51 protein-coding genes (2 of these 51 running past the window's edge) are annotated in these 57,176 nt (G+C 61.6%); 25 read left to right on the top strand and 26 right to left on the bottom strand.

The genetic code is table 11. The annotated features are described in order from the left end of the window. On the top strand, positions 1–695 hold the final stretch of the coding sequence (locus ACLH0J_RS22135) for a DHA2 family efflux MFS transporter permease subunit (RefSeq protein WP_411389037.1). 835 nt of this gene lie to the left of the window's left edge; the window shows 695 of its 1,530 coding nt (coding positions 836–1,530); its start codon lies off the left edge, out of view; the stop codon is at positions 693–695. 131 nt (positions 696–826) lie between these two features. On the opposite strand, the gene lpxH is transcribed toward ACLH0J_RS22135, so the two are convergent. Both lpxH and ACLH0J_RS22125 read right to left on the bottom strand, forming a co-directional pair. Beyond that, a complete protein-coding gene (lpxH, locus tag ACLH0J_RS22130; RefSeq protein ID WP_411389036.1) occupies positions 827–1,576 on the bottom strand; it encodes a UDP-2,3-diacylglucosamine diphosphatase in 750 nt (249 codons plus the stop codon). Next, the gene (locus ACLH0J_RS22125) at positions 1,573–2,076 is read right to left on the bottom strand and encodes a peptidylprolyl isomerase (protein WP_010564954.1); all 504 of its coding nucleotides are present in this window, start codon (positions 2,074–2,076) and stop codon (positions 1,573–1,575) included. Before ACLH0J_RS22125 ends, lpxH begins: the two co-directional genes overlap by 4 nt. A 248-nt stretch (positions 2,077–2,324) precedes the next feature. On the opposite strand from ACLH0J_RS22125, the gene ACLH0J_RS22120 reads away from it, so the two are divergent. Further along, positions 2,325–4,025, top strand: a complete 1,701-nt coding sequence (locus ACLH0J_RS22120) for a glutamine--tRNA ligase/YqeY domain fusion protein (RefSeq protein WP_411389035.1) — start codon at positions 2,325–2,327, stop codon at positions 4,023–4,025. A 14-nt stretch (positions 4,026–4,039) separates the two neighbouring features. Continuing rightward, positions 4,040–5,428, top strand: a complete 1,389-nt coding sequence (gene cysS, locus ACLH0J_RS22115; RefSeq protein WP_411389034.1) for a cysteine--tRNA ligase — start codon at positions 4,040–4,042, stop codon at positions 5,426–5,428. Between the two features lie 386 nt (positions 5,429–5,814). Here cysS and ACLH0J_RS22110 read toward each other — a convergent pair whose 3' ends face one another. The 7 genes from ACLH0J_RS22110 to ACLH0J_RS22080 form a co-directional block, all read right to left on the bottom strand. Beyond that, on the bottom strand, positions 5,815–6,153 hold the full coding sequence (locus tag ACLH0J_RS22110; protein ID WP_017848092.1) for a Na+/H+ antiporter subunit G: 339 nt from the start codon (positions 6,151–6,153) through the stop codon (positions 5,815–5,817). Continuing rightward, positions 6,150–6,428 carry a K+/H+ antiporter subunit F gene (locus ACLH0J_RS22105; RefSeq protein ID WP_411389033.1) on the bottom strand — a complete coding sequence of 93 codons (279 nt, stop codon included), beginning with the start codon at positions 6,426–6,428 and terminating at the stop codon, positions 6,150–6,152. The genes ACLH0J_RS22110 and ACLH0J_RS22105 overlap by 4 nt, the downstream gene beginning before the upstream one ends. After that, complete coding sequence (locus ACLH0J_RS22100; protein ID WP_411389032.1) at positions 6,425–6,913, bottom strand: Na+/H+ antiporter subunit E; 489 nt, start codon at positions 6,911–6,913, stop codon at positions 6,425–6,427. The genes ACLH0J_RS22105 and ACLH0J_RS22100 overlap by 4 nt, the downstream gene beginning before the upstream one ends. After that, a complete protein-coding gene (locus ACLH0J_RS22095; RefSeq protein ID WP_411389031.1) occupies positions 6,910–8,592 on the bottom strand; it encodes a monovalent cation/H+ antiporter subunit D in 1,683 nt (560 codons plus the stop codon). The genes ACLH0J_RS22100 and ACLH0J_RS22095 overlap by 4 nt, the downstream gene beginning before the upstream one ends. Next, positions 8,589–8,933 (bottom strand): Na+/H+ antiporter subunit C, encoded by a 345-nt coding sequence (locus ACLH0J_RS22090; RefSeq protein WP_149412689.1) that lies wholly within the window; start codon positions 8,931–8,933, stop codon positions 8,589–8,591. The genes ACLH0J_RS22095 and ACLH0J_RS22090 overlap by 4 nt, the downstream gene beginning before the upstream one ends. Next, positions 8,933–11,854 (bottom strand): monovalent cation/H+ antiporter subunit A, encoded by a 2,922-nt coding sequence (locus ACLH0J_RS22085; protein WP_411389030.1) that lies wholly within the window; start codon positions 11,852–11,854, stop codon positions 8,933–8,935. The genes ACLH0J_RS22090 and ACLH0J_RS22085 overlap by 1 nt, the downstream gene beginning before the upstream one ends. Before the next feature lie 124 nt (positions 11,855–11,978). After that, positions 11,979–12,908: a DMT family transporter gene (locus tag ACLH0J_RS22080; RefSeq protein ID WP_411389029.1), complete on the bottom strand. Its 930-nt coding sequence runs from the start codon at positions 12,906–12,908 to the stop codon at positions 11,979–11,981. A 92-nt stretch (positions 12,909–13,000) separates the two neighbouring features. Here ACLH0J_RS22080 and ACLH0J_RS22075 point away from each other — a divergent pair, with 92 nt between their 5' ends. The 11 genes from ACLH0J_RS22075 to ACLH0J_RS22025 all read left to right on the top strand — a co-directional run bounded on the left by ACLH0J_RS22075 (position 13,001) and on the right by ACLH0J_RS22025 (position 23,976). Then, entirely contained in the window at positions 13,001–13,564 is a 564-nt protein-coding gene (locus ACLH0J_RS22075; protein ID WP_411389028.1) for a helix-turn-helix domain-containing protein, read from the top strand. Positions 13,565–13,719: 155 nt separating this feature from the next. Then, on the top strand, positions 13,720–14,916 hold the full coding sequence (locus ACLH0J_RS22070) for an SfnB family sulfur acquisition oxidoreductase (RefSeq protein ID WP_411389027.1): 1,197 nt from the start codon (positions 13,720–13,722) through the stop codon (positions 14,914–14,916). Between the two features lie 12 nt (positions 14,917–14,928). Beyond that, complete coding sequence (locus tag ACLH0J_RS22065) at positions 14,929–15,288, top strand: acyl-CoA dehydrogenase (protein ID WP_411389026.1); 360 nt, start codon at positions 14,929–14,931, stop codon at positions 15,286–15,288. Continuing rightward, entirely contained in the window at positions 15,288–16,721 is a 1,434-nt protein-coding gene (locus tag ACLH0J_RS22060) for an LLM class flavin-dependent oxidoreductase (RefSeq protein WP_411389025.1), read from the top strand. The genes ACLH0J_RS22065 and ACLH0J_RS22060 overlap by 1 nt, the downstream gene beginning before the upstream one ends. Positions 16,722–16,835: 114 nt before the next feature. Continuing rightward, on the top strand, positions 16,836–17,738 hold the full coding sequence (locus tag ACLH0J_RS22055) for an AMP-binding protein (protein ID WP_411389024.1): 903 nt from the start codon (positions 16,836–16,838) through the stop codon (positions 17,736–17,738). Beyond that, positions 17,735–18,505 carry an ABC transporter ATP-binding protein gene (locus tag ACLH0J_RS22050; RefSeq protein ID WP_411389023.1) on the top strand — a complete coding sequence of 257 codons (771 nt, stop codon included), beginning with the start codon at positions 17,735–17,737 and terminating at the stop codon, positions 18,503–18,505. Before ACLH0J_RS22055 ends, ACLH0J_RS22050 begins: the two co-directional genes overlap by 4 nt. Next, positions 18,505–19,386: a branched-chain amino acid ABC transporter permease gene (locus tag ACLH0J_RS22045; RefSeq protein WP_411389022.1), complete on the top strand. Its 882-nt coding sequence runs from the start codon at positions 18,505–18,507 to the stop codon at positions 19,384–19,386. Before ACLH0J_RS22050 ends, ACLH0J_RS22045 begins: the two co-directional genes overlap by 1 nt. Before the next feature lie 4 nt (positions 19,387–19,390). After that, entirely contained in the window at positions 19,391–20,440 is a 1,050-nt protein-coding gene (locus ACLH0J_RS22040) for a branched-chain amino acid ABC transporter permease (RefSeq protein ID WP_010566900.1), read from the top strand. Positions 20,441–20,457: 17 nt separating this feature from the next. Then, positions 20,458–21,798, top strand: coding sequence for an ABC transporter substrate-binding protein (locus ACLH0J_RS22035; RefSeq protein WP_411389021.1), 1,341 nt, complete (start codon positions 20,458–20,460; stop codon positions 21,796–21,798). A 3-nt stretch (positions 21,799–21,801) separates the two neighbouring features. Continuing rightward, positions 21,802–22,569 (top strand): ABC transporter ATP-binding protein, encoded by a 768-nt coding sequence (locus ACLH0J_RS22030; protein WP_411389020.1) that lies wholly within the window; start codon positions 21,802–21,804, stop codon positions 22,567–22,569. A gap of 12 nt (positions 22,570–22,581) precedes the next feature. Next, complete coding sequence (locus tag ACLH0J_RS22025; RefSeq protein WP_411389019.1) at positions 22,582–23,976, top strand: FAD/NAD(P)-binding protein; 1,395 nt, start codon at positions 22,582–22,584, stop codon at positions 23,974–23,976. Positions 23,977–24,189: 213 nt separating this feature from the next. Here the strand turns inward: ACLH0J_RS22025 and ACLH0J_RS22020 are convergent, their stop codons facing one another. Genes ACLH0J_RS22020 through ACLH0J_RS22005 form a run of 4 tightly spaced genes read right to left on the bottom strand, consistent with a single transcriptional unit; the run spans position 24,190 to position 28,807 of the window. After that, a complete protein-coding gene (locus ACLH0J_RS22020) occupies positions 24,190–25,443 on the bottom strand; it encodes an efflux RND transporter periplasmic adaptor subunit (RefSeq protein WP_411389018.1) in 1,254 nt (417 codons plus the stop codon). Then, a complete protein-coding gene (locus ACLH0J_RS22015; protein WP_411389017.1) occupies positions 25,433–26,911 on the bottom strand; it encodes a TolC family protein in 1,479 nt (492 codons plus the stop codon). The genes ACLH0J_RS22020 and ACLH0J_RS22015 overlap by 11 nt, the downstream gene beginning before the upstream one ends. Further along, entirely contained in the window at positions 26,904–28,103 is a 1,200-nt protein-coding gene (locus ACLH0J_RS22010) for an ABC transporter permease (RefSeq protein ID WP_411389016.1), read from the bottom strand. Before ACLH0J_RS22010 ends, ACLH0J_RS22015 begins: the two co-directional genes overlap by 8 nt. After that, positions 28,100–28,807 (bottom strand): ABC transporter ATP-binding protein, encoded by a 708-nt coding sequence (locus ACLH0J_RS22005; protein WP_411389015.1) that lies wholly within the window; start codon positions 28,805–28,807, stop codon positions 28,100–28,102. Before ACLH0J_RS22005 ends, ACLH0J_RS22010 begins: the two co-directional genes overlap by 4 nt. A gap of 30 nt (positions 28,808–28,837) precedes the next feature. Between ACLH0J_RS22005 and ACLH0J_RS22000 the strand changes: the two genes are divergently transcribed. From ACLH0J_RS22000 to ACLH0J_RS21990, 3 genes are all read left to right on the top strand, one after another. Next, positions 28,838–29,068 carry a hypothetical protein gene (locus ACLH0J_RS22000; RefSeq protein ID WP_411389014.1) on the top strand — a complete coding sequence of 77 codons (231 nt, stop codon included), beginning with the start codon at positions 28,838–28,840 and terminating at the stop codon, positions 29,066–29,068. A 96-nt stretch (positions 29,069–29,164) separates the two neighbouring features. After that, the gene (locus ACLH0J_RS21995) at positions 29,165–29,917 is read left to right on the top strand and encodes a TetR/AcrR family transcriptional regulator (RefSeq protein ID WP_411389013.1); all 753 of its coding nucleotides are present in this window, start codon (positions 29,165–29,167) and stop codon (positions 29,915–29,917) included. A 377-nt stretch (positions 29,918–30,294) separates the two neighbouring features. Then, complete coding sequence (locus tag ACLH0J_RS21990; protein ID WP_411389012.1) at positions 30,295–34,188, top strand: hypothetical protein; 3,894 nt, start codon at positions 30,295–30,297, stop codon at positions 34,186–34,188. A gap of 105 nt (positions 34,189–34,293) precedes the next feature. Here the strand turns inward: ACLH0J_RS21990 and ACLH0J_RS21985 are convergent, their stop codons facing one another. Then, the gene (locus ACLH0J_RS21985) at positions 34,294–35,355 is read right to left on the bottom strand and encodes an FUSC family protein (protein ID WP_411392874.1); all 1,062 of its coding nucleotides are present in this window, start codon (positions 35,353–35,355) and stop codon (positions 34,294–34,296) included. A 23-nt stretch (positions 35,356–35,378) separates the two neighbouring features. Continuing rightward, positions 35,379–36,995, bottom strand: a complete 1,617-nt coding sequence (locus ACLH0J_RS21980; RefSeq protein ID WP_411389011.1) for an NADP-dependent glyceraldehyde-3-phosphate dehydrogenase — start codon at positions 36,993–36,995, stop codon at positions 35,379–35,381. Between the two features lie 138 nt (positions 36,996–37,133). On the opposite strand from ACLH0J_RS21980, the gene ACLH0J_RS21975 reads away from it, so the two are divergent. From ACLH0J_RS21975 to ACLH0J_RS21950, 6 genes are all read left to right on the top strand, one after another. Continuing rightward, a complete protein-coding gene (locus ACLH0J_RS21975; protein WP_411389010.1) occupies positions 37,134–38,006 on the top strand; it encodes a Dyp-type peroxidase in 873 nt (290 codons plus the stop codon). Positions 38,007–38,217: 211 nt separating this feature from the next. Then, entirely contained in the window at positions 38,218–40,833 is a 2,616-nt protein-coding gene (locus tag ACLH0J_RS21970) for a glycoside hydrolase family 19 protein (RefSeq protein WP_411389009.1), read from the top strand. Then, positions 40,830–41,345, top strand: a complete 516-nt coding sequence (locus ACLH0J_RS21965) for a hypothetical protein (protein ID WP_411389008.1) — start codon at positions 40,830–40,832, stop codon at positions 41,343–41,345. The genes ACLH0J_RS21970 and ACLH0J_RS21965 overlap by 4 nt, the downstream gene beginning before the upstream one ends. 195 nt (positions 41,346–41,540) lie before the next feature. Beyond that, the gene (locus tag ACLH0J_RS21960) at positions 41,541–42,905 is read left to right on the top strand and encodes an MFS transporter (RefSeq protein WP_411389007.1); all 1,365 of its coding nucleotides are present in this window, start codon (positions 41,541–41,543) and stop codon (positions 42,903–42,905) included. 70 nt (positions 42,906–42,975) lie between these two features. Then, positions 42,976–44,106: an MFS transporter gene (locus tag ACLH0J_RS21955; protein WP_411389006.1), complete on the top strand. Its 1,131-nt coding sequence runs from the start codon at positions 42,976–42,978 to the stop codon at positions 44,104–44,106. 4 nt (positions 44,107–44,110) lie between these two features. Further along, positions 44,111–44,590, top strand: coding sequence for an MEKHLA domain-containing protein (locus tag ACLH0J_RS21950; protein WP_411389005.1), 480 nt, complete (start codon positions 44,111–44,113; stop codon positions 44,588–44,590). Here the strand turns inward: ACLH0J_RS21950 and ACLH0J_RS21945 are convergent. Continuing rightward, complete coding sequence (locus ACLH0J_RS21945; RefSeq protein WP_411389004.1) at positions 44,587–45,108, bottom strand: DUF3087 domain-containing protein; 522 nt, start codon at positions 45,106–45,108, stop codon at positions 44,587–44,589. The two genes, ACLH0J_RS21950 and ACLH0J_RS21945, sit on opposite strands and share 4 nt — an antisense overlap. A gap of 122 nt (positions 45,109–45,230) precedes the next feature. Between ACLH0J_RS21945 and ACLH0J_RS21940 the strand changes: the two genes are divergently transcribed. Together ACLH0J_RS21940 and ACLH0J_RS21935 are read left to right on the top strand one after the other, a co-directional pair. Then, complete coding sequence (locus ACLH0J_RS21940) at positions 45,231–45,410, top strand: hypothetical protein (protein WP_411389003.1); 180 nt, start codon at positions 45,231–45,233, stop codon at positions 45,408–45,410. A 12-nt stretch (positions 45,411–45,422) separates the two neighbouring features. Beyond that, on the top strand, positions 45,423–45,620 hold the full coding sequence (locus tag ACLH0J_RS21935) for a DUF6021 family protein (RefSeq protein WP_411389002.1): 198 nt from the start codon (positions 45,423–45,425) through the stop codon (positions 45,618–45,620). A gap of 31 nt (positions 45,621–45,651) precedes the next feature. Here the strand turns inward: ACLH0J_RS21935 and ACLH0J_RS21930 are convergent, their stop codons facing one another. From ACLH0J_RS21930 to nuoF, 10 genes are all read right to left on the bottom strand, one after another. Next, positions 45,652–45,888, bottom strand: coding sequence for a DUF6555 family protein (locus ACLH0J_RS21930; RefSeq protein ID WP_010566882.1), 237 nt, complete (start codon positions 45,886–45,888; stop codon positions 45,652–45,654). A gap of 240 nt (positions 45,889–46,128) precedes the next feature. Next, a complete protein-coding gene (gene nuoN / locus ACLH0J_RS21925) occupies positions 46,129–47,592 on the bottom strand; it encodes an NADH-quinone oxidoreductase subunit NuoN (protein ID WP_411389001.1) in 1,464 nt (487 codons plus the stop codon). Between the two features lie 7 nt (positions 47,593–47,599). Further along, complete coding sequence (nuoM, locus tag ACLH0J_RS21920) at positions 47,600–49,132, bottom strand: NADH-quinone oxidoreductase subunit M (RefSeq protein ID WP_411389000.1); 1,533 nt, start codon at positions 49,130–49,132, stop codon at positions 47,600–47,602. A 55-nt stretch (positions 49,133–49,187) separates the two neighbouring features. Continuing rightward, on the bottom strand, positions 49,188–51,041 hold the full coding sequence (nuoL, locus tag ACLH0J_RS21915; protein ID WP_411388999.1) for an NADH-quinone oxidoreductase subunit L: 1,854 nt from the start codon (positions 51,039–51,041) through the stop codon (positions 49,188–49,190). Then, positions 51,038–51,346, bottom strand: a complete 309-nt coding sequence (gene nuoK, locus ACLH0J_RS21910; protein ID WP_093421177.1) for an NADH-quinone oxidoreductase subunit NuoK — start codon at positions 51,344–51,346, stop codon at positions 51,038–51,040. Before nuoK ends, nuoL begins: the two co-directional genes overlap by 4 nt. Before the next feature lie 2 nt (positions 51,347–51,348). Then, positions 51,349–51,852 carry an NADH-quinone oxidoreductase subunit J gene (nuoJ, locus tag ACLH0J_RS21905; protein ID WP_411388998.1) on the bottom strand — a complete coding sequence of 168 codons (504 nt, stop codon included), beginning with the start codon at positions 51,850–51,852 and terminating at the stop codon, positions 51,349–51,351. A gap of 9 nt (positions 51,853–51,861) precedes the next feature. Continuing rightward, positions 51,862–52,410: an NADH-quinone oxidoreductase subunit NuoI gene (nuoI, locus tag ACLH0J_RS21900; protein ID WP_003174725.1), complete on the bottom strand. Its 549-nt coding sequence runs from the start codon at positions 52,408–52,410 to the stop codon at positions 51,862–51,864. An 11-nt stretch (positions 52,411–52,421) separates the two neighbouring features. After that, positions 52,422–53,429, bottom strand: a complete 1,008-nt coding sequence (nuoH, locus tag ACLH0J_RS21895) for an NADH-quinone oxidoreductase subunit NuoH (protein ID WP_411388997.1) — start codon at positions 53,427–53,429, stop codon at positions 52,422–52,424. Beyond that, complete coding sequence (gene nuoG / locus ACLH0J_RS21890) at positions 53,426–56,140, bottom strand: NADH-quinone oxidoreductase subunit NuoG (RefSeq protein WP_411388996.1); 2,715 nt, start codon at positions 56,138–56,140, stop codon at positions 53,426–53,428. Before nuoG ends, nuoH begins: the two co-directional genes overlap by 4 nt. 135 nt (positions 56,141–56,275) lie before the next feature. Further along, a protein-coding gene (nuoF, locus tag ACLH0J_RS21885) for an NADH-quinone oxidoreductase subunit NuoF (protein ID WP_010566875.1) crosses the window boundary here: on the bottom strand, positions 56,276–57,176 show its 3' portion. 455 nt of this gene lie beyond the right edge of the window; only the last 901 of its 1,356 coding nucleotides appear in the window; its start codon lies beyond the right edge, outside the window; the stop codon is at positions 56,276–56,278.

Genomic DNA, 57,176 nt, shown 5'->3' with positions numbered 1-57,176 from the left:
TGGGCTACGCGGGGTTCTTCGGCATCAACCTGATCCTTCCGCAGTGGCTGCAAACCCAAATGGGCTATACCGCCACCTGGGCCGGCCTGGCGGTGGCGCCGATCGGGATCCTGCCGGTGGTGATGTCGCCGTTCGTGGGCAAGTACGCGCCCCGGTTCGATCTGCGTCTACTGGCAGGCCTGGCATTCCTGGCGATTGGCTTGAGCTGCTTCATGCGTGCCGGCTTTACCAATGAGGTGGACTTCCAGCACATCGCTCTGGTGCAGCTATTCATGGGCATCGGCGTGGCGCTGTTCTTTATGCCGACCTTGAGCATACTGATGTCCGACCTGCCGCCGCATCAGATCGCCGACGGCGCCGGGCTTGCGACCTTCCTGCGCACCCTGGGCGGCAGTTTTGCCGCGTCGCTGACCACCTGGATCTGGATTCGCCGCGCGGACCAGCACCATGCGTACATGAGCGAGAACATGACCACCTACGACGCGGCGACCCGCGATGCGTTGCAGGCGCTCGGCGGGGCAGGTCACAAGGCTTATGCGCAACTGGACCAGATCCTCACCAGCCAGGCGTACATGATGTCCACCGTGGATTACTTCACGCTGCTGGGGTGGATGTTCATGGGGTTGATGTTGCTGGTGTGGCTGGCCAAGCCGCCGTTCACCGCGAAGGCGGGGCCGGCTGCATCAGGGCACTGATCGGCCAAGGCTGGAGTGCAATCAACTGTGGGAGGGGGGCCGATAGCGGTGGGCCAGCTTCAAATAGGCTGACTGATACACCGCCATCGGGAGCAAGTCCCCTCCCACAGTTGATCGATGGCGTGTTTGAGTCAGGCGCCGGGCAGTGCCAATTGCGGGTTGACGAAATCGAACGCTGCCAACTGAAACCCTTGGCCATCGACCTGCAGCGCCCAGCCTTGCTTGTCCCAATCCCCCAGCACAATGCGCTTGGCCGCCTGGTCGCCAATCTGCAACTTATGGATGGCCGGGCGGTGCGTATGGCCGTGGACCAGGGTGCGTACGCCGAACTGCTGCATCACCCGTGGGACTTCCTCGGGGGTGACGTCGACAATATCGTTGGTCTTCATGCGTGTCTGCGTGCGGCTCTCGCTGCGCAGTTTGCGCGCCAGCCTGTGGCGGGTGCGCAGCGGCAAGTGGCGCAGGATAAACAGCACGATCGGGTTACGCAGGATGCGCCGCAGCTTCATGTAGCCAAGGTCGCGGGTGCAGAGGCTGTCGCCGTGCATCAGCAGCACGGGCTCGCCATACAACTGCACGACACTCGGGTCCTTGAGCAAGGTGGCGCCAGTCGCTTTGCAGAACGCCTTGCCGATCAGGAAGTCGCGGTTGCCATGCATGATGAAAATCGGGGTGCCACTGTCGCTCAGTTCACGCAGAGCGGCGCAGATCGAACGTTGGAAATCGGTCATCCCATCGTCGCCAATCCAGGCTTCGAAGAAGTCCCCCAGAATGTACAACGCCTGGGCGCCACGGGCGCGGCCGTGGAGCAGATCCAGAAACGCCCGGGTAATGTCCGGGCGCTCCTCTTCCAGATGCAAATCTGAAATCAGCAATATCACTCAATGATCTCGGCTTTCTCGATGATCACGTCTTCGACCGGTACGTCCTGGTGACCGGCTTTACCGGTGGTCTGCACGCCTTTGATCTTGTCGACGATGTCAGTGCCTTCGGTCACTTTACCGAACACTGCGTAGCCCCAACCCTGCACATTCTTGCCGCTGTGGTTCAGGAAAGCGTTGTCGGCGACGTTGATGAAGAACTGCGCGGAGGCCGAATGCGGCTCCATGGTACGGGCCATGGCGACGGTGTACTTATCGTTGGAAAGGCCGTTGTCCGCTTCGTTCTGGATGCTTGGGCGCTTGTCTTTCTTTTCTTTCATGCCCGGCTCGAAACCACCGCCCTGGATCATGAAGTTGCCGATGACGCGGTGGAAAACCGTGTTTTCGTAGTGGCCGGCTTTAACGTACTCGATGAAGTTGGCGACGGTGAGCGGCGCTTTCTCGGCGTTCAGTTCGATGACGATGTCACCGTGGTTGGTGCTCAGTTTGACTTGAGTCATATCTACTACTCGTTCAGGGAATTCGTGGGGCGCACGTGTCAGGCGCCAGACCTGTATGGCTAAACAGCGGCCAAGGCGCGCAGTTTAGCGTGCCCGCCAGGAATTTCGAGGTGGTTTTTTACCGCCCGGGCAATTAAAGCCGCAGTTTTCGGCCGCGCTCTGTCAGCGGGTTGACAGGTTCGGCTATGATAAGCGCTTTGTTTTATCGGCCTAACCTGGCCCAGTACTTCCGTCTGTTCAAGGATCCTATGAGCAAGCCCACTGTCGACACTACCTCGAATTCCAAGGCCGGACCTGCCGTCCCGGTCAACTTCCTGCGCCCGATCATCCAGGCGGACCTGGATTCGGGCAAGCACACGCAGATCGTCACCCGTTTCCCGCCAGAGCCCAACGGCTACCTGCACATCGGTCACGCCAAGTCGATCTGTGTGAACTTCGGCCTGGCCCAAGAGTTCGGCGGCGTCACGCACCTGCGTTTCGACGATACCAACCCGGCCAAGGAAGACCAGGAATACATCGACGCCATCGAAAGCGACGTGAAGTGGCTGGGCTTCGAGTGGTCCGGTGAAGTGCGCTATGCCTCGCAATATTTTGACCAGTTGCACGACTGGGCCGTGGCGCTGATCAAGGCCGGCAAGGCCTACGTCGACGACCTGACCCCGGAGCAGGCCAAGGAATACCGTGGCAGCCTCACCGAGCCAGGCAAGAACAGCCCGTTCCGCGACCGGTCGGTGGAAGAGAACCTGGACTGGTTCGCCCGCATGCGCGCCGGTGAGTTCCCGGACGGCGCCCGCGTACTGCGCGCCAAGATCGACATGGCCTCGCCGAACATGAACCTACGCGACCCGATCATGTACCGCATCCGCCATGCCCACCACCACCAGACCGGTGACAAGTGGTGCATCTACCCCAACTACGACTTCACCCACGGTCAGTCGGACGCCATTGAAGGCATCACCCACTCCATCTGCACCCTGGAGTTCGAGAGCCACCGCCCGCTGTATGAATGGTTCCTCGACAACCTGCCGGTACCGGCGCACCCGCGTCAGTACGAATTCAGCCGTCTGAACCTGAACTACACCATCACCAGCAAGCGCAAGCTCAAGCAACTGGTCGATGAAAAGCACGTCAACGGCTGGGACGACCCGCGCATGTCGACGCTGTCGGGCTTCCGCCGTCGCGGCTACACCCCGGCGTCGATCCGCAACTTCTGCGACATGGTCGGCACCAACCGTTCCGACGGCGTGGTCGACTTCGGCATGCTCGAGTTCAGCATCCGCCAGGACCTGGACCAGAACGCCCCGCGCGCCATGTGCGTGCTGCGTCCCTTGAAGGTGGTGATCACCAACTACCCGGAAGACAAGGTCGAGCACCTCGAACTGCCGCGTCATCCGCAGCAAGAAGACATGGGCGTGCGCGCGCTGCCGTTTGCCCGTGAAATCTACATCGACCGTGATGACTTCATGGAAGAGCCGCCAAAAGGCTACAAGCGCCTGGAGCCGAGCGGCGAAGTGCGCCTGCGTGGCAGCTACGTGATCCGCGCCGATGAAGCGATCAAGGATGCCGATGGCAACATCGTCGAACTGCGCTGCTCGTATGATCCAGAAACCCTGGGCAAGAACCCTGAAGGCCGCAAGGTCAAGGGCGTGATCCACTGGGTGCCGGCCGCGGCCAGCGTCGAGTGCGAAGTGCGTCTGTACGACCGCCTGTTCCGTTCGCCGAACCCTGAGAAGGCTGAAGACAGCGCGAGTTTCCTCGACAACATCAACCCTGACTCCCTGCAAGTACTCACTGGTTGTCGTGCCGAGCCATCCCTTGGCAGTGCACAGCCGGAAGACCGTTTCCAGTTCGAGCGCGAAGGTTACTTCTGCGCGGATATCAAGGACTCGAAACCAGGCGCTCCGGTATTCAACCGTACCGTGACCTTGCGTGATTCGTGGGGCCAGTGATTTAAGGAACCGTCGTGCTAACGATCTACAACACGCTCAGCAAGAGCAAAGAAGTCTTCAAGCCGCTCGATGGCAACAAGGTGCGCATGTACGTGTGCGGCATGACCGTGTACGACTACTGCCACATCGGCCACGGTCGCAGCATGGTCGCCTTCGACCTGGTGACCCGCTGGTTGCGTTTCAGCGGCTATGACTTGACCTATGTGCGCAACATCACCGACATCGACGACAAGATCATCAATCGCGCCAACGAAAACGGCGAGTCGTTCGACGCGCTGACCGCGCGGATGATCGCCGCCATGCACGAGGACGAGGCACGCCTCAACATCCTCAAACCGGACATGGAACCGCGCGCCACGGACCATATCCCGGGCATGCACGCGATGATCCAGACCCTGATCGACAAGGGCTACGCCTACGCCCCGGGCAACGGTGACGTGTACTACCGCGTCGCCAAGTTCATGGGCTACGGCAAGCTGTCGCGCAAGAAAATCGAAGACCTGCGCATCGGTGCGCGCATCGAAGTCGACGAAGCCAAGCAAGACCCCCTCGACTTCGTGCTGTGGAAAGGCACCAAGCCCGGCGAGCCAAGCTGGGAATCGCCTTGGGGCGCCGGGCGTCCGGGCTGGCACATCGAATGCTCGGTGATGTCCACCTGCTGCCTGGGCGAGACCTTCGACATTCATGGCGGCGGCAGCGACCTCGAGTTCCCGCACCATGAAAACGAAATCGCCCAGAGCGAAGCCGCCACCGGCAAGACCTACGCCAACGCCTGGATGCACTGCGGCATGATCCGCATCAATGGCGAGAAGATGTCCAAGTCCTTGAACAACTTCTTCACCATCCGCGATGTGCTGGAAAAGTACCACCCGGAAGTGGTGCGTTACCTGTTGGTGTCCAGTCACTACCGCAGCGCGATCAACTACTCGGAAGACAACCTCAAGGACGCCAAGGGCGCCCTGGAGCGTTTCTACCACGCGTTGAAAGGTCTGCCCTCCGTGGCACCGGCGGGTGGCGAAGCGTTCGTCGCACGGTTCACCGAAGTCATGAACGACGACTTCGGCACCCCGGAAGCCTGCGCGGTGCTGTTCGAGATGGTGCGCGAGATCAACCGTTTGCGTGAGACTGACCTCGACGCGGCGGCGGGCCTGGCGGCGCGCTTGAAAGAGCTGGCGAGCGTGCTGGGCGTGTTGCAGATGGAAGCCGATGACTTCCTGCAAGCCGGCGCCGAAGGGCGCGTGGATGCGGCTGAAGTGGACGCGCTGATCCAGGCGCGCTTGGCCGCTCGGGCCAACAAGGATTGGGCGGAGTCCGACCGTATCCGTGACCAACTGACCGCGATGGGTGTGGTGTTGGAAGACGGCAAGGGTGGGACGACGTGGCGCTTGGCTGATCAGGCTTGATCTGTAAGCGCTGAATGAAAAACGCCCCGACTGGTTCGGGGCGTTTTTTTGAAGCTTCTAATATTGAAAGCCAATGCGTGCAAAGTCGCTCAGAGCTGATGTCGTATGATGAATATGTTGCAATCACCAAATATTAATCACTTTAGATATGTGTTTGTTTGATAAGCACTGTGACTGCACAGCGCATAGATTAGTGCGTAGAAGATTAGATTTTAAGTAGTTGGCGGAGTTGGCGGCGCACATCCGATCCTTCGCCTAGCCTCGATCCAAATGTGGGAGGGGGCTTGCCCCCGATAGCGGTGTGTCAGCGACAGCTGCATTCACTGACACCCTGCTATCGGGGGCAAGCCCCCTCCCACATTTTTTTGACCGTGTCGCATCAGAACTCAGCGACGGCTGCTGACCTCGGCGGGCACATCGTCACCGGCCATGCGCTTGCGGAACAGCGCGGTGCGCGCCAGCAGCAGCGTCGTCACCGGCACGGTGATCGACAGCAAAATCGGGATCAACCACCCGTGCAACACCGGCCCGGACTTGAGCACCGAAAAGTAGATAATCGACGCCAACGCCACGCTCCACGCACCCAACGTCGAGGCCAGTGCCGGCGGGTGCATGCGCTGGAAGAAATCCTTCATGCGCAGCAACCCGATTGCGCCAATCAGGGCAAACACGCTGCTCAGCACCAGCAACACGGCCACGCACACTTCAACCCATAACGGCATCATTCGATCACCTCGCCACGCAGCAGGAATTTGGCCAGGGCAAATGACCCGACAAAGCCAAACAGCGCAATCAACAGCGCCGCTTCGAAGTAGGTATCACTGGCATACCGAATGCCCAGCACCAGCATCATCAACATCGCCAGGATGTACAGGTAGTCCAGCGCCAGGACCCGGTCCTGGGCGGATGGGCCTTTGAACAGGCGCACCAGGGCCAGCACCATGGCCAGGGAGAACAGGAACAGGCTGAACAGGATCGCATTGGCGAGCAGGGGGCTCATTCGAAGATCTCCATCAGGGGCCGCTCATAGGTGGTCTTGAAGTGCTCGATAAACCGCGCTTCATCGTCCAGATCGAACACGTGCAGCAACAGGATGCTGCGGTCCAGGGCCAGTTCCGACCAGATGGTGCCGGGGACAACGGTAGTGATCATCGACAAGGCGGCCAGGCCGTTGGCGTCGCGCAGGTCCAGGGGGATCTTGATAAAGCGCGAGCGCGGCGGACGCGAGCCGCACACCAGTACACCCCAGGCCACGTGCAGGTTGGACACGATCACGTCGCGGCCCACCAGGAAGAACAGGCGGATGATCGTACCGGGACGTCGGATGCGGATCGGCAGCGGACGCAACGGCGCCATCAGCAGCGGCGCGAGAAAGCCCATCAACGCACCCAGCAGCAGGTTGCCGGGGCTGGCCGACAGGTTCAGCACCAGCCACAACACCCACAGCGCCAGGGACAGCCACGGGGCAGGGAACAGCCGTTTCATGGTTGCACCTCCAGCGCGGCGGTCTTGGCTTCAGGGCTGGGCACCGGACGCGTCGCCATCACGGCCATCACGTAGCGTTCGGGGTTGTTCAGGCTTTCGGCGGTGGCCCGGGTGTAGCGCATCAGCGGTTCGGCCTTGAAGGTCAGGAGAATGCTCAGGCCGAGCAGGAAGAAGATCGGTACGCACTCATAGCGGCGCAGCAGCGGCGAGGGGCGTTCTTCCGGGGTCCAGAAACGCTGGATGCCCAGGCGCGCAAAGGCGATCAGCGACGCCAGCCCGGACAGGATCAGCAGCGCCACCAGGCCCCACGCGGCAGGGCGGATCGGTGTGTCGCCGCTTGCCCCCAGGCCGAGTGGATTGACCAGTGCGCTCAACAGGCCGAGCTTGCCGATAAAACCAGACAGTGGCGGCATACCGATGATCAGCAGTGCGCAGGCAATAAAGCTCAGGCCGAGGAACGCCATGGTCCAGGGAATGACCTGGCCGACCACGGCCTTCTGTTCGTCATCGAGGTTCACGCCGGGCCGCGGATGCAGGGATTCCATAGCCTTGGGCAGCGCATCAATTTCTTCGTCCAGCGGCAGGTCGTTGGCCGAGCGCGACCGCTCGATCAACTCGGCCAGCAGGAACAATGCACTCAACGCCAGCGTAGAACTGACCAGGTAAAACAACGCCCCGGCCGTCAGGCTCGGCTGGGCAAAGCCCACCGCCGACAGCAGGATCCCGGCGGACACCAGGATGCTCAGGCTCGCCATGCGTTCCAGGCGTTGCGCCGCCACCATTGCCAGTGCCGCGCAGACGATGGTGGCCATGCCGCCATACACCAGCCAGTCGCCGCCAAACAGTGCCGAGGCGCCAGCCTGGCCGGAGAACAGCAGGGTCCACAGACGCAGCACGGTGTACACGCCGACCTTGGTCATGATCGCGAACATCGCCGCCACTGGCGCGCTGGCCGAGGAGTAGGCCGGCGCCAGCCAGAAATTCAGTGGCCACATGCCGGCTTTGGCCAGGAAGGCGGTAGCGAGGATCGCCGCACCGGCGTGCAGCAGGCCGCGATCGGCTTCCGGCACCAGCGGGATTTTCAGCGCCAGGTCGGCGAAGTTCAGCGTGCCGGTGACGCCATAGATCATCGCCGCCCCGATCAGGAACAGCGACGATGCCAGCAGGTTGATCGCTATGTAATGCAACCCCGCCGACACCCGCGCACGGCCGGAACCGTGCAGCATCAGGCCATAGGACGCCGCGAGCAACACCTCGAAGAACACGAACAGATTGAACAGGTCGGCGGTCAGGAAGGCGCCGTACAGGCCCATCATCTGGATCTGGAACAGCGCATGGAAACTGGTGCCCGCCCGGTCCCAGCGGGCCATGGCGAACAGCAGCGCACTCACGCCGATGATCCCGGTGAGCACCATCATCAGCGCCGACAGTTGGTCCACCACCAGCACAATGCCGAACGGCACCTGCCAGTTGCCCGGCAGGTAGACGCCAATCGAGGCGGGGCCGCCTTTTTGCGTCCAGTACAGCAGCAGGATCGCGATACCCAGGCCGAGCATGCTGGAGAACAGGTTGATCCTGGCTTTGAGCGGGCGGCGTTTCTCGCCGAGCATCAGCATCAGCGCGGCGGTGAGCAGCGGCAGCAGGATCGGCGCGACGATCAGTTGATTCACCCAGTTCATTCTTTGGGCTCCCGGCCGTCCACATGGTCGGTGCCGGTCAGCCCTCGGGATGCCAGCAGCACCACCAGGAACAACGCGGTCATGGCGAAGCTGATCACGATCGCCGTGAGCACCAGCGCCTGGGGCAGCGGATCGGTGTAGTTGAGCAGGTCTTGTGGCACGCCGTTCTTGATGATTGGCTCCTTGCCGATAAACAGGCTGCCCATGCTGAAAATGAACAGATTGACCCCATACGACAGCAGGCACAGGCCCATCACCACCTGGAACGTCCGTGGCCGCAGGATCAACCAGACGCCGGAGGCCGCCAGGACCCCAATGGCAATTGCGATGACTTCTTCCATCAGGCGGCTCCTTCCGTTACGGCAACCACTTTGGTCTGGTTGCTCGGTTTATGGGCCCGCACGGATTGGTGACCGAGGGCGGTGAGCATCAGCAGGGTCGAGCCGACAACCATGGCATACACGCCGACGTCGAAGAACAGCGCGCTGGCGACATGAATATCGCCAAGCACCGGCAAGCTGAAATGCCAGGTATGGGTGGTAAGGAACGGGTAGCCGGCAAACAATGCGCCAAGCCCGGTGAGGGTGGCCGAGAACAGGCCGAAGCCCATCCAGCGCATTGGCCGCAGGCTCATCTGCGCCTCGACCCACTGGGTACCGGCCACCATGTATTGCAGGATAAACGCCACCGACATCACCAGCCCGGCGACAAACCCGCCGCCCGGTTGGTTGTGGCCGCGCATGAACAGGTAGAACGACACCACCAGCGCAATCGGCAGCAGCAGGCGCACCAACACCGCCGGTACCATCATGAAGCCCAGGGCAGTGTCGCTGGCCTGGCGCGGGTTGATCAGGTCGGTGGCCACGTCCGGCGCCAACTGACGCTGTTGCACGGGCAGTTGCATGCTTTCTTTGGAGGGGCGGAAGCGGCGCAGCAGGGCGTACACGGTCAGCGCCACCGCGCCGAGCACGGTGATTTCGCCGAGGGTGTCGAACCCACGGAAGTCGACGAGCATCACGTTCACCACATTGCTGCCGCCACCTTCGGGCAGGGCGCGGCTCAAGTAGAACGAGGAGATGTCGTTGGGGGTCTGGCGGGTCAGCATCGCGTAGGACAGCAGCGCCATGCCGCCGCCCACCACGGTGGACAGCAGGAAGTCACGCATCCGGCGAATCCGCGCCTTGCGCAAGGTGTTCGGCAGTGGCGACACCTCTTCGATCCGCCGTGGCAGCCAGCGCAGGCCCAGCAGGATCAGCACCGTGGTGACGACTTCCACCACCAGTTGCGTCAGCGCCAGGTCCGGCGCCGAGAACCATACAAAGGTGATGCAGGTCATCAGGCCGCACACGCTGACCATGGTCAGGGCCGCCAGCCGGTGGTACTTGGCTTGCCAGGCGGCGCCCAGGGCGCAGGCAATCGCCAGCAGCCACAGGGTCACGAATACGATGGAACCCGGGATTTTCGGGCGGTCGCCCCAGCTCAGGCCACTGTTGAGCATCGGGATCATGCCGCCGATCACCGCCACCAGCACCAGCAGGAACAACTGGGTCTGCAGGCGCTTGGTGCTGATGCGTTTTTCAATCCGGCGCACGCCGCGCATCATCACCACCAGGCTGCGCTCGAAGCCACGCTTGCCATTGAAGTAGCTGATGATCGGCGGGTACTTGAAGCGGCCGCGCTTGAGTTGCTTGCGCAGCAGCAGGTACAGCACCACGCCGCCGGACATGGCCACCAGGCTCATGATCATCGGCGCGTTCCAGCCGTGCCAGATCGCCAGGCTGTATTGCGGCAGCACGCCGCCCACCACCGGCAGCGCGGCGGCGGCGAGGATCGAGCCGACCACCTGGGCCGGGAAGATCCCCACCAGCAGGCAGGTGAACACCAGCAGCTCCACCGGGGCGCGCATCCAGCGCGGCGGTTCGTGGGGCGTGTGGGGCAGGTCTGTGGCGGGCGGGCCGAAGAACACATCGACCGTAAACCGCAGGGCATAGGCCACGCTGAAGGTACCGGCAATGGTCGCGATCACCGGCAGGGCGATTTCCACCCATTTTGTCGCCGAGATAAACACCGTTTCGGCGAAGAACATCTCTTTGGACAGGAAGCCATTGAGCAGCGGCACCCCGGCCATGGACGCACTGGCCACCATCGCCAGGGTCGCGGTAAAGGGGATCAACCGCACCAGGCCACTGAGCTTGCGGATATCCCGCGTGCCGCTTTCGTGGTCGATGATGCCCGCCGCCATGAACAGGGAGGCCTTGAAGGTGGCGTGGTTGAGGATATGGAACACTGCGGCGACGGCGGCCAGCGGGCTATTGAGGCCCAGCAACAGGGTGATGAGCCCGAGGTGGCTGATGGTGGAATAGGCCAGCAGGCCTTTGAGATCGTTTTGGAACATGGCGCAGTAAGCGCCGAGCAGGAGGGTGATTGCGCCGGCACCGCCGACGATCCAGAACCATTCTTCGCTGCCGGACAGCGACGGCCACAGGCGGGCCAGCAGGAACACGCCGGCCTTCACCATCGTCGCCGAATGCAGATAGGCCGACACCGGCGTCGGCGCCGCCATGGCGTGGGGCAGCCAGAAATGGAAGGGGAATTGCGCGCTTTTGCTCAAGGCGCCGATCAGCACCAGGGCCAGCATCAGCGGGTACAGCGAATGCGCGCGGATCTGATCGCCCGCCGCCAGCACCTGGTCCAGGTCATAGCTGCCGACGATATGCCCCAGTAGCATCACGCCCGCCAGCAGGCACAAGCCGCCGGCACCGGTGACCATCAACGCCATATAGGCACCGCGCCGGGCGTCGGCGCGGTGGTGCCAATAGCCGATCAGCAGGAACGAGAACAGGCTGGTCAGTTCCCAGAAAAATACGATCTGGATCAGGTTGCCGGAGATCACCAGGCCGAGCATGGCGCCCATGAAGGCCAGGAAAAACGCGAAGAAACGCGGCACCGGATCGTCCGGCGACATGTAGTAACGCGCATACAGCGAGACCAGCGCGCCGATGCCCAGCACCAGCATCGAAAACAGCCAGGCGAAACCATCCATGCGCAACACGAAGTTCAGCCCGAGGCTGGGCAACCACATGAATTCTTCGCGGATCACGCCACCATCGGCGATCTGGGGGTAGAGCAGGGCGACTTGAAGGGTACCGACCAGAGCGACAAGGCCGGCCAACAGGGATTCGGTGTTACGTGCGTTGTGCGGCAGCAAGGCCGCCAGACAGCTGCCGATGAACGGCAGAAGCAGTAGAACTATCAGGGACATAGGCTTCTAATCTGCGGGAGTTTGGGATGCATCATACGTGCCGCTTTGTCGATCACCAAACGGCAACATGTGGCAGGATCCTACAAAGTAGGCCGAAACCCCCAGCTCGGCATGCTTTGCGAGCTTACCCCTGCTGCTCTTGCTCCCTTTCTTCCTGCAATTCGATGGCCTTTTGCCCGCGCGTCTTCAACTCGCTCACGATGACCGCCAATACAATCAACGCGGCCCCCACCATGGCAATCGGCGGGAAACGCTCCCCGGCAATCCGCCCGACCACCCCGGCCCATACTGGCTCACCGGCATAAATCAACGTGGCCCGGGTCGGCGAAACACTCTGCTGCGCCCAGTTCATCGCCACCTGGATCACCGCACTGGTCAGGCCCAGGCCCACCGCGCTGAACAGCAGCAACCACGAAAAGCCCGGTAGCGCCTCGCCCATCGGCACCACCATCAGGAACGACAGCAACGACGCAGTGGCCAGTTGCACCACGGTGACCCGGCGCACATCCACCTGGCCGGCGAAGGCGCTGATCAGAATGATCTCGGCTGCAATCGCGATGGCGCCGATCAGCGTGGCGATTTCACCGGGGCTGAAATCCAGCGAAGCGCCGGCCGGGCCGGTCAACAACATCAGCCCGGCAAACGCCAGCATGATGCCAAGGCTCGGCATCAAGCCCGGACGACGGCCGAGCACCAGCCATTGCAGCAATGGCACGAACGGTACGTAGAGCGCGGTGATGAAAGCCGACTGGCTGCTCAGGATCGTCTGCAGGCCGATGGTCTGCAGCCCATAACCGAACATGATCGCCACGCCGATGAACACGCCGGCCTTCAACTCGAACAGGGTCAGCTCGCGCAAGGTGCGCAATGAGAAGAAACCCACCACAATGGCTGCCGCCGCAAACCGCAGGCCGACGAAGAACATCGGTCCACTGACGGTCATGGCGTGCTGCACCAGCAAAAAGGTACCGCCCCAGATCATGGTGATGAACACCAGGATGCATTCGGCTTTGCTGAAGCGGTTGAAACGCGAAGGAGAGTTCGGGGAGGTCATGGCGGCTCGGTCTTGCAAGGGAAAGGCACGGACCGCACAATGCGCCGCACGCTGGGCAGTATACTGCGCACCCCCACCCATTGAGCAATATAGTGCACAAAGAAAATCCACAACGGGCTTCGGTCCTGCAGCACGTCAGCCAGAACGTCCGTCGCCTGCGCCGCGCCGCCGACATGAGCCAGACGGCGCTCTCGGAAAAGTCCGGGGTCAGCCGGCGCATGCTGGTGGCCATCGAAGCCGGTGAGAAAAACGTCAGCCTGTCCACTCTCGACCGCGTTGCCGAAGCGCTGGACGTGGCCTTCAGCGACCTGATCCAGGCCCCGGACGCACCCGATCACAGCCGTATCAACGAACTCGCCTGGGCCGGTGACATCCCCGGCAGCAAGGCGGTCTTGCTGGCCAGGGCCCACGCCCGGCGTGAAGTCGAGCTGTGGGAAATGCGCCTGGAACCGGCGGACTGCTACAGCCCCGAGTCGGACCCGGAAGGCTGGAGCGTGCAGTTGTTTGTGTTCGAAGGCCGCCTGACATTGGTGCTGGACGGCCAGGAAAAACATGTCGCCGCCGGTGAGTTCTTCATGTTCGCCAGTCGCCAGGCCCACGCCTATCGCAATGATGGCGACGTGGCCGTGCGGTTTGTGCGCAATGTGGTGATCTAACTGTTTGCCCGGCAACAGTAGATGGACACTTTGCTGGATTGCACAGTGGTAAGCGCGCTTAAAAACCTGGCAACACCCTGATTTTATTGACGATTAATTTCAGGCACGACTCCTGCAATCACTCCAGTAATCCCCTCGGACCCTGGAGTCGGCCCATGTCAGCCCACCCTCAACACCCTGCTCATATCATCCGCTCAGACGCGGAAGCCATCGAGGTCGCCAAACGCCTGGCCGAACGCTTCGCCGTCGACGCCAGCGTGCGCGACCGCGAGCGACGCCTGCCAGTGGCGGAACTCGACGAATTTTCCGCCAGCGGCCTGTGGGGCATTACCATCCCCAAGGCCTACGGCGGTGCGCAAGTGTCCTATGTGACAGTGGCAGAGGTGATCAAGTTGATCGCCGCCGCCGATCCGTCTCTGGCACAGATTCCGCAGAACCACCTGGGCGTGGTGGATATCCTCCTGCAAACCGGCAGCGAGGAGCAAAAGCGTTACTACTTTGAAAAGGTCCTGGCGGGCTACCGTTTCGGCAACGCCTTTTCCGAGGCCAAGAGCAAAAATGCCGGGACTTTCGATACCCAGATCCGCGTACACGGTGATCACGCCCGTATTGATGGCGAGAAGTTCTACTGCACCGGTGCGCTGTTCGCCCATATCGTGCCCGCTGTCGGCACCAACGAAGCGGGCAAGGCCTTTATTGCCTTTGTCGAGCGCGATGCGCCGGGCCTGACGGTCATCGACAGTTGGGACGGCTTCGGCCAGCGCACCACCGCCAGCGGCGGCGTGACCCTGGACGGCGTGACCGTGCCCTTGAGCGCAGTGATTCCGGCTCACCTTGCGTTCGATAACCCCACCGCCGACGGCCCGATCTCGCAAATCATCCAGGCGGCGATTGACACCGGCATCACCCTGGGCGCCCTCGAACACGCGAAGCTTTACGCGCGCCAGGCCCGCCCATGGATCGACAGCCAACAGGATCACGGCTGGCAGGACCCGTTCACCATCGCCGCCATCGGTGATCTGCAATGGCGCGTACACGGCACCGAAGCGATCCTCGCCAAGGCCGGTATCGCCGTCGATCAAGCCCTCGCCGAGCCGAACGAAGACACCGTCGCCAACGCCTCGCTGATCGTTGCCCAGGCCAAGGTCCTGTCGGCCGAAACCGCGTTGCTTGCCAGCAGCAAGCTGTTCGAACTGGGTGGCACCCGCTCGGTGACGGGCAAGCACAACCTCGACCGCTTCTGGCGCAACGCGCGCACCCACACCCTGCACGACCCGGCTCGCTGGAAATACCACCTGATCGGTAACTTCGTGCTCAACGGCGTGAAACCCGCACGCCATGCCTGGAACTGAGGAGCCTGCCCCATGAATGCACTGACCCAACCTACCGCGCTTGACCGGGCTCGCCAATTGCTGGAGAGCACCCGCCGTTTCGTCAAGCACAGTGATGACCCTTACGTGATCAGCCGCTTCGGCGACTGGCAGATCCGCGTGGACGTGGCTGCCGCCTTGCAGGAATACGCCGACACCCACCCGACGCCTGTCGCCGCTACCGAAGCGCAGATCGCCGCCGCAGAGGCCTTGCTGTTTGCCAGCGCCGCTGAATTTGAACTGACCGGCCAGCGCACCGCGCTGCCAGCGACTCTTGAAGACCCGCTGCGCTGGAAGTACCAGCTTGTCGGCAACTACCACCTTAACGGTGTCGCCCCGGGGAGTGCCGTTTGATGGCTCGTGAAATCCGCTTGAACGCCTTCGACATGAACTGCGTCGGCCACCAATCCCCCGGTTTGTGGGCGCATCCGCGTGACCGTTCGTGGCAGTACAAAGACCTGGAATACTGGACCGACCTGGCGAAAATCCTCGAACGCGGCAAGTTCGACGGCCTGTTTATCGCCGATGTGCTGGGCATCTACGACGTGTACAACGGCAATGGCGACGCGGCGATCCGCCAGGCGACCCAAGTGCCGGTCAACGATCCGCTGTCGCTGATCGCGCCCATGGCGTTGGTCACCGAACACCTGGGTTTCGGCCTGACGGCGTCGCTGTCTTTCGAGCACCCGTATCCGTTCGCCCGCCGGCTTTCCACCCTCGATCACCTGACCAAGGGTCGCATCGGCTGGAACATCGTCACCTCGTACCTGGAAAGCGGCGCCAAGAACCTCGGCCAGAAAGCCCAGACCGAACACGATGCGCGCTACGACTACGCCGAGGAATACCTGGAAGTTTGCTACAAACTCTGGGAAGGCAGTTGGGAGGACGGCGCCGTACTGCGTGACCGCGAGCGCCGGATTTTCAGCGATCCGAGCAAAATCCACGAAATCCACCACGTCGGCAAACACTTCCAGGTGCCCGGCATTCATCTGTGCGAACCGTCGCCGCAACGCACGCCGTTGCTGTACCAGGCGGGCGCGTCCAGCCGTGGCAAGCAGTTCGCTGCCGAACAGGCCGAGTGTGTGTTTGTCGCCGCACCGTCCAAGGCGCTGCTGAAAAACACCGTCGCCGACATTCGCCGCCGCGCCGCCGAGGCCGGGCGCGATCCGAGGAAAATCCTGATCTTCAACCTGCAGACGGTGATCGTCGGCGAGACCGATGCGAAGGCCAAGGCCAAGTTCGACGAATACAAATCCTACGTCAGCTACGAAGGCGCGATGGCGCTGATCTCCGGCTGGACCGGCATCGACTTCAGCCAGTTCAAACCGGACGAACCGCTCAAACACGTGCACACCAATGCAATTCAATCGGCAGTTGAAGCCTTTTCCACGGCGGACCCGAGCAAGGTCTGGACGCCCAAGGAACTGGCCGACTGGGTCGGTATCGGCGGCTTTGGCCCGCTGTTCGTCGGCAGCCCGCAGACGGTCGCGGACTTGTTGCAGGAGTGGGTGGAAGACACCGATGTGGACGGCTTCAACCTGGCCTATGCGCTGACCCACGAAACCTTCATCGACGCCGTGGAACTGCTGGTGCCGGAGTTGCAGAAACGTGGGGTCTACAAGACCGAATACGCCCAGGGCACGCTGCGCGAGAAGCTATTCGGTGAAGGCCCGAGGCTACCGTCGAACCACCCCGGCGCCGGCTATCGAGACCTATCAGGCTCACATAAAACCAGTGTGGGAGGGGGCTTGCCCCCGATAGCGGTGGGTCAATCAAAGGTGTTCTAACTGACACACCGCCATCGGGAGCAAGCCCCCTCCCACCTTTGGATTTTCATTGCCTGATCAACATCAGCCAGCGGACCACCGCACGCTTGACCACCCAATAGGAGCATCACCCCTATGAGCGTGCACGCCCTCAAACGTCCGCTGGTTTTGGAATGGCCCGCCGAACGGCTCGACAACCTGCCCAATGCCCTGGCGCAACTGCACCACTGGGCGCAGATCACGCCGCTGCGCACGGCGTTGCGCCACAAGCGCCAGGGCCAGTGGTATGCCTGGCGCTGGATCGACACGTTGCGCGATGTCGAGCGCCTGGCCGACGGTTTGCGCCAACAGGGTTTCAACGAGCAGTCACGGCTGGCCCTCAGCGGCGCGTACGAACCCAACCTGTTGTTGCTGGCCCTCGCCGCGCAGTCCGTGGGCGGTCAGGTCCTGACCCTCGCCGACGACCTCGATGCCGAGGCCTTGCAGCAACAGGTATGGCGTATTCATCCCACCCATTCTTATGTGCAGGGCCGCCAGCAGGTGCGGCATTGGCAGGCCGCCAACGTGCTGGACTTCAACCAATTGCTCGGCCCGGCAGACCCGCCGCGACACGTGCAGCGCTGGTGGCAGCCGAGCGACGAAACGCTGTTGTGGAGCGAGGAGGGCACTCACTGGCAAGGCGGCCTGGCGGTCGTGCTGGGGCAATGGCTGAGCAGTGGTCATGGCCTGGCCTTCCCGGAAAGCCAGGCCTCGGCCCGGCGCGATCGCAGTGAAGTCGCGCCGACCGGCTTGCTGCTGTCATCCCAGCGTTTGCAGCACGTGGCCGACGACATCGAAAGCCGCCTGGCGCCCCACGGTACCTGGCGTCGTCGCCTCTGCGACTGGGCCATCGCCCACCCGCAAAGCGGCCTGCGCCGTCTGCTGAAAAACCGCGTGCGCAAACTGCTGGGCTTTCAACGCCTGGCCTATATCTGGCAACCGCTTAAATCCACCGACGAGCCCACGTGGCTGGCTGAATTCAAACGGGACATCGCATGAGTCAAGCCATTCTCCAGGTGCGGGACATCTCGCTGTCGTTCAAGGGGGTCAAGGCGATCAACGCCTTGTCCTTCGATGTACAGCGCGGCGAGATCTGCGCGCTGATCGGCCCCAACGGCGCCGGTAAAAGTTCATTACTCAACGTGCTTAACGGCGTGTACCGCTTCGACGCCGGCGAGATCGTGTTCGAGGACCAGCACTTCCAGCGCATCGACCCCTTGGGCGCGGCGCGCCGCGGCATTGGCCGTACCTTCCAGAACAACGCGCTGTTCAAGAAGATGAGCGTACTCGACAACATCCTCACCGGCCTGTCGCGGCACATGCGCAGCACCTTTATCGAACAGGCCCTCGGCTTGCCCCGTGCACGGCGTGAAGCCGAGGCCTTTCGTCTGCAGGCCCAGGGCATCCTCGAATTTCTCGAGCTGCAAGCCCACCGCGATGTGCTGGTGGGCAACCTGTCCTACGGCCTGCAAAAGCGCGTGGAACTGGGCCGTGCCTTGATCGCCGGGCCCAGCCTGTTGCTGCTCGACGAACCCATGGCCGGGATGAACGCCGAGGAAAAACAGGAAATGGCGCGCTTCGTCGCGGATGTGAACCGCGAACTGGGCACCACCGTGGTGTTGATCGAGCACGACATCGGCGTGGTCATGGGCCTGTCCGACCACGTGGTGGTGCTCGACTACGGACGCAAGGTCGGCGACGGCACCCCGGCCGAGGTGCAAGCCAACCCCGAGGTCATCGCGGCCTACCTGGGAGTCAAGCACTGATGACGTTCTTCCTCGAAACCCTGCTCGGCGGGCTGCTCGCCGGCACCATGTACTCACTGGTCGCCATCGGCTTCGTGCTGATCTACAAGGCCAGCGGCGTATTCAATTTCGCCCAGGGCTCAATGCTGCTGTTTGCCGCGCTGACGTTTGTCTGCCTGCATGACCAGGGTGTGCCGTTCGCGTTGGCGTTGTTGCTGACGGTGATCGTGATGATCGTCGGTGCCTTGTGCATTGAACGCCTGGTGCTGCGACCACTGGTCAACCGTTCGCAGATCACGCTGTTCATGGCCACCCTGGGCCTGTCGTTCGTGATCGAAGGCCTGGCCCAAGGCTTGATGGGCTCGCAGGTGCGCGCCCTGGACCTGGGCATCGATGACGTGCCGCTGTTCGTCGGGCCCTTGATGCTCAGCCAGTTTGACCTGATCGCGGCGGCGGTCGCCGTGGTGCTGGTGACGGTGCTGGCGCTGCTGTTCAACAAGACCCGCATCGGTGTGTCGCTGCGCGCAGTGGCCGATGACACCACAGCGGCGCTGTCCATCGGCATCAACCTCAACCGCATCTGGCAGATCGTCTGGGCGGTGGCCGGGATGGTCGGGCTGGTGGCCGGCCTACTGTGGGGCGCACGCCAGGGGGTGCAGTTCTCGCTGTCGCTGGTGGTGCTCAAGGCCTTGCCGGTGTTGATCATCGGCGGCTTCACCTCGATTGGCGGGGCGATTGTCGGCGGGCTGATCGTCGGCGCGGCGGAGAACCTTGCCGAGGTGTATATCGGCCCGCTGATCGGCGGCGGCATCACACCGTGGTTCGCCTACGTATTGGCCCTGGCCTTCCTGTATATGCGTCCCGCCGGCCTGTTCGGCGAGCGCGCCATCGAGCGAGTCTGAAACCATGTCGCTACCTGTTGCTCAACAAACCGCGCCGCTGCTGCTGATCCAGCGCCGCGTGCCCTTTGGCTTGATCGGCCTGCTGGTGCTGGCTTTTATCGTGGTGCCGCTGTGGGGCAACGATTATTGGCTCAATGCGATCCTGATCCCGTTCCTGGTGTTGTCCCTGGCCGGTCTGGGCCTGAACCTGTTGACCGGCTACACCGGGCAGACCTCGGTGGGCGCGGCCGGTTTCATGGCCGTCGGCGCGTTCGCCACCTACGGGTTCCTGCTGCGCCTGCCGGAGCTGGGCTTGCCGCTGGCGCTGCTCGGCGGCGGGCTGATCAGCGCCGTGGTCGGCCTGGTGTTCGGCCTGCCCAGTTCGCGGATCAAGGGGTTCTACCTGATGGTCACCACCCTGGCGGCGCAGTTTTTCCTGGAGTGGGTGTTTGTCAAATTCCCCTGGTTCTACAACTACGGCTCGTCGGGCACTATCTCCGCGCCCAGGCTGGCGCTGTTCGGCCATGACCTGAACACGCCGCTGGGCCGTTACCTGCTGACCCTGGTGACGGTGCTGCTGCTGACCTGGACCGCGATCAATCTGGTGCGCAGCCAGGTGGGCCGCAACTGGATGGCGATCCGCGACATGGACACCGCCGCCGCCGTGGTCGGTATCCCGGTGGTGCGCTACAAGCGCCTGGCCTTCGCGGTCAGCTCGTTCTACCTGGGTATCGCCGGCGCGCTGTGGGCCTTCGCCTACCTGGGCACGGCCAGCGCCAGCAGCTTCGATATCAACCGTTCGTTCCAGATCCTGTTCATCATCATCATCGGCGGCATGGGCAGCATCGCCGGCAACTTCGTCGGTGCGGCGTTCATCAGTTTGCTGCCGATCTTCCTCAGTCACGCCGGGCAACTGCTGTTCGGCGGTTCGGTGGATGCGGGGCAGTTGCAGAACCTGCAGAAAATCATCTTTGGCGTGTTGATCATCGTGTTCCTGATCAAGGAACCCGAGGGCTTGATTCGCCTGTTGCACAACCTTCGCGATCGGCTGCGTCAGTGGCCTCTACGTTTCTGACCTCTATGAGAATCCCCATGCGTGCATCCTTGAACCGTTCACTGGCCGGCGCCGCGCTCTCGTTAGCCGTCCTGGCCGGCGCAATCCCCCAGGCCCTGGCTTCGGCCGACCAGCAATTCTTCCCCTTGGCCACCTACCGTGTCGGCGCCTATGCCTCCAGCGGCGTGCAGGTGTGGGCCGGGATGATCGACTATTTGCGCTACATCAACGAGGTCGAAGGCGGCATCAACGGCGTCAAATTGGTGTGGCAGGAATGCGAGACCGAATGGACGGCGGAGAAGGGTATCGAGTGCTACGAGCGCTTTAAAAATGGCCTGGATGGTGCGCCGGTCGCGGTGTATCAGCCCAACGGTGCGCCGGCGGCTTATGCCCTGAGCGAACGGGCGGAAGTCGACAAGATCCCGCTGATCACCCTCGGTTACGGTCGCACCGAAGCCACCGACGGCACGGTGTTCCCCTATAACTTCCCGGTGATGCTTACCTTCTACAGCGAGGCGTCGAGCCTGGTGAACTACATCGCCCAGCGCGAAGGCGGCTTCGACAAACTCAAAGGCAAGAAGATTGCCACGGTCTACCACGACTCGGCCTACGGTCGCGAAACCCTCGGCCCATTGAAGTTGCTCGCCGAGAAATACGGCTTCGAGAATATCCAGATCCCGGTGGCCGATCCCGGCAACGAGCAGTCGGCGCAATGGCGCCAGGTGCGCCAGGCCAACCCGGATTGGGTGTTCCTGCGCACCTGGGGTGTGTCCACTCCGGTGGCGGTGAAAACCGCCGCACGCTTCGGCTTCCCGGTGGACCATATCATCGGCGATATCTGGGCCAGTTCCAGCGAAGACGTGTTGCCCGCCGGCGACGCCGCCAAAGGCTACCTGGCGCTCACGCCATACCCGGCCGGGGCGGATTTCGAGATCCACAAACGCCTCAAGCAGTACGTACTCGATAAAGGCCACAGCGACCTCAAGGACCTGAAAAACTTCGGCAGCGTCTATTACAACTCAGGCCTGGTGAACGCCGCCGTGGCGGTCGAAGCGATCCGCACCGCCCAGGCCCGATTCGGCAAGCGCCCTCTCAATGGCGAAGAGGGCCGCTGGGGCCTGGAACACCTGAACATCGACGACGCACGGCTCAAGGCCATGGGCTACCTGGGCCTGATGCAAAACCTCAAGCTGTCGTGCCGCGACCACGAAGGCGGCGGTTCGGCGCGGGTGCAGCAGTGGGACGGCAGCCAGTGGACGCTGGTCAGCGAATGGATCGCCGCCGACCGCGCCTTGTTGCGTCCGCTGATCGACGCAAAGTCCGCAGCGTTCGCCAAGGAAAAAGGCCTGACACCACGCACCTGCACCGGGGATGAATAAACCATGAGCCAGACTGCCGCTGTATCCGCCAGCCCGTCGTTGTTGAGCGTCAACGACATCGAAGTGATCTACGACGGTGCGATCCTTGCCGTCGCCGGGGTGTCGCTGAGTGTGCCCAAGGGCGCGATCGTGGCGCTGCTCGGCGCCAATGGCGCCGGCAAGAGCACCACGCTCAAGGCGGTTTCCGGGCTGGTGCGGGCCGAGCGCGCCGAGGTCAGCCGTGGCGTGATCGAATACGCCGGCGTCGACCTCGCCGGCGTCGATCCCAGCCAGCGTGTGCGCCAGGGCATGGTGCACGTGCTCGAAGGCCGCCATGTGTTCGGCCAGTTGACCGTGGAAGACAACCTGCGCAGCGGTGGTTTTGTACGGCGCCTGAGCCGCAAAGCCATGGAGGCGGACCTGGAGCGCATCTACGCCTGGTTCCCCCGGCTCAAGACCAAGCGCCACACCCGTGCCGGGCTCACGTCCGGCGGCGAGCAGCAGATGGTCGCCATCGGCCGGGCGTTGATGACCCGTCCTACTTTGGTACTGCTCGACGAGCCGTCCATGGGTTTGGCGCCTATGATCGTGCAGGAAATCTTCGAGATCATCGCGCAGCTCAACCGTGAACAGCAGGTGAGCTTCCTGATCGCCGAGCAGAACATCAACGTCGCGCTCAACTATGCGTCCCACGGCTACGTGCTGGATACTGGCCGCGTGGCCTTGAGTGGCAGCGCCGCCGAACTGTTGGCACGGGGCGATTTGCACGACATTTATCTGGGTAAACAGTAAAGGCGAATGTGCATGACTGAAACCATCCGCAACGCTGATGTCCTGATCATCGGCGGCGGCCTGAGCGGCACCCTGCTGGCGGCGCAACTGCTGCGCCTGCCTGGGCAGCGGCAGATTCTGGTGATCGAACCGCGCACTGAACTCGGGCGCGGCGAGGCCTACAGCGCGGTCGAACTGGGCCACACCTTGAATGGCAATGCGGCGCGCATGAGCGTCGATCCAGACAACGCCGACGACCTGACCCAATGGCTCACTGACTACATCGGCGCCGGTGGATGGCCGCAGGCGCACGAGCAGCCCGTGCCCATCAGTGAATTGTTCCCGCCACGCGGGATTTTCGGTTTGTACGCGCAGCAGCGGCTGGCCGAAGCCAAGGCGCAGTCGGCATCCACCGTCGAGCATATCCGCGCCGAAGTGGTCGACCTGCAAGTGGACGCCGATTCGATCCTGCTGACCCTCGATAACGGCCAGCAACTGCGCGGTGCCCAAGCGGTCCTGGCCACCGGCATGTTCCCGGCGGCGCGCACGCCGCAAACCCAATCCAGCGGCTTGAACGCCGCCGCCGTGGACCCATGGGACGTGGCGACCATGCGCCAACTCGACCCGCTGTCGACGGTGCTGATCATCGGTTCCGGGCTGACCATGGTGGATGCCGTGGTGTCCCTGGAGCAGGCCGGGCATCGCGGGCCGATCGAGGTTTTTTCGCGCCACGGCCTGTTGCCTCATGTGCGCCGGCAGCCGCCGGGCTGGGAGGATTTTCTTGGCGCCGACCACCGCCTGCGCAGCCCTCGGCAATTGTTGCGCGAGGTGCGTCGCCAATGCCGGATCGCTGTGGCGCAGGGCATCGATTGGCAGGCGCCGCTGGACACGGTGCGCGCCCATATCGGCCGTTTGTGGAGCCAGGCCAGTGAGCGCGAGAAACGTCAGTTCGTGCGCCACGTGCGGCCCTGGTGGGAAAGCCATCACCACCGCTCGCCGCCGTTGAGCGCGCAGTTGGTGGCGCGGTTGCATGAAGAGGGACGGTTGCGGATTCGCGCCGCGTCGTTCAAGGGGCTGGCGCCTGGTGGGGAGGGCGTGACGATCCGCTTGCGCGCGCGGGGTGAGCAGGCGCTTACCCAGGTATCGGGCGCCGCGCTGATCAATTCCAGCGGCATCGAATACGACTGGCGCCGGGTGGCAAGGCCGTTGCCGCAGCAGTTGCTCAAGCGTGGGTTGATCCAGCCTGGGCCATTGGCGTTGGGGATTGCGGCGGATACCTCTGGTGCGGTGCTGGATGCTCGGGGGCAGGTGAGCCAGCGCCTGTTCGCCATGGGCCCGCCTTTGCGCGGGATGTGGTGGGAAAGTACGGCAGTGACGGATGTGGCGTTGCAGGCGAAGGCGTTGGCTGCGCGATTGGGGCGTGGCTGACGGGGGCGCCCCTCACCCCCCGCCCTCTCCCCGGAGGGGAGAGGGGCCGATTGGGAAATATTGGCGCTTTACATCGACCTGAAGCTTGGTCTTTGAATCCATAATCGACTCATTATTTCAGGTCGATGTATCAATCTGCACAACTCGGTCGGCTCCCTCTCCCCCCTGGGGAGAGGGCTGGGGTGAGGGGCCAATCTCAAGCCGAACCCCGCCTCAAGACCCCACCCGCACAAACCCCGCCTTCAACCCAAACACCTCAACCCCCTGCGGCGTCGACTGCCCGGTGGTCACCGTTACCCGCTCCACCGGCTGGTCCATCGCCGCGCGGTACTCCACCGTCATGTCCGGCCGGATCGCCTGGCTCGGAATCACGATCGCCTGGGCATTGTTGTACGTGACGATGGTCAGCCGCGCACTCATCCCCAGGCGCACGCGCTGCACTTGCTGGGGCGTCAGTCGGGGGATCGACAGGGTCACCGGAAACTGCGCGCTGCCCTGGCTGTCGCTGGCAATCGCCAAGCCGCTGACCACGCTCACCGAGCCGTTCAGGCGCTCGCCGTCAAAGCCATCGCCCAGCACTTCCACCGCCTGGCCCTGATGCAACTGGTTGATGTCCAGCTCGGAGACTTTGGCGATGATTTTCAAGCGTTCGATATTGGCCAGCCCGAACAGCACCTGGCCTTGACTGACCTTGCTGCCGGCCTGCACGGGCACGTTGTTGTTGTTGTTGTTGGCGCCGCCCTGGGGTGAGTTGTTGCCGGGCGCGGGCACCACGATGCCGGAGAAGGGCGCCTTGACTTCGCGGCCTTCGAGCAGCTTGCGCAAGGCGTCGTATTTCACCGTGGCGTTAGTCAGTTCCATATCGGCGATCTGCCGGTATTCGCCCTGGCCTTGCTCCAGTGCCTGTTGCAACTCGCTGCGCGCCGACGCGAGGTCCAACTGCTGCTGCTGGACCTGTTGCTTGAGGTCGTCGAGTTCATTGCGCGGGATGATGCCGCGCTGGAACAGGTTTTCGCTTTCGGTGAGTTTGCGCTGGGTGTTGCCGGCGGTCATTTGCGCGGTGCGCAGATTGCGGCGGGCGCGGCTGACGGTGGGGCTGCTGTCCCAGTCCTGCATCTCTTGCACGGTGCGCCGGGCCTTGAGTTGGGCGGAGAGGGCGTCGCGCAGTTGCACTTCCAGGGTGGACGGGTCCATGCGCAGCAGGACCTGGCCGGCCTCGACCCGTTGGCCTTGCTCTACCAGGTTGGCCTGCACATTGCCGTCGAAGGGCGCAGTGAGGGTCTGGGTGGTGTCGGGCTCGATCTTGCCCACCAGGCCGATCTGGTGCACCAGCGGGTCCGGCTTGACCGCCAGCCACTGTTCGGCGGTGGTGGCCGGGTTCGAAGCCGGGCTGCGCAAGGCCAATCCCGCGCCGGCCAGCAACACGATCACAACAGCGCCGAGCAGACGTTTCTGATTAGTAGTCATTGAGGGCGATTTCCCAACTTTCCAGCGTCATGCCCAGGGTCAAGTCGAGCTGGGTCTGGGCGTTCAAATAAGCGATCAACGCATTGAGTTGTGCGTTCTCGGCGTTGCGCAGGTCGGTCTCGAAGCTCAGCACCTGGAAGTTGGTGGAGCGACCGGCGCTGAGTTTTTCCCGCTCGATCTCGATCTTGCGCCGCGACAAGTCCACGGCACGCTGGGAGATTTCATATTGGCGCCACCGGGTGCCGAGGTCGCGCACCACATCGTTGACGCTGCGTTCCAGTTCCTGGCGGGCGTCGGTGATGCGGATCTGCTGGTCTTCGACGTTCACCCGCGCGCGCATTTCGGCCTGGCGCGTGCTGATATCGCCGATGGGGATCTGCACCTGCACCCCGGCGTAGCTGTCCCAGGTGCGGTTGTTGCTGCGGCCGGCATCATTGTCGTAGTTGTCGCGGACCTGGTTCGCGCCGGCCACCAGGTCCACTTGCCAGCGCCCAGAGTCCTTGGCGATCACCAGGTTGAGGTCGGCCTGCTGGCTGCCGAGCAGGGTGGCGAGGTATTCCGGTTGCTGGGTCTGCGCGAGGTTGAAGGCTTGGCGCTTGTCGAGCTGCATGGGCTTGGCCTCCAGGGCTTCGGTGGCGCGAATCGGCGTGGACAGGTCCAGGGCCAGCAGGCGCAGGAGCGCCAGGCGGCTGGTGTCCAGTTGGTTCTGCGCCTCTTCCACGCCCAGTTGTTGGGTGGCGATGTCGGCCTCGGTCTGCACGATTTCGAACTCGGCCATGCGCCCGGCGCTGATCAGCGCCTTGTTCACTTCCAGCAAAGTGCCGGAGCGCTTGAGCGCGTCCTGCACGATGCTCAGTTGCTCCTGGGCGCGCAGCAACTCGCGGTAGGTGGCGATGATCTGGCTGATGGTCTGCGCCACGGTGGCCTTGAGGTTCAAGCGGTTGGCCTGTTCCGCCAGGCGCGACAGACGCAGCGGCGCGGTGGTGGCGTCCCAGCCGGCGCCGCGCATCAATGGCTGGATCAGCGCCAGGTCCAGGCCGTCGCTGCGGTAGCGGCCAGCGCGGTCGGCGTTGTTCAGTTGCTGGGTCCAGGCCATGCTCAGGCGTGTGCCGTACTCGCCGAGCAGGCTGGTGGCCGGCGCCACGTTGGCGTTGCGCGAATTGTCGCTGGAGCCGCGAGTGCCGCGGTAATAGCTGTTGAGGGTGAGCTTGGGGTTGAACGTATCTTCGGCCACGCGCAGGTCGAACTTCTGCGCCACCCGTTGCAGGTACGCGCTGCGGATCGCCGGGTTGTTGCGCAGGCCCAGGTACACGGCGTCGCCCAGGGTCATGCTGGTGGTCTGGGCATTCAGCGACACGCTGCGCTCGTAACCACTGCGGGTGGTGCTCGGCGCCGACGGTTTGATGACCACCTCGGCGGCCACCCCGGGCAGGCACACCAACGCGAGTAACCAGAGGCCTTTACTCATCGCGCAAGGCCTCCACCGGTTGCAACCGCGAGGCCGAGACCGCCGGGTAGATACCGAAGAACAAGCCCACCAGCAGCGTACTGCCGATCCCCAAGGGCAGGGCGGCGACGGCCAGGGCAAACGCCCAGCCGGACAGCCACGCATACAGCCAGGCGGCCGTCATGCCCAGTACCGCGCCGCACAGCGCACCCACGGCCGTGAGCGTCACCGCTTCGAGCAGAAACAGGTTGCGGATATCCCGCTGGCGCGCGCCCAACGCCATGCGAATGCCGATTTCGCGGCGGCGTTCCGAGACGTTCATCAGCATCACGTTCATCACGCCGACACCGCCACCGATCAGGGAGATCGCGCCCAGGGCCAGCAGCAGGTAGGCAAAGGTGCGGCTTTGGCGGGTCATGCCGTCGATCATTTGCTGAGGCACCGTGATGCCCACCTCGTGGTCGGTAAGTTGGGCGTTCAAGGCGGTGGCGACCTGTGTCGCGATACGCTCCATGTCCTGGTCGGGCGCGGCACGGATGATCACGTTACCGATTTGCGGGGTGGCGTAGATCCGGCGCATGCCTTCGGCGGGGAGGAACAGCGACTCGTTGGCCTGCACCGGCATCAGCATCGCCCGTGGTTGAGGGTGCAGAAGACCCACCACCACAAACAGGTAGTTGTTGATGCGCACGCGCTCGCCCACTTTCAGCGCATCGCCCGGCGCGCTCAGGCTCTGGGCCAATTGGTCGCCGATCACGGCGTAGGTTTCGTTGGCGTCGAAGCTCGACAGGAAACGCCCGTCCCGTACCAGCAGGCGCATGGCGTCTTTGATGTCCGGGGTGATGCCGACCACATTGGCGTTGGCGCTGCGACCATGGAACACGATGGGCCCGCTGAACAGCGTGAGCGCGCCGATATGGGCAATGCCCGGGACGGCCTGGCGCACGGCGTCGAGGTCGAGGCGGGTACGCATCGGTACGTTGCTGTTGCCCTTCGGCGGGAACTGGGCGACCAGGGTGTCGGTGCCCATGTCCTTGAAAATCATCGCGGCGTCCACCGCCGCGTTGTGGCCGATATTGATCAACGCCACCACCGATGAACTGCCGATCACGATACCCAGCAAGGCCAGGATCGAGCGTTTGCCCAGGGTGCGCAGGCTGACGAGCGCCTCGTGCAGCAGTTGGCTCAGGCTCTGTTCGACCCGCTGGCTCATAGGCGCCCCGCCTCTTGCACCACGCCGTTGCGCACCAGGATCTTGCGTTCCAGGCGCTCGGCGATGTGTGAGTCGTGGGTGACGATGATCAGCGTGACCTGTTGCTCGCGGTTCAGCGCCAGGAGCAGATCCATGATCTCCTGGGCGGTGGTGCTGTCGAGGTTGCCGGTGGGCTCGTCGGCAAGGATCACCGACGGCTTGCCCACCAGTGCGCGGGCAATCGCCACGCGTTGGCGCTGGCCACCGGAGAGGTCGGCCGGACGATGGTGGGCGCGCTCGGCCAGGCCGACCTGTTCAAGCATGCGCAGGGCCTGTTCCACCGACTCATGGCGCGAGACACCGCGATAGCTCAGGGGCAGGGCGACGTTGTCCAGGGCGCTGAGGCGCGGCAGCAGGTTGAAGCTCTGGAATACAAAACCGATTTGCTGGTTACGGATCGCGGCCAGTTGGTCGGGGCTGGCGTTGAAAATATCGTGGCCGGCGAAGTGGTACTGGCCACAGTTGGGCAAGTCCAGCAGGCCGAGGATATTGAGCAGGGTGCTTTTGCCGGAGCCGGAGGCGCCGAGGATGCCGCAGCTGTCACCGCTGGCGATGGACAGGCACACATCATTGAGAATTGACAGGTGTTGCCCGGCCAACTGATAGCTTTTGCCGATGCCTTGCAGAGAGATCAAGCCTGGGTGCGCGGGGGTGTCTGTCATCATGACTACGCCTTCAGTCTCGATGCTGCCGTCATGCCCCCTGAAAAGCTTTGTAACAAGTTCGGGAGCCGCCTGGTACGCGTCACGGACTGGTTTTATTTCTTGTTTTTAAAATATTCTTTGAATACTAACCGGGTTCCGCTGGCTTCGCCAGCCATCGAAGTAGAGCGTTTTTACTCTTTGAAACGATTTCATCAGCGGGTATTCAGGCCCATCAACGAACCCTTGACCTGCCTTGAAAAGCCCATCAGCAAAGGCTTTTGACCGTATGGCGGAGTGTCATCACTTGCTTTAGGCCGGCGGGCCCGGTATAAAAAATCAAATTATTTTTTAAAACAATATTTCCCACGTGGAACTTTTATGGTCGCGAAGAAACTCAGCGCTCCAAACATTACCAAGACTCGATTGCTGGATGCGACAGAGGCTCTCTTCATCAAATACGGCTATGACGCCGTTCTGCTACGGCAGATTACCGAGCGTGCCCAGGTGAACCTGGCCGCCGTGAATTACCACTTCGGGGACAAGGATTCCCTGATGAAAACCCTGCTGATGCAGCGTCTGGAACCGCTCAACGAGCAACGCCTGGAACTGCTGGCGCGCTGCGAAGCCGAATCCGACGGCCCGCTGGACTGCGACACCCTGCTCGGCGTGCTGTTCGCCCCGGCCATGGGCCTGGAGCGCAGCGATCCGGCCAGTGGGGAAGGGCGCTCGTTCATTCGGTTCCTGGGCCGGGTCTATAGCGATACCTCGCCGTTCATCCAGGAATACCTCAAGGTGCATTACCAGCCGGTGTTCCAGCGCTTCTTTGAAGCCTTTGCCCTGGCCTTGCCGGATTTGCCGCGCAATGAGCTGGGCGTACGCCTGCAATTTGCGCTCAAGGCGATTTCCGGGGTGATGGCGGGGACTGAACTGCGCTTGCTGATGAACTCCATGAGCCTCGGCCGCCCGGCCACGGATGCCGAAGTCATGGCCAAGCTGATCACCCTGGTCTCTGCGGCGATTCGCGTGCCGCAGCAAAGCCCGCAAGCCGAAAATGCACTGGCCAAGGTGCTGGATACCCAGCGGGCCATTCGCGAGCAAGCGGCGGCACCCGCCAACAAAGCTTCACGCTGATCCCCCGCAGGCCGAAGAGCCGCAACAGTAACGCCGGCGTTCGAGTGAACCCCGGCGTTGTTGCGTTTCGCGCGGGCGGTTTGTTGCTGGTTTATTTGGGCGAAAAAAAAGCCCGCTGGGGCGGCGGGCTTGATGTGCAACGTTTGTAACGGATGAGGCTTTACCCTACGTCTCTGGATGTGAATAAAGCGTGAAAAATATGTAAGAGAAAGTGTGAAAGTGCGGCCGTGGTATTGAGGGCGCTTTCGCTTGAAGCACAGCGCGATGCTGTGCCATTCGTCGCCACTGTCAACGTTGACAGCTAGACGCTCCTATTGGCTGGGTGTTTGATTTTCCATGTCCTGCGCGCTCATAGCGTCTTAACAAGGAGTCTCGCCATGCCTGACAATCCGATTGTTTCTGAGTCTATTACTCCCTCTGGACCTGCACTGCCTGATAGGGACTTTTGCACCCGCTGCGAAGGTGGAGGTATCTTCGTTGAAGACCTCGACTCCCCCTACGTCAATAACGCGGTCCAACCCGTGGTGTATGCCGATAGCGGGTTGGGAATCCGTCATATTGAAAACAAATTGTTCATAAACTTTGAACGCTGGTTCAACCTGAAGGCCGGTGATGTGTTTGAGTTCTTCATGGGGAACGAGCGGTTTCCTTTGGCCTGGGACGAAATCAGGCCGGGCGAAGATAACCAGTTACGTTACCAACTGGCTATCAGCCGCGAGCTAGTGCCGCTGGGGTTTGTCTACCCCTGCTTCGGGCGTGTGTTGCGGGTGGGTAGCAATAATGAGAGCACTTCTCCCAAGCAGACGTGGTTTGTCAAGGACACTCGGCCAGGTGGTGTCGATCAGGATCCTGGGCTGCCTTACCATTCCGAGTTGAAGGTGAGTTTGCCCCCTGACCTCAGCGCGCCGGGCGCCGTGCTGGACCCGGAACGAGCCCTTCATGGTGTGGTGCTGACGATCTTTCGTTATCCCGAAATACGCGTGCGCGACACCATCGAGTTGTATTGGAACGGTCACTTGGTGCTGATGCGGCTGGATGACGATCATGTTTCCGGGGCGAGGCCCATTGAAATCCTGGTAGAGCCGGAGATCATCTTTCGGCCCCATGGCAGCGGCCTGTTGACCATCCGGATTCGGGTCCAGGATGAAGTGCTGAATTATTCCGGCGAGCTGCAGCAATGGTCCCAGGCTGTTCATCTGGAAAGCGATCTGGACCCCTCCCTGCTCGAACGTCCCTACTTTCTGGTGGATGGCTACGACATCACCGATGTCGATTTCGATACCCAAGGGGACGGTCACTTTGAGGTTGAGGTTTATGTGCCCAACCGCCTGCCCGATGGTTCCTTGACACCTACCGGTACCCAGATCGTCGTGACGTTGAACGGTACGCGTCACGACGGTTCTCCGTTGGTCGTGCAGTTACCTCCGTTCCCGGCCCGGATCAACCGTTCTGCGTTTACTGATGTGGACAATGACCTGATCAAGCAACTGATCAATGGCACGCTGCAGATCAGCTACGAGTTACAGTTCCCTCTGGGAACTGTACTGGGGAGTTCCCGTCGCCTGACAGTGACGGTGTTCGGCGTTGTCTCGACGATGCCAGCCGTCAATGTCGTGGAAGATGATGCGGGGTTGATCGACCCGACCCTGGACTACATCACGGTGGAGTTTCCTGAATATACCCCCTATGACCGCAACTACAACGTGACCCTGCGCTTGGAAGCCCTGCGGCCTGGCGGTGGTGTGGAATTTTATGAGCAGACATTGCTTGCTGGTGCTCCACCGCCACCGACGCGTTTCCGGATTGTGCCCCGCACCGAGTTCCAGCGGTTTGTCGGCCTGGGCGATGCGAGGCTTTTCTACCGCGTGGACGACGGTGTGATCGGTGTACTTGGGGGCATTGGTGCGCTGGCGATCAGGGAGTCGGAACACCTGGTCGTGAAGTTCGGAGAGCGCGTGGCCGAAATGCCCGCACCGCTGCTGCAAGGGGTTGACGAGCATGACAACCTTGACCCGGCGGATGTCATCGGCATTGCCATTGTCACACTGCCCTATCTCCGCACGGCGCCAGACGACACCTTTATCTGGCGCTGGGTCGGTTCAGGTGTTGGTGGAAGCACCGGCGACGAAATAATCCTCAACGGGGGGACCGCTGGTAGGCCGGTCGAGTTTCCGGTGGACAAGGTTTACGTCGACCTGAACAACAATGGTGAGCTGCGGCTGAGCTACACCCTGATCCCGGGGAACGGCGGGCCAGCGCTACGCTCCGAAGTGCTGGTGGTCAGTGTGGGGCCGGCCCTGGGCGATTTGATCAGGCCCGAGGTGTTGGAGGCTTCCCGCCACCCCGATCAGTTGACGCCGGAGGCGGCCACGGCGGGAGCCACCATTTGGGTGAGCTTCCACCAGATGCGTCCCACGGATCGGGTTCGGGCCTGTTGGAGCGGTATTCCCGGTGTCGGCAGCCATTGTGAAACCAAGGATGGCAATAGCCACCAGACCCTGGAGTTCAATGTGCCTGCCACCGTGGTCGGGGCCAATATTCACCCGGATGGCCGTCACATTACGGTGCAATATTTCCTGATTCGCGGCGCCCGGGAAACGCCTTCCGAAGTCCTCACATTGCAACTGCTCGCCCTGACCACTTTGCCGATCCCCACCATCGAGGGCATTGGCGACAGTCCGGTGCTGGATTTGTCTCGCTTGGTCGGTTACGAACGCACAACCATCAACCGCTGGCCCTTCATCCATCGGTTGCAGCGGATGTGGATGGAGTATGAGGGAACGTATGCCGATGGCAGCCTCTATTTTGAGGCTACTTACACCAACAATCTGGTCACCGCCGACGGGGAAGTGGATGGCATCATGCCGCCGACGCCGGTGGATGAACTTCGTCACTTACGTGATGGCTCACAACTGACCATCCGTTTCTGGGTCAGCTTTGATCGTGGCACCGACAGATCCACTGCGCTGTTGTTCCGGGTGCGTGAGTATCAGGTGCAGGCATTACCGGGTGTCTTGCCGCACCCGTTTATCGCGGGGGCTTCGGGGACCGGACCGAGCGTGACCGTGGAGCCATTGTCGATTGAAAACAATGTAAGGGTCAGTGTGCGCTACGACGGCATGCTCAACACGGACAAGATCTCGTTGGAATGGATCTATCAAGACGCCAGCATTCACAGCGCCACGCTGGACGGTCTGGAGGGTGGCACCGTGGTGTTCACGTTCGACAACGCGATCCTGGCCCGGAGTGTCAACAGCACCATAGTGCTGCGCTACACCCTTCTGCGTAATGGCAACACTGTTCCCTCTGAGGATCAGACGGTAAGGATCAACACCATTGCCGCCGCCAGCCTGCCGCGACCATTGATTAACGGTATTGCCAACGCAGGCTTGTTGGATCTCAACACCTTCAACGGAAATGCCCAGGCAGCGGTCGCCAAGTGGCGCTTGAGTACAAGCGGGCAGCGGGTATGGCTGACCTGTAAACGGACGTCAGGCTCAGAGTTGGCGGTGCTCAATGGTGTTGCGATTACGGCGTCGGAGGCTCTGAATGGATTGGCGAACAAAGCCGTGCTGCGTAGTTGGCTGCAAGCCTTGCCGAACAATAGCCAATTTACCGTGGAGTGCAGTGTCACCTTTGATGGTGGATCTGATCGTGCTCGCGCGGTGAGCTTTCCTGTCACGACCTACACCGTGGCGCAGGCACTGCAGATTGATGCTTCGGTGATGTACTTGAATGGGTACGCAATCATCGCATTCAACTGGCCCAGAAATGGACAGGATTATCCGGGCAATGCGCTAACCCGCTTGGCGACTGGTGGTAGTCCTCCCTATACCTATACCTCGCGGAACGCGGCCATTGCGCAGGTGACCTCGGGTGGAAAGGTGGTGGGGTACAGTAACGGCAGCACTGTCATTGATGTTCGAGACGGGGTCGGACACACGGTTTCATACAGTGTCAGCGTTTCTAATGTATGGCGTGTACGTGAGAACGCCAACTCGTTAACCAGTACTGAAGCCTATAACTGGCGCAGGTCACTACCGGGCGCCATAGGGTTGGATTGGACCAATGGCATTGAGTACATGCAGAGGGTATATGGTCCTGCTTCCCAATTCCCGGTCCCCTATGACGCGTACTACTGGGTGTGCATAGACAACGGTGTTTATTGTTTCTGGCTGGTCGATGCCACTTGGGATACCCGGCAGCCTGCACAGATTTCGTGCCTGGGGGTCAACTGGCGGGCCTGGGCATGGTGTTTGCAACCAACGTAGTCCGATAGTCGTTACTGACGTTAGGCAACAGGTATGGGCGTGATGACGTGCGGGATAGGTCAATTGATGCTATCCCGCATTTTCCCGCGCTTGTTTAGCCGGGCGTCAAATCTTCCAGTGCGTGGAGGTCTGCGCCAAACGCTGGCGCATCGCATCCACATTCGCCGCCAACTGAACCGTCAACAACCGATACCCATCCAGTGCGCTGTACACCGGCGCATCCAGCCCAGGCTCGCCGCCCGTGAGGTGGCTCGCTCTCTCCAACCGCGGCGTCACCCCCGATTTCAACGCCCGCGCCATCCCCACCAACTGCACCCGAATCTGCCGGTGCTCGGCCTTCAACATCAGTTGCATCCGCGCCATCGCCTGTTCGTCGTGTGGGTCCGGGCGGGTATTGCCGAGAATCTCCAGGGTGCTGATGCACAGGCGCAGGTGCCGTTGGATCGCGTCCAGTTCGGTCATCGAAATGCGCACTTCCTTGGACACCGAGGGCATCAGCGAACGCAGTTGCAGCATCGCCGCATTCAGGCGGTTGAGCAGTTTCAGGTGCTCATCGTCGGTGACTGACTGGCCATTGATGATCCGGCTGTAGATCTGTGCGCAATCACGCAAGGCACTGGCCAGGTTGTAGCGCCACGAGTACACGGCATACAGCGGCAGGGCGAAGGAGAACGCCAGGGCCAGGGCGATGCCGATCAGGATGTCGACGGTGCGCCACAGGCCATCGGAAATCGGATTGTCCCCGTGGCCGGCGACGATGAACACCGTGATCGCCGACAGCAGCGCGATGTAACCGCCCTTGCCAATGGCGTGATAGGAAAAGAACCCGCACACCCCCGACATCAACAGATAAGTCAGCAGCGGCTGGCCGAAGTAGGCCTGCTGCAGCACGATCAACAGACCGACGCTGGCGCCAATCAAGGTGCCATAGGCGCGTTCCACGGCTTTCTTGCCGATATTGCCGTGGTGTTGTAAACCGCCGATCACGATCAGCATGGTCACCGATGCCCACTCACCATGGGGCAGGTTGATGCCGGTGGTGAGCAGGATCGTGGCCAGCAAGCCGATGGACACGCGCACGGCGTGGATCAACTTGGCATGGCGATAGCGGCGGTACGGGTCGAGCAATGGGCGCAGCAGGCGCCGGGCAAACGCAGGCAAAGGCAGGTTAATCAACAGCGCGTCGTCCTCTAGAAAATGTAGTCGGTGGTCAGGAAGCTCGAATCACGGTTGTGCAGGATCTCACCCAGCAGCGCCTTGTTGCTTTCCTGGAACTTGGTGGCTACCAGGGTGCGGATCGAAAACACGCGCAGTGCGTCATGTACCGACAGCGTGCCCTCGGCCGAGTTCTTGCGCCCGTTGAAAGGGAAGGTATCCGGCCCGCGTTGGCATTGGGCGTTGATGTTGATGCGGCCGACCTGATTGGCGAAGGTGTCGACCAGGCGCCCGATGTCCGCCGGGTTGGTGCCGAACAGACTCAGTTGCTGGCCGAAATCCGAGTCCAGCACGTAGTCGATCACCGTCTCCAGGTCGCGATAAGGCACGATCGGCACCACCGGGCCGAACTGTTCCTCGTGGTACACGCGCATCTGCGGGGTCACGGGGTACAGCACCGCCGGGTAGAAGAACGAGCCGCGACTGATGCCGCCGTTGTCATTCACTACCTTGGCGCCGTGTTGCGTCGCATCGGCTACCAGCGCGTTGAGGTAATCCACCTTGCCCACCTCGGGCAATGGCGTCAGCGACACGCCGTCTTCCCAGGGCATGCCGGGTTTGAGCGTGGCCAGCTTGCGGTTGAATTTCTCGATAAAACTGGCGACCACATCCTCGTGCACAAACAGGATTTTCAACGCGGTGCAGCGCTGCCCGTTGAACGACAGGGAACCGGTGATCGCTTCGCTGACGGCGTTGTCCAGGTCCACCTCGGGCAGCACGATGCCGGGGTTTTTCGCATCCAGGCCCAGTGCGGCGCGCAAGCGGTGCGGCTTGGGGTGCAGTTTTTTCAGGTCGCTGGCGGCCTTGTTGGTGCCGATAAAGGCAAAGATGTCGATCTTGCCGCTGGCCATCAGCGCGCTGACGGTTTCGCGGCCACTGCCGTAGATGACGTTGATCACCCCGGCCGGGAAGCTGTCGCGGAATGCTTCCAGCAACGGGCGGATCAGCAGCACGCCGAGCTTGGCCGGCTTGAACACCACGGTGTTGCCCATGATCAGCGCCGGGATCAGCGTGGTGAACGTCTCGTTCAGCGGATAGTTGTAGGGGCCCATGCACAGCGCTACGCCCATCGGTACGCGGCGGATCTGGCCGAGGGTGTCCTGTTCCAGCTCGAAGCGGCTGGAGCGGCGGTCGAGTTCCTTGAGGGCGTTGATGGTGTCGGTGATGTAGTCGCAGGTGCGGTCGAATTCTTTCTGCGAGTCCTTGAGGTTCTTGCCGATCTCCCACATCAGCAGCTTGACCACCGCCTCGCGCTGTTCGCGCATACGCCGCAGGAACGCTTCCACATGCTGGATACGCTCGACCACGCGCATCGTCGGCCAGGCACCCTGGCCACGGTCATAGGCGCGCACGGCGGCGTCCAGGGCGGTGAGGGCGGTGTCGGCGTCGAGCAGCGGGGTGCTGCCGATATGCACGCGTTCGTCCCCGAATTGCACCGGGCTGATGACCTGGGCCAACGGGCCGTTCCACACCTGCAACTGGCCATCCACCAAGTAATCACGCTGTTCGATGGGCGCCGCCAGGCGGTATTGCTCGGGAATATCGGCGGCGCTGGCGGGAAACAGTTGGGCAAGCAGGTTGCTGGTGGTCATGTCGCTACCCCTGAAATGGTTTCAAAACATGACTAGAGAGTCACCCAACAACCGGCTTCATGGCAAGACTTGTGCGCTTTGCAGTTCGCACGGTGGCATGTGCCGGGTAAACTCTGTGGCTTTCTTGAAGGAGTTCACATGAGCCAGTACCAGCCGGGCATTCTTGCCGCACCGGTGCCTTTGCAGGCACGCCATCTGTTTTTTACCGTGGATACCCTGGCAGCCGTGCCCGCTGCGCTGGACGCGCTGGTGCAGTTGGCCGACGCGGCGGCAGTGGTCGGGTTTGGCGAGCCGCTGGTGAATGCGCTGGGCGCGGGCATTGACGGCTTGCGTGCCTTCCCGGACGTGAGCGGGCCGGGTGCACATAATCCGTCCACCCAGCAGGCGCTGTGGGTGTGGCTGCAGGGTGTGGATCGCGGCGAGCTGTTGCTGCGCAGCCGTGCGTTCGAAAAGGCCCTGGCCCCGGCGTTCCGCCTGGTGCAGTCGATCGAAGGCTTTCGCTACAAGACCGGCTTCGACCTCACCGACTACGAAGACGGCACCGAAAACCCCCACGATGACGCCGCCGTTGAGGCCGCCCTCACCGACAGCGGCGCCAGCTTCGCCGCGATCCAGCAATGGCAGCACGACCTCGACGGCTTCGCCGCCTTGCCCGCCCAGGAGCGCGACCACATCATTGGCCGCCGCCATGGCGACAACGAAGAACTCGAAGACGCCCCCGAATCCGCCCACACCAAGCGCACCGCCCAGGAAAGCTTCACCCCGGAAGCCTTCGTGGTACGCCGCTCCATGCCCTGGGCCGAGAACGGCCAGGCAGGTTTGATGTTCCTTGCGTTCGGGCATTCCTTCGATGCGTTCGAAGCGCAACTGCGCCGCATGAGCGGCCTGGAAGACGGGATTGTCGATGGCCTGTATCGCATCAGCACGCCGTTGACCGGTGGCTATTACTGGTGCCCGCCGGTCAGGGATGGGCGTTTGGACTTGAGTGCACTGGCAGTCCAAGCCCACTGACGGCCTGGGCAGTGCCGGCACTTAGGGAAGTGCCTGTCTTTAAAAGGCGAACCTTCTGACATTCGGCGCGGATAGCAACTCTTTACTCTCTGGGACTTCGCAGACCCAGGAACTTATGCGGTTCTCTGGGTTGCCCTTTTGCCGACCTTGAGTGAAGCGCGCCATGGAGAATCAGAGAGTTGACCTTTCCAGCCCAAACCGAAGTGAGCCGATGTATGTTTCAGACAATCCTTGTGCGCCGCCTCAACCGCCTGCACAAATAAGTGACGACACACTCGCGCCACTGAAGAACTGGTGCCATCCCTTCAAGGATAAGACCAACCCGTTGCTGCAATTGACCCAGATGGCCAATGCGGTGGCGGGGTATTACCCCTTGGGACGCAATGGCCTTTGGCACGGCGGGGTGCATTTCGACGGTGGCACAGCCGCCACTCTGGACCAATCGAGCGTGCATGGCCTGGCCGATGGTGAAGTGGTGGCCTACCGCATCGACGAGCACTCGCCGACCACGACCTACGTCGTTGAACAGCTGTGCGTGCCAAAGCCCTTTTCACGCAATTTCGTGCTGGTACGCCATCGACTTGTCGCACCCGAAATCGAAGGAAGCCCGGACGAACCGCCAAGCCTGACTTTTTATAGCCTGTACATGCACCTGCGGGATTGGGCGGTTTACAGGCATGACCCTTCCATTCCCCGTCCGGCCTTCTGGCCCGAGGGACTAAGCGGCCATGTTAAAGCAACGGCGGGGGATACACTCCCAGGCCATCCCAGGGAACAGGGTCTGAAGGTTTACAACCAGGCGCAGCACGGCAAAGCGCTGGGATTGCTGTCACCGGGGACGCCAGTGACGGTCAGCGGCAAAGGTGAATTCCGAAAACTGGAAAACACCCATGGGCCTGATCGCTTGAAAAGCGCCGATGGCTCGCTGCTCGGTTACCTTCACATTGACTATCTGGCCCACATCGCCGGTGATGAGTATCGGATCAAGGCGAATCCCTCACTGCGCGTGCGCGCCGAAGCCAACATCAGCAGCACCATCCTGATGGAGCTGCCCCATGGCACGGAAGTTACCGCCAGCGGCGAAGGCGCATTCCGTAAGCTGGAGCGCGTCAATCAGTATGTTCACTTCGACTCCTTGGACGGTGTGCGCGAACCCATAGCGGACCGCATTGTGGTTCTCGATCAGCCCATCGCGATCAAAGCGGGCGACTTGATCGGTCATATGGGGACTTACCAAAACGGCGATGCGGAACACCCGGAAACAAAGTTGCATCTGGAAGCGTTCAGCGCTGACTGCGTGGAATCATTCATAGAGACGAGCCGTGCCTGGGCACAACGACTGCCCATCACAGGCAAGACTTGGCTGAAACTTGCCAAGGGCACTACCCTCGTAATGCATCAGGCGCACTTCAGCGCCACCTACCCACCCAGCCTGAACGAAGCCAACACACTCAGTGATGCCGATCTACTGGTGCCTGACAGCTTGCTCAATGGCCTCCCAGCCGAGAATAAAATCACTATCGCGGCAACGGCAGACCGAAAAACCTGCCACTGGTACCGCCTTGATGGATTACTCCACGACGCGAATGGCACGTTACTCGATGGCTGGCTGCGCGAAGAAGTGGGCATCACTCCGAGGGTCAACCCGTGGTCGTGGGAAGGCTACGACGTCATTTTCAACGACGAAGCCCCTGGACAATCCCTGGCGTCCTTTTTTCGAGCGGTTGGCCAGTTCAGCGAGGCAGAACTCGAACGCCATGGGGACTTGGCCGACAAGTCGGATAAAGGGCCGCTAAAGAGCCGTCTGTACGACATCATCGACCGTGACCGAGATGGGAACATGACCGCTGCCGAGTTGCAGTCAGCCATTGGCCTACCCGCGTACGCTCAATCGCTGGCGCAACTGATCGTCCACTACGAAAGCGAATGGCGCCACACCCCCCATAAGTGGGACGCGCTGGATGAAGTGCTTGACCATAGTGCTTCGACCCCACTGCGGAACTGGCTGGCGGAAAAGGAGCGGATCAAGCAGATCAGTTGGTGGAATGAAGTGGCACCGAAAGTGGGGTTGCCGGTGCATGGGCGGGTGTATCACTTGCATCCGGTGGGGTTGGGAGCTCGTTTCTTAGTCGTCAGTCCTCTAGAAATCACCTTCGCGCAGTTGAAAATGATATTTCCTACTGCTGATGATAGTGATATTGATGTAGTGCTTGGTGAGATAAACGGTCGCTTAAGCGAGTTTAAGTTAGATACTAGACTGCGGCAGCGCCACTTTTTCGCTCAGATTAAAGGGGAGGTGGGTTCCTCTATGAGAGGCGTCTCTGAGAGTTGGGAGTATTCACGGGAAGTCCTGAGATCATTTAGTGCTTACTATCGCGCGTATCCGATCGAAGCAGAAGAGGACGGATACTTGAAAGATAAGCAGGGGCGGATTGTTCGCAGGGCTAATCAGCGAAATATTGGTCGCAAGCATTTTCAGCGATTAAATGGTAATCGGGAGTCATTTCCTGATGATGGATATAATTTTCGTGGCAGAGGTTTAATACAGATAACGGGGTATGAAAAATATAATGGATTCATGCAGGCGTATTCTAAGTATTGGCAGGGCGCCGTACCCAATACAGTGGAGGATCCGGATCTTATTAATGAAGAGCCTAATGCCATACGAAGCGCTTTGTGGTTCTGGCTGAATTATAGGATCTATGATGCAGAGTGTGGAAATGGTTTTTCGGATGTTGGCGGTGTGACAAGAAGAGTGAATGGAGGGGGCGTTGGGCTTGAAGAGAGAAAGGCTGCATATGAACTTGCGGAGAGGGTTCTGACTTGAGCGTAATCAACGGTAGGATGGTGGTTTTTTTGACTTCTCTGGGCGTGAGTTTAGATTCGTACAGTGCTGGATTCAGTCTGTGTGCACCTGATGAGTTGATCATCGCTTCTTGTCAGTTGGAGGAAGCAAAGAGCAGGACGGTATCTTTTTGTGCTAGTGCTGATAGGGCGATGGTTAGTTATAGGTTTGGTTTGAGTTCGAATGTGGAGATGAACTCTGTTTTTTTCAGTGATAGGACGTTAAGTCGGTGGGTGGATCTCGCCACCTATACTGTTTATCTAGGGTTTAGGCGAGGTGAATATAGTTATGTTTTTGGTGTTCCACAGGAGAGACCTGGTGCTAAATCTTTTCTGGACGTGTTCAAGGATAACAAGGCTATCATGAGTGCTAAATGCACCGATAATTCATTTGGGGAAAAGGACATAAGGAGCAGTGCGATAAAAGAGGTGGCAGATGAATTCGTTAGAGGTTATGGCTTTGTGTTTCCGCCTAATGATATTACAGAGCACTAAAGTGGTTATTGCGCAGGTTGAGTGTCAATGAATTCGTTAAGGAAGGTTCAGCTGTTCCGTAGGGTGAAGTATCTTTTGGCATGGGTGTTTTCTTGGGGCTCGCGCATGAAAATTCTGACAGACAAGCAATCGCGCACTGAAAAAATCCCCGGCTGCCCGTAATCTAGACGCCTCTGTTACCTGCACGGACCGTTCATGTCTTCTGTTGTCGATGGGTTGCCCCTCAATAAACGCCTGCCGGCCGTCATCGCGATTTCCCTGGGAATCGGCATGGCAACCCTGGACACGGCCATCGTCAACACCGCGTTGCCCACGCTGGCGGAAGGGATCGGTACCGATTCCGCCTCGGTGATCTGGGTGGTCAACGCCTACCAACTGGCGATTATTGCCACGGTGCTGCCGTTTGCCTCGCTCAGTGATGTGCTGGGGCATCGACGGGTGTACCTCGGCGGGTTGCTGCTGTTTATCCTGTCGTCGTTGTTCTGCGGGCTGGCCGGTTCGCTGGTCACCCTGACCGTCGCGCGGGTGGTGCAGGGGCTGGGGGCGGCGGCGATCATGAGCGTCAATACTGCGTTGCTGCGGCATATCTACCCGTCAAAAATGCTTGGGCGTGGCCTGGGCTATAACTCGCTGGTGGTGGGCTTGGCATTTACCCTGGGGCCGACGGCGGCGTCGGCGATTCTGTCGGTGGCGACCTGGCATTGGCTGTACCTGATCAACGTGCCGCTGGGGTTGCTGGCCCTGGCGCTGGGCTTGCGTTCATTGCCGGCCTTGCCGATGGCCGGGCATGCCTTCGACCGTCTGGCGGCCGTGTTGTGTGCCGGGTTGTTTGCCCTGCTGGTGTTGGGGTTGGGCACGGCAGTGCATGGCGTTCAGGGCGCGCTGACCCTGGGCTTGATTGCGCTGGCGCTGGTGTGCGGCGCCTTGTTGCTGCGCCGCCAGGCCGGTCACCCCGCGCCGATGCTGGCCCTGGACCTGTTCAAGCGGCCGGTGTTTGCCTTGTCTTCCCTCACTGCGATCTGCGCCTTCAGCGCCCAGGGCCTGGCCTTTGTGTCGCTGCCGTTTCTGTTGCAGGCGGTGCTTGGCCATAGCCAGGTGGAAACCGGTTTTCTGATGACGCCATGGCCTGCCGTCGTGGCGGTGATGGCGCTGGTGGCGGGGCGCTTGGCGGACCGTGTGTCCCTCGGTGTGTTGTGCGGGCTCGGCCTGTTGATGCTGGGCGTGGGCATGGCCGCCTTGGCGAACCTGGGCACTGGCGCATCGGCGTTCGATATCGGCTGGCGCATGGCGCTGTGTGGCGCCGGTTTTGGTTTCTTCCAGTCGCCCAACCTCAAGGCCTTGATGACCAGTGCGCCGTTGGCCCGCAGCGGTGGGGCCAGCGGTATCGTGGCGATTTCGCGGTTGTTGGGGCAGACGCTGGGCGCGTCATTGGTGGCCCTGTGTTTCCACCTATCGCCGGGCAGTGGCCCGCACTATGCGCTCTGGCTGGGTTGCATGTTTGCGCTGGTCGGCGCTGTGGCCAGTGGCCTGCGTTTATTGCCCTATGGGAAAAAGGCGTGATTGGGCGTTGTAAAGCAGCGGTCGCGAAGGCTACCGTGACGACCTGAATATTTCGGGATGTTTCAGATTTATGTCCAGCCTGGCCCTCCGCACTGCTGATGTCACTTCCCGCCGCGCCGCGCTGACCCTTGCTTTATGCCTGCCCAGTGATGTGTTGCTCTACCTGCTGCTGCCCATGGAATCCCAGGCCTTTGGTATCACGCTGGCCCAGGCGGGAGTGCTGCTGGCGGCCAACCGTCTGGTGCGGATTTTCGGTTATCGCCATGTGTTGAATTTCTATGCGCGCAATGGCGACCGTCTGACCTGCATGATCGCCGCCGGCGCCGCGACGTTATGTGCCCTGGGCAACTCGATGTTGTCGGGCTTCGCGGCACTGCTGGGACTGCGGCTGGTGTGGGGCCTGTGTTTTGCCGCGTTGAACCTGTCGACCCAGGTGTTGGCCACCTCGGAACCGACAGGCGCCGCGCGCCGGGCAGGGCGTTCACGCGCGTTGATCGCCCTGGGGCCGATGCTGACATTGCCGCTGGGTGGGTGGCTGACGTTATGGGCGGGGCCGCGTCCGATCTTTCTGATTCTCGCCGGCTGCTGTCTGGTGGGACTCTGGATGGCACGCGGGCTGCCCAGCGCCGGACATGATCTGCACAGCACACCGGGGCGCCGCTTCAAGTGGCCCGACAGCGTGGCGATGTGGTCGTTTATCGAAGGTGTGGCGCTGGATGGGCTGTTTATTTTTGGCCTGTCGATCCAGGCGCAGAAACTGCTTGGCGGCGATGCGGTGCTTATCGCCGGGGCTTTGATGGCGCTGCGTTATGTCTCGGAAATGCTCCTGAGCCCGTTGGGCGGTCATGCGGCCCAGCGGTTTGGTGCCACCTCGATGCTGTTGTTGTTTTCGTTCCTGAGTGCATTGGCGCTGACCGCATTTGGCAGCTACTGGGTGATCGTCGGCGCGGCGGCGGTGCTGGTGCTGCGCGCGTTGCAACTGCCGCTGGTGACCACCCTGGTGGCCGAACGCAACCCTGGGGTGATGCGGGTGTCGGCGCTGGCCTCGAATGCCGTATGGCGCGACATCGGCGCCGGCCTGGGGCCATTGCTGGCCGGCCTGTTGCTGCCGATTGCCTCGGCACCGCTGGTGTTCGGCCTGGCGGGTACGGCGATTGCGGTGAGCGCGATATTCTGCTGGCGAGCAAAAATTTCCCACTGATGAGATGAGGTTGTCTGTGTGTCTTCAAGAGTCTTTCGTACAAACGCTGGATGATGCCTACCGACACTGGACCGGCCAGGGGCTGCCGGCACCCGCGCACCTGGACCCGCAACAACGTCTGGCCTGGCTGCATCGTCACGCGCCCTACAGCCTGCTGGCCCACGACGGCGCGGCGGACCCGCGTTTTACCTACGTCAATGAATGCGCGCTGAAGTGCTTCAAATACCCGCGCGAGACCTTCATCGGCATGCCTTCGCGTTTCAGCGCCTCGGAACTCGACCGCGCTGCACGCCAGGTGTTGCTGGAGCAGGTCACTGCCAACGGTATCGCTGAGGGCTACAGCGGCTGGCGGGTGGATGCGCATGACCAGCCTTTCATGATCCACGCCGGCGTAGTGTGGACCTTGCTGGATCAGGCCGGTCAACCCGTCGGCCAGGCGGCGCTGTTCTGGCCGGACGAACAGCGCATCGGCGTGTTGGCTTAAGCAGCCTTCAATTGTTCCAGCCAGGCGGGGTCGAGGCGGGTTTGCTCGGTGTCGATCCCCAGCGCATGCATCTTCGCCTGATGGGCTTCGATTTCCCCGACCAATTGCGCCTGGGCACTGGAGTTGGCATCCAGCGCATGCATCTGCGTCAGCCCCAGGTGATAGAAGCGCAGCACTTTGATCGCCGTCGGGTCGTTGGCCTGCACCCGTTCGGTGACGGTGTGCATCACATTGGTCACGCGCATCAGGTTGCGCTTGAGCTGCCAGCCATACACCGCCGGTGCCAGCCATGGCTGGGTCCAGAACGGGCCACGCACCAGGGCGAGGGTGATCAGCACCCCGGCGAAGACGCCGCCGACGTTGAAGCGAAAGTTATCGCCGCCGGCTTCGCCGAACAGCATCACCGCCAGGCTCGACAGCAGCATCGCCAAGGCAATGAACAACACGGCCACGATCAGCGTGCTGCGGCGGGTTTGTTTACGGTAGGTGACGGGGTCGCAGGGTTTGAGCTCGAACATCCGGGTTATATCTCCATAAAGGACCGGCATCTTCGCATGCTTTGGGCAATCAAGTTGAACGATGGTAACGGCGCCTTTCTCTAACCCTGTGCAGGCCACCCACTCCCGCGAGGTGAACCATCATGCCCGAATACAAACAGCCCCCACCCGGCACCCCCGACCCCGATCGCACGCCCGGTGAAGAAGAGCGCGACAACGATGCATTGCGCCCCAATGACCCCAAAGAGCGTGACGAGAACGATGACGCAGCGCGGGTCGAGCAGGATCTCGAAAACCTCCACGACAGCGCTCGCCCGCTTTAACAGGAGACCGTGATGAACAAGCGCCCAGATGGCCCTCGTTCCAACGAACAGGCCAGCAATCCGGATGAGTTGGATTTCGATCCTGACTCGCCGGACGTTTCCGACCCGCAGGTCGATCCCATCGGTGCCGCTATCGCGCCGCTGGACGAGCAGAAAGACCCGGCGAAAAAAAAGCCGCCCTACGATCCGTTGGGCGACTTGAAAAAGTAAACCGAGCCCCGCCATCGAGCGGGGCTTCTGTTTATCTGGGGGGTGTCCATTTGACGTCGGTAATCCCGTACTTCTCGGCCCAGGGGCGTGTGGTCTTCTTCACTTGTTCATGGCCCACTCGGCCTATTCGACTCACGTGGGCAATGTCGGCATCAACGGCCGCCCAATGCCAGGCCTCGGCGTTATTCATCACTTCGGCACGCACCACAAAGGACTTCGGCTGGCCGTGCAAATGGTAGTGGATGGTGTAGATTTTTGCGGTACTCATGTTGCCTCCCTGTCTTGTTATAGATGGATAGGGATGCGTTCGAAAAGGTTCATTCAAAATGACAATCTGCAGGGTTGAGTGACATAGGCACTTCTCCACGCACCTTAATTGCCATGGGTAGAGCCAGTGCATCAAAGCTATCGACCCGTTCGGAAAAAACCGTGGTGAGCGGGCTTGTCCTCCAGAACGCAAAAACGGCGCCCGAAGGCGCCGTTCTGTTTACCGCATCCCGCTAAGCGATCAAACGCCCAGCACCGCGTGCTGCACCAGGGTGAGCAACGGTTGTGGGTACACGCCGAGGAAGAAGGCGAGCACGGCGATGGCCAGCAGCATCACGCCGCCGGCTTTCTGTTCCCAGTGCAGTTCGGCGTCCACACGGCGCAGGTTGGGCTCGATCAGGTACAGGGTGACCATCACGCGCAGGTAGTAGAACACGCCGATGGCGCTACCCAGGATCAGCGAGGCAACCAGCCACCATTGGTGCGCTTCGACACCGGTCGCGATGATGTAGAACTTGCCGATGAAGCCCGCAGTCAGAGGGATACCGGCCAGGGACAGCATCATCAGGGTCAGCACGGCGGTCAGGTACGGACGACGCCAGAACAGGCCGCGGTACTCGTACAGGGCGTCGGCATCACGACCTTTGTATGGCGAGGACATCAGGGTGATCACCCCGAACGCGCCGAGGCTGGTGATCACGTAGGTGACCAGGTACACGCCGATCGCTTCCAAAGCCAGGCCTTTGCTCGCCACCAGGGCGATCAGCAGGTAGCCGAAGTGGGCGATGGACGAGTAACCCAGCAGACGCTTGAGGTTGTTCTGGGTCAGGGCCAGCAGGTTACCGAACAGGATCGAGGCAATGGCGATCACGGTCAGCACGTTGCTCAGCACGCCGGTGTTGGCCGCCGGCGAGATCTGGAACAGACGCACCACCACCGCAAACACCGCCACTTTCGTTGCCGTGGCCAGGAACGCGGCCACCGGCGCCGGGGCGCCTTCGTACACGTCGGGGGTCCACAGGTGGAATGGCACCAGGGACAGCTTGAACGCCAGGCCGATCAGCATCATCGCCAGGCCCAGTTGGGCGATCGGCGCAGGCATGCTGGTGGTCGCCAGAGCGTGGCCGATACCGGTGAAGCTCAGGCTGCCGGCTTCGGCGTAGAGCAGGGCCATACCGAACAACAGGAACGCGGAACCGGCGGCCGACAGCACCATATACTTGATGCCGGCTTCCAGGGAGCGCTTGTTGAAGAAGGCATAGGCCACCAGGCCGTAGGTCGGGATCGACAGCAGTTCCAGGCCGATGAACAAGCCGGCCAGGTGCTGCGCGCTGACCAGCACGATGCCGCCGGCCGCAGCCAGCAGGATCAGCAGGTACAGCTCTTCGCGGTTGCCCGGGTAGCCAGTGCCGCCTTCGCCGAGGTAGGCGTGGGCGAGGGTGACGCAGGCCAGGGTGGCGACGAGGATCAACGCGATATACAGCAGCGCGAAGTCATCGATCATCATCAGCGGGGTCACCGCCAGGGGGGCGACCTTGAGTGCCGGGATGATCGACAACAAGGCCAGGTTCAAACCCGCACAGGACAGCAGGAAGGTTTGCGCATGATTGCGGCGGCAGGCGATCGCCAGCATCACCACCACAATGGTGAGGCTGGTGATCAGCAGCGGCGCAAGCGCGATAAAGTGTTGGATCGTGAATTCCATAGCGCTCTTACCGGGCCGAAGCGAGTTGAGAGAAGGCGATGCCGAACCACTGCTGTACGCCATGCATCGTTGCGGCAGAAGTGTCCAGGAACGGTTGTGGGTACACGCCGATGTAGATCAGCAGGACCGCCATACCGAGCACCATGATCAGTTCGCGAGCATCCATTCCACGCAGGACGGTGTCCGACTTGGCCGGACCGAAGTACGCACGGTGGATCATGATCAGCGAGTAGACCGAACCGAATACCAGGCCGGACGTGGCGATGGCGCTGATCCACGGTGTCTGCACGAAGGTGCCCATCAGGATCAGGAACTCGCCGATGAAGTTACCGGTACCCGGCAAGCCCAGGGACGCGGCAGCAAAGAACAGACTGATCGCCGGCAGGTAGGCGATGCGCGACCACACGCCACCCATTTCACGCATGTCACGGGTGTGCAGGCGCTCGTACAGCTGACCACTGAGGATAAACAGCGCGGCGGCCGAGACACCGTGGGCCAACATCTGGATCACGGCGCCTTGCAATGCCACCTGGCTGCCGGAGTAGATGCCGATCAGTACGAAACCCATGTGGGAAACGGACGAGAAGGCAACCAGACGCTTGATGTCGGTTTGGGCGAAGGCCAGGAACGCACCGTAGAAGATCCCGATCAGACCCAGGGTCATGGCGATCGGCGCGAACTCGGCCGAGGCATTCGGGAACAGCGGCAGGGCGAAACGCAGCAGGCCGTAGGCCGCGGTCTTCAGCAGGATACCGGCCAGGTCCACGGAACCGGCGGTCGGCGCCTGGGCGTGAGCATCCGGCAGCCAGGAGTGGAACGGCACCACCGGCAGCTTCACCGCGAAAGCGATGAAGAAGCCCAGCATCAGGATGTACTCGGTGGTCAGGGACATCTTGGTTTTCAACAGGTCGGCGTAGTTGAAGGTAATCACGCCCGTGCTGTTGAAGTTGACCAGTACCAGACCCAGGATCGCCACCAACATGATCAGGCCGGAAGCCTGGGTGAAGATGAAGAACTTGGTCGCCGCGTAGATCCGGGTTTTCTTGCCGTCCGAAGAACTGTGACCCCAGAGCGCGATGAGGAAGTACATCGGCACCAGCATCATTTCCCAGAAGAAGAAGAACATGAACAGGTCGAGGGCGAGGAACACGCCGACCACACCGCCCAGGATCCACATCAGGTTCAGGTGGAAGAAGCCCACGTGACGCTGAATCTCTTTCCAGGAGCAGAGTACCGAGAGGACACCCAGCAGGCCGGTCAGCAGGATCATCAGCAACGACAGGCCGTCGAGGGCCAGGTGTACGTTGATGCCGAAGCGCTGGATCCACACGTGCTTGAATTCAAGCGCGAAGGTGGGATCGACACCGGGGGCCGGAGCAAATGAATAGTCGCCATGGGCCCACAGCCAGAGGCCGAGCGCGAGTTCCAGGGACATGGTCAGCAACGCAATCCAGCGGGGGAGGGTGGCGCCGAAGCGTTCACCCATCCAGCAGAGCAGGCCGCCGATAAAGGGGATCAGGATTAGCCAGGGCAGAATCATGACGGGCTCGTTTCCTTTCGCAAGTTCGCAAAGTTCGCAATGTACTTAGACATGGTCAGACCGCTACCACAACGATGGCGCCGATCACCAGGACGGCACCGGCCGCCATGGAAGCTGCATACCAACGTAATTGGCCAGTCTCGCTGCGGCTCAGGGCAATGTGGCTAGCCTTGGCGGCACGCGGGATCAAACCGATGGTCTGGTCGAGCGGGTCTTTGCGCAGTACGTGGCTGATCGCAAGGTAAGGCTTGACGAACAGTTTGTCGTAGATCCAGTCGAAGCCCCAGGCAGCGAACCACCAGGCCGAAAGGAAGCGACCGATGCCACTGTTGGCGACGGCAGTGACGAAGCGACGCTTGCCGAGGAACAGCAGGGCTGCCAGCAGGATACCGGCGATGGCAATGGCGCCCGAGGCGATTTCCAGGCTGTGCTGGGCGTCGCCGCCGGCATGGCCGACGCTTTCAGGCAGTACGCCGGCCAGTGGCGGGGTGATCAAGGCGCCGATGAAGGTCGACAGGATGATCAGCACCGACAGTGGCAGCCAGTGGGAGATGCCATGGCCTGCGTGCGCTTCGGTCTTGGCTTCACCGTGGAAGGTGATGAAGATCAGGCGGAAGGTGTACAGCGAGGTCATGAATGCACCGACCAGACCTGCATACAGCAGAGCGTGGTTACCGCTGGCAAAGGCTTCCCAGAGGATTTCGTCTTTCGAGTAGAAACCGGCGGTCACCAGTGGCAGGGCAGCGAGTGCGGCACCACCGACGATGAAGCTGGCGTAGGCCAGTGGCAGTTTCTTCCACAGACCGCCCATCTTGAAGATGTTCTGCTCGTGGTGGCAGGCAACGATTACCGCACCGGAAGCGAGGAACAACAGGGCCTTGAAGAAGGCGTGGGTCATCAGGTGGAAGATCGCCGCGTCCCAGGCGCCGACGCCCAGGGCCAGGAACATGTAGCCGATCTGGCTCATGGTCGAGTAGGCGAGGATACGCTTGATGTCGGTCTGCACCAGCGCGGCGAAGCCGGCCAGTACCAGGGTCACGCCGCCGACCACGCCCACCAGGTGCAGGATGTCCGGCGCCAGGGTGAACAGGCCGTGGGTACGGGCGATCAGGTAGACACCAGCGGTCACCATCGTTGCAGCGTGGATCAGTGCCGAAACAGGCGTCGGGCCGGCCATCGCATCCGCCAGCCAGGTTTGCAGCGGCAGTTGCGCGGATTTACCCACGGCGCCACCCAGCAGCATCAGGGTCGCCAGGGTAATCCAGAAGTCGCCGACCTGGAATTTCTGCGGTGCCAGCACCAGCAGTTCCTGGATGTTCAGCGTGCCCACCTGTTGGAACAGGATGAACAGGCCGATGGCCATGAACACGTCGCCGATCCGGGTGACGATAAAGGCCTTGAGTGCGGCGTTACCGTTGTTGCGGTTGCTGTAGTAGAAACCGATCAACAGGTACGAGCACAGGCCCACGCCTTCCCAGCCGAAGTACAGGAACAACAGGTTATCGCCCAGCACCAGGAACAGCATGCTGGCGATAAACAGGTTGGTGTACGCGAAGAAGCGTGAGTAACCGGCTTCACCGCGCATGTACCAGGACGCGAACAGGTGGATCAGGAAGCCCACGCCTACCACCACGCCAAGCATGGTGATCGACAGGCCGTCGATATAGAGGGCGAAGTTGGGCTTGAAGCCCTCCACCGACATCCACTGCCACAACACCAGGGTGTAGTGGCCGCCTTCCGGTGGCGCGACGTTGAATTGCCAGATGACGTAGGCAGCGATGATCGCCGACAGGCCAATGGAACCCACACCGATCAGGGCCGAGAGGTTTTCCGACCAGCGCCCGCGAGAGAACGACAGCAGCAGGAAACCGATCAGGGGAAATACGAAAGTCAGAAAGATCATGTTCATCCGCGCATCTCACTGGCAGCGTCGATATCAAGCGTGTGGAAGCGACGGTACAGCTGCAGCAGGATCGCCAGGCCGATACTGGCCTCGGCGGCTGCCAGGCTGATCACCAGGATGAACATCACTTGTCCATCCGGCTGGCCCCAACGTGCACCCGCTACGATGAACGCCAGTGCCGCAGCGTTCATCATGACTTCCAGGCTCATCAACACGAACAAAATGTTACGGCGAACCATCAGGCCGACCAGGCCAAGGCAGAACAGGATGCCGGCAACCGCCAGACCATGCTCCAAGGGGATAGCAGGCATCGTCATTGCTCCTTGGCTTCGTTACGGCCCAAGTGGAAGGCGGTGATGGCCGCAGCGAGCAGCAGCATCGAAGCCAGTTCGACCACCAACAGGTACGGGCCGAACAGGCTGATGCCCACGGCCTTCGCGTCGACGGTGGTGTGGCCGATGGCCTGGCCGCTCTGATGAGCGAACAGCACATACAGCAGTTCAGCCAGCAGCAGCGCTGCCAGGATCACCGGGCCGAGCCAGATGCCGGGCTTGAGCCAGACGCGTTCCTGGGCGACCGAAGCCGGCCCGAGGTTGAGCATCATCACCACAAACACGAACAGCACCATGATGGCGCCAGCGTAGGCAATTACTTCCAGTACACCGGCGAACGGTGCGCCGAGGCTGAAAAAGGTCATGGCCACGGAGATCAGCGAAATGATCAGGTAGAGCAGGGCGTGCACGGGGTTGGTGTTGGTGACCACACGAAGCGTGGACACTACGGCGATACCCGATGCGAAATAGAAAGCGAATTCCATCTTTCTTCCTTAAGGCAGCAAGCTCTTCACGTTGATCGGCTCGGCTTCGTTTTGTGCGGCGCCTTTCGGCTTACCGGCAACGGCCATACCTGCAACACGATAGAAGTTGTAATCAGGGTTTTTACCGGGACCAGAGATCAGCAGATCTTCTTTCTCGTACACCAGGTCCTGACGTTTGAACTCGGCCATCTCGAAATCCGGCGTCAGCTGGATCGCGGTGGTCGGGCAAGCTTCCTCGCAGAGGCCGCAGAAAATGCAGCGCGAGAAGTTGATGCGGAAGAAGTCCGGGTACCAGCGACCGTCTTCGGTTTCAGCTTTCTGCAGGGAGATGCAGCCTACCGGGCACGCCACGGCGCACAGGTTGCAGGCTACACAACGCTCTTCGCCATCGGGGTCGCGGGTCAGCACGATGCGACCGCGATAGCGCGGCGGCAGGTACACCGCTTCTTCCGGGTATTGCAGGGTGTCGCGTTTGCGGAAGCCGTGACCGAACACCATCACCAGGCTTCGCAACTGGGTACCGGTACCCTTAACGATGTCGCCAATATATTTGAACATGGGTCAAATCCTCACTGAACCGCGCCCGCTGGCGTGTTCAACAACACAACGGCAGCAGTCACCAGCAAATTGATCAGGGTCAGCGGCAGGCAGAAGCGCCAGCTGAAATCCATCACCTGGTCATACCGTGGACGCGGAATGGAAGCGCGCAGCAGGATAAACAACATGATGAAGAACGCGGTCTTCAGGAAGAACCAGAAGAACGCCAGCTGCGGCAGGATGCCGAACGGACCGTGCCAGCCGCCGAAGAACAGCGTGACCAGCAGGGCCGAGATCAAGATGATGCCGATGTACTCACCGACGAAGAACATGCCCCATTTCATGCCGGCATATTCAATGTGGTAACCGTCGGCCAGTTCCTGTTCCGCTTCCGGCTGGTCGAATGGGTGACGGTGAGTCACGGCCACGCCAGCGATGAAGAAGGTACAGAAGCCGAAGAACTGCGGAATGATGAACCACAGGTTCTGCGCCTGGTACTCGACGATGTCGCGCATGTTGAACGAGCCGACCTGCACCACGATGCCCATCAGCGCCAGGCCCATGAACACTTCGTAGGACACGGTCTGGGCCGAAGCCCGCAAGCTGCCCAGGAGGGCGAACTTGTTGTTGCTCGACCAACCGGCGAACAGCACCGCGTAGACCGACAGGCCGGCCATGGCGAAGAAGAACAGCAAGCCGATGTTCAGGTCCGCCACGCCCCAGGTCGGAGTGACCGGGATGATTGCGAAGGCGATCAGCAAGGCGCTCATGGCCACGACCGGTGCCAGGGTGAAGATCACCTTGTCGGCAAACGGCGGGGTCCAGTCTTCCTTGAAGAACATTTTCAGCATGTCGGCAGCGATCTGGAACATACCGAACGGGCCGACGCGGTTCGGACCGTAACGGTCCTGCCACCAGCCCAACAGGCGACGTTCGACGAAGCTGAGCAGCGCGCCCGCCACGACCACGGCCAACAGGATCACGATGGCCTTGACGACCGAGATGATCACGTCGATCACTTCAGGGGTGAACCAAGTCATTGCGCTGCCTCCTGCAGACCATCAACGGTTTTGCCAAAGATGGCCGGCGGGATACCGGCGATGCCCTTGGGCAGTGCGACCAGGCCGGCGCCCAGTTCTTCGTTGATACGCAGCGGCAGACGCAGGGTCTGGCCAGCCACGTTCAGGCTGAGCAGGGCTCCGTCGTTGACACCCAGGCGATCGGCTTCGGACTTGGCCACGGACACGTAGGCTTCTGGAATGCGTTCTTGTACCGGCGCGGCCTTGGAAGAGGTCTCTTCGCTGCCGAACAGGTGGAAGAACGGCACAACCTGCCAGGTGCCCTGGGCCGGGTTGAACGGACGCGGTACGGCGGCGAACCAGTTCAGCGCATCGCCCTGGGGTTCGATCAGGCGGGTGCCCGGGTCGCCAGCGCGGATGTGACCACCGACTTCGTCCTGGAACTTGTTCCAGGCCTGCGGCGAGTTCCAGCCCGGCGACCAGGCAAACGGCACCTGCTGACGGGGCTCGACCGAACCCGAGTAACCTTCCATGGAGAAGGCGAACGCGGTGTCCTCGTCCTGCGGGGTACGCGGCTCGTGCACGCTGATATTGGCACGCATGGCGGTACGACCGGAGTAACGCAGCGGCTCACGGGCCAGTTTCAAGCCCTTGATGCGGAACGCGGCGGACGGCGCGGCGTCGACAATGCGCGCCAGTTGCGGTGCGCTCGCGGCGACGGCGGCGGTGACGTGGTCGAGCAGGGTCCAGTCGATCGGCTGGTTCAGCAGGGTCGAGCGCAGGGCATGCAGCCAGCGCCAGCCTTCGTGAACCAGGATGCTGGCGTCCATGTACTTCGGATCGAACACCTGGAAGAAGCGCTGGGCGCGGCCTTCCTGGCTGACCAGGGTACCGTCGCCTTCGGCGAAGGTGGCGGCCGGCAGCACCAGGTCGGCACGCTCGCTGGTAGCGGTCTTCTGGTGGTCGGCGACGATCAGCACTTTGGCGGCGTTCAGTGCCGCGTCAACCTTGGCGGCATCGATGCGGGTGTACAGGTCGTTTTCCAGCACCACGATGGCGTCGGCCTTGCCATCGATCACGGTTTGCAGGGCTGCGTCCAGGGACTCGCCACCGAGCATGGCCAGGCCGAGGCTGTTGGCTTCCGGTACGACCAGGCTGATGGAACCGTTCTTGTCGCGCAGTTTCAAGGCCTTGGCGATGTTGGCAGCGGCTTCGATCAGTGCCTTGGAACCCAGCGAGGTACCGGCAATGATCAGTGGACGCTTGGCCGCCAGCAGGGCGTCGGCGATGCGCTGGGCAAGAGCCACGGCTTCAGCGTCCAGGCCTTCGACGGCAGGCGCGCTGGCGTCGAGGGCGTGGGCCACGGCGAAGCCGAGGCGGGCCAGGTCGTCCGGCGCGGCGTGTACGCATTCTTCGGCGATGTCGTCGAGCTTGGTTTCGGCCAGGCTGGCGATAAACAGCGGGTTCAGCGCGTGCTGGCCGATGTTTTTCACTGCGGCGTCGAGCCAAGGCTGTACGCGCATGGATTCGGCCATGGCTTCGGCCTTGCCTTTGACCGACTGGCGCAGCGACAGGGCGATACGTGCGGCGGTCTGGGTCAGGTCTTCACCAAGCACGAAGATCGCATCGTGGTCTTCGATGTCGCGCATGTTCGGCACCGGCAGCGGGCTGTCGTTGAGCACCTGCAGGACCAGGCGGATGCGTTCCAGCTCACCGGCTTCGATACCACTGTAGAAGTGCTCGGCACCCACCAGTTCGCGCAACGCATAGTTGCTTTCGAGGCTGGCGCGGGGCGAACCGATACCGACGATGTTGCGACCGCGCAGCAGGTCGGCGGCTTTATCCAGGGCTTCGTCGGTGTTCAGCTTCGCGCCGCCGGCCAGCAGTGGCTGGCGTGGACGGTCTTCGCGGTTGACGTAGCCATAGCCGAAACGGCCACGGTCGCACAGGAAGTACTGGTTGACCGAACCGTTGAAGCGGTTTTCGATGCGACGCAGTTCGCCGTAGCGCTCGCCCGGGGAGATGTTGCAACCGCTGGAGCAGCCATGGCAGATGCTCGGTGCGAACTGCATGTCCCACTTACGGTTGTAGCGCTCGGAGTGGGTCTTGTCGGTGAACACACCGGTCGGGCAGACCTCGGTGAGGTTGCCGGAGAATTCGCTTTCCAGTACGCCGTCTTCAACGCGACCGAAGTACACGTTGTCGTGGGCACCGAAGACGCCGAGGTCGGTGCCGCCGGCATAGTCTTTATAGAAACGCACGCAGCGGTAGCAGGCGATGCAGCGGTTCATTTCGTGAGCAATGAACGGGCCGAGTTCCTGGTTCTGGTGGGTACGCTTGGTGAAACGATAGCGGCGCTCGTTGTGGCCGGTCATCACCGTCATGTCTTGCAGGTGGCAGTGACCGCCTTCCTCACAGACCGGGCAGTCGTGGGGGTGGTTGGTCATCAGCCATTCGACGACACTGGCGCGGAACGCCTTGGATTCTTCATCGTCGATGGAAATCCAGGTGTTGTCGGTGGCTGGGGTCATGCACGACATGACGATACGACCACGGGTGTCGTTCTCGTCGGTGTACTGCTTGACCGCACACTGGCGACAGGCACCGACGCTACCAAGCGCGGGGTGCCAGCAGAAATACGGAATGTCGAGGCCTAGTGACAGACATGCCTGTAACAGGTTGTCCGCCCCATCGACTTCGAGCGCTTTGCCGTCTACGTGGATAGTGGCCATGGTTCAAAGTTCTTCGTTGGCCCGTTGTCAGCGGGCGTGGCTAATGGAATCTTGTTATTCATGTGCATCAACACAGCCTTGACGGCGTCAGCACATGACGAGGCGAAGGGCACGGACCTTTCGCCTGTTTAAGCGTTACGCGCCGACTACGATCGGCTTCGCCAGAGGCGGGACGGCGGCGCGGGTAGGCGCGATGCCGGCTTCGAACTCCGAGCGGAAATATTTGATTGCGCTGCCCAATGGCTCCACGGCGCCCGGTGCGTGAGCACAGAACGTTTTGCCTGGGCCGAGGAAACCGACCAGACCCAGCAGGGTCTCGATGTCACCCTCGCGGCCTTCGCCTTTTTCCAGGGCCATCAGCAGCTTGACGCTCCACGGCAGACCATCGCGGCACGGGGTGCAGAAGCCACAGGATTCACGGGCAAAGAATTGCTCCATGTTGCGCAGCAGCGAGACCATGTTCACGGTGTTGTCCACCGCCATCGCCAGGCCAGTACCCATCCGGGTGCCCACCTTGCCGATACCGCCGGCATACATTTGTGCGTCGAGGTGCTCGGGGAGCAGGAAGCCGGTACCGGCGCCACCTGGCTGCCAGGCCTTGAGGGTGTAGCCGTCGCGCATGCCGCCGGCGTAGTCCTCGAACAGCTCGCGTGCGGTCACGCCGAACGGCAGTTCCCACAAGCCAGGGTTCTTGACCTTGCCGGAGAAGCCCATGAGCTTGGTGCCCATGTCTTCACTGCCTTCGCGGGCCAGCGATTTGTACCAGTCCACGCCGTCGGCGATGATCGCCGGCACGTTGCACAGGGTTTCGACGTTGTTCACGCAGGTCGGCTTGCCCCACACGCCGACGGCGGCAGGGAAGGGCGGCTTGGAGCGCGGGTTGGCGCGGCGGCCTTCGAGGGAGTTGATCAGTGCGGTTTCTTCACCGCAGATATAACGCCCGGCGCCGGTGTGCACGAACAGTTCGAAGTCGAAGCCCGAGCCAAGGATGTTCTTGCCCAGCAGGCCCGCAGCCTTGGCTTCTTGCACGGCACGG

Source organism: Pseudomonas sp. MPB23, assembly GCF_046605395.1.
Classification (GTDB): domain Bacteria; phylum Pseudomonadota; class Gammaproteobacteria; order Pseudomonadales; family Pseudomonadaceae; genus Aquipseudomonas.
Note: the sequence above shows the minus strand (reverse complement) of the source record. Positions and strands in the feature narration are given on the sequence as shown.

Excerpts from the sequence above, each read along its gene's own strand:
- ACLH0J_RS22095 (WP_411389031.1), bottom strand. The coding sequence starts at position 8,592 with ATGAACTGGGTGAATCAACTGATCGTCGCGCCGATCCTGCTGCCGCTG.
- ACLH0J_RS21960 (WP_411389007.1), top strand. The coding sequence starts at position 41,541 with ATGTCTTCTGTTGTCGATGGGTTGCCCCTCAATAAACGCCTGCCGGCC.
- nuoI (WP_003174725.1), bottom strand. The coding sequence starts at position 52,410 with ATGTTCAAATATATTGGCGACATCGTTAAGGGTACCGGTACCCAGTTG.
- nuoM (WP_411389000.1), bottom strand. The coding sequence starts at position 49,132 with ATGATTCTGCCCTGGCTAATCCTGATCCCCTTTATCGGCGGCCTGCTC.
- ACLH0J_RS22085 (WP_411389030.1), bottom strand. The coding sequence starts at position 11,854 with ATGTCCCTGATAGTTCTACTGCTTCTGCCGTTCATCGGCAGCTGTCTG.
- ACLH0J_RS22035 (WP_411389021.1), top strand. The coding sequence starts at position 20,458 with ATGCGTGCATCCTTGAACCGTTCACTGGCCGGCGCCGCGCTCTCGTTA.
- ACLH0J_RS22025 (WP_411389019.1), top strand. The coding sequence starts at position 22,582 with ATGACTGAAACCATCCGCAACGCTGATGTCCTGATCATCGGCGGCGGC.
- ACLH0J_RS22125 (WP_010564954.1), bottom strand. The coding sequence starts at position 2,076 with ATGACTCAAGTCAAACTGAGCACCAACCACGGTGACATCGTCATCGAA.
- ACLH0J_RS21990 (WP_411389012.1), top strand. The coding sequence starts at position 30,295 with ATGCCTGACAATCCGATTGTTTCTGAGTCTATTACTCCCTCTGGACCT.
- ACLH0J_RS22050 (WP_411389023.1), top strand. The coding sequence starts at position 17,735 with ATGAGTCAAGCCATTCTCCAGGTGCGGGACATCTCGCTGTCGTTCAAG.
- ACLH0J_RS22055 (WP_411389024.1), top strand. The coding sequence starts at position 16,836 with ATGAGCGTGCACGCCCTCAAACGTCCGCTGGTTTTGGAATGGCCCGCC.
- ACLH0J_RS21995 (WP_411389013.1), top strand. The coding sequence starts at position 29,165 with ATGGTCGCGAAGAAACTCAGCGCTCCAAACATTACCAAGACTCGATTG.
- ACLH0J_RS22030 (WP_411389020.1), top strand. The coding sequence starts at position 21,802 with ATGAGCCAGACTGCCGCTGTATCCGCCAGCCCGTCGTTGTTGAGCGTC.
- ACLH0J_RS22020 (WP_411389018.1), bottom strand. The coding sequence starts at position 25,443 with ATGACTACTAATCAGAAACGTCTGCTCGGCGCTGTTGTGATCGTGTTG.
- ACLH0J_RS21930 (WP_010566882.1), bottom strand. The coding sequence starts at position 45,888 with ATGAGTACCGCAAAAATCTACACCATCCACTACCATTTGCACGGCCAG.
- ACLH0J_RS22105 (WP_411389033.1), bottom strand. The coding sequence starts at position 6,428 with ATGAGCCCCCTGCTCGCCAATGCGATCCTGTTCAGCCTGTTCCTGTTC.
- ACLH0J_RS21955 (WP_411389006.1), top strand. The coding sequence starts at position 42,976 with ATGTCCAGCCTGGCCCTCCGCACTGCTGATGTCACTTCCCGCCGCGCC.
- nuoK (WP_093421177.1), bottom strand. The coding sequence starts at position 51,346 with ATGCCTGCTATCCCCTTGGAGCATGGTCTGGCGGTTGCCGGCATCCTG.
- nuoG (WP_411388996.1), bottom strand. The coding sequence starts at position 56,140 with ATGGCCACTATCCACGTAGACGGCAAAGCGCTCGAAGTCGATGGGGCG.
- ACLH0J_RS22110 (WP_017848092.1), bottom strand. The coding sequence starts at position 6,153 with ATGATGCCGTTATGGGTTGAAGTGTGCGTGGCCGTGTTGCTGGTGCTG.
- ACLH0J_RS22070 (WP_411389027.1), top strand. The coding sequence starts at position 13,720 with ATGTCAGCCCACCCTCAACACCCTGCTCATATCATCCGCTCAGACGCG.
- ACLH0J_RS22065 (WP_411389026.1), top strand. The coding sequence starts at position 14,929 with ATGAATGCACTGACCCAACCTACCGCGCTTGACCGGGCTCGCCAATTG.
- ACLH0J_RS22010 (WP_411389016.1), bottom strand. The coding sequence starts at position 28,103 with ATGAGCCAGCGGGTCGAACAGAGCCTGAGCCAACTGCTGCACGAGGCG.
- ACLH0J_RS22040 (WP_010566900.1), top strand. The coding sequence starts at position 19,391 with ATGTCGCTACCTGTTGCTCAACAAACCGCGCCGCTGCTGCTGATCCAG.
- nuoH (WP_411388997.1), bottom strand. The coding sequence starts at position 53,429 with ATGACTTGGTTCACCCCTGAAGTGATCGACGTGATCATCTCGGTCGTC.
- ACLH0J_RS22005 (WP_411389015.1), bottom strand. The coding sequence starts at position 28,807 with ATGATGACAGACACCCCCGCGCACCCAGGCTTGATCTCTCTGCAAGGC.
- ACLH0J_RS22080 (WP_411389029.1), bottom strand. The coding sequence starts at position 12,908 with ATGACCTCCCCGAACTCTCCTTCGCGTTTCAACCGCTTCAGCAAAGCC.
- ACLH0J_RS21945 (WP_411389004.1), bottom strand. The coding sequence starts at position 45,108 with ATGTTCGAGCTCAAACCCTGCGACCCCGTCACCTACCGTAAACAAACC.
- ACLH0J_RS21980 (WP_411389011.1), bottom strand. The coding sequence starts at position 36,995 with ATGACCACCAGCAACCTGCTTGCCCAACTGTTTCCCGCCAGCGCCGCC.
- ACLH0J_RS22120 (WP_411389035.1), top strand. The coding sequence starts at position 2,325 with ATGAGCAAGCCCACTGTCGACACTACCTCGAATTCCAAGGCCGGACCT.
- ACLH0J_RS22045 (WP_411389022.1), top strand. The coding sequence starts at position 18,505 with ATGACGTTCTTCCTCGAAACCCTGCTCGGCGGGCTGCTCGCCGGCACC.
- ACLH0J_RS21935 (WP_411389002.1), top strand. The coding sequence starts at position 45,423 with ATGAACAAGCGCCCAGATGGCCCTCGTTCCAACGAACAGGCCAGCAAT.
- ACLH0J_RS21940 (WP_411389003.1), top strand. The coding sequence starts at position 45,231 with ATGCCCGAATACAAACAGCCCCCACCCGGCACCCCCGACCCCGATCGC.
- nuoN (WP_411389001.1), bottom strand. The coding sequence starts at position 47,592 with ATGGAATTCACGATCCAACACTTTATCGCGCTTGCGCCGCTGCTGATC.
- ACLH0J_RS22060 (WP_411389025.1), top strand. The coding sequence starts at position 15,288 with ATGGCTCGTGAAATCCGCTTGAACGCCTTCGACATGAACTGCGTCGGC.
- ACLH0J_RS22000 (WP_411389014.1), top strand. The coding sequence starts at position 28,838 with ATGCCCCCTGAAAAGCTTTGTAACAAGTTCGGGAGCCGCCTGGTACGC.
- nuoL (WP_411388999.1), bottom strand. The coding sequence starts at position 51,041 with ATGAACATGATCTTTCTGACTTTCGTATTTCCCCTGATCGGTTTCCTG.
- ACLH0J_RS22100 (WP_411389032.1), bottom strand. The coding sequence starts at position 6,913 with ATGAAACGGCTGTTCCCTGCCCCGTGGCTGTCCCTGGCGCTGTGGGTG.
- ACLH0J_RS22090 (WP_149412689.1), bottom strand. The coding sequence starts at position 8,933 with ATGGAAGAAGTCATCGCAATTGCCATTGGGGTCCTGGCGGCCTCCGGC.
- ACLH0J_RS21970 (WP_411389009.1), top strand. The coding sequence starts at position 38,218 with ATGTATGTTTCAGACAATCCTTGTGCGCCGCCTCAACCGCCTGCACAA.
- nuoJ (WP_411388998.1), bottom strand. The coding sequence starts at position 51,852 with ATGGAATTCGCTTTCTATTTCGCATCGGGTATCGCCGTAGTGTCCACG.
- ACLH0J_RS22015 (WP_411389017.1), bottom strand. The coding sequence starts at position 26,911 with ATGAGTAAAGGCCTCTGGTTACTCGCGTTGGTGTGCCTGCCCGGGGTG.
- ACLH0J_RS21950 (WP_411389005.1), top strand. The coding sequence starts at position 44,111 with ATGAGGTTGTCTGTGTGTCTTCAAGAGTCTTTCGTACAAACGCTGGAT.
- ACLH0J_RS21975 (WP_411389010.1), top strand. The coding sequence starts at position 37,134 with ATGAGCCAGTACCAGCCGGGCATTCTTGCCGCACCGGTGCCTTTGCAG.